Source organism: Kribbella sp. NPDC050459 (genome assembly GCF_040655315.1).
GTDB lineage: Bacteria > Actinomycetota > Actinomycetes > Propionibacteriales > Kribbellaceae > Kribbella.
This window is the reverse complement of sequence record NZ_JBFAJQ010000013.1, coordinates 169,518-225,336: the sequence shown is the minus strand read 5'-3', so window position 1 is coordinate 225,336 and position 55,819 is coordinate 169,518. Positions and strand designations below refer to the sequence as shown.

The 55,819-nt window shown below is 70.1% G+C and carries 56 protein-coding genes and 1 riboswitch (2 of these 57 only partly in view); of the genes, 36 read left to right on the top strand and 20 right to left on the bottom strand.

Annotation, left to right across the window (positions count from 1 at the left end):
- The 3 genes from AB0I12_RS33575 to AB0I12_RS33565 form a co-directional block, all read left to right on the top strand.
- Positions 1–137: the 3' end of a DUF5937 family protein gene (locus AB0I12_RS33575; protein ID WP_359937416.1), read on the top strand. 808 nt of this gene lie to the left of the window's left edge; only the last 137 of its 945 coding nucleotides appear in the window; its start codon lies beyond the left edge, outside the window; it ends in the stop codon at positions 135–137.
- 15 nt (positions 138–152) lie between these two features.
- Positions 153–264, top strand: a riboswitch (TPP riboswitch).
- Positions 255–458 carry a sulfur carrier protein ThiS gene (gene thiS, locus AB0I12_RS33570; protein WP_359937413.1) on the top strand — a complete coding sequence of 68 codons (204 nt, stop codon included), beginning with the start codon at positions 255–257 and terminating at the stop codon, positions 456–458. It overlaps the preceding riboswitch by 10 nt.
- A gap of 1 nt (position 459) precedes the next feature.
- Complete coding sequence (locus AB0I12_RS33565; RefSeq protein WP_355474756.1) at positions 460–1,233, top strand: thiazole synthase; 774 nt, start codon at positions 460–462, stop codon at positions 1,231–1,233.
- On the opposite strand, the gene AB0I12_RS33560 is transcribed toward AB0I12_RS33565, so the two are convergent.
- The 3 genes from AB0I12_RS33560 to AB0I12_RS33550 are packed head-to-tail and all read right to left on the bottom strand — an operon-like array spanning position 1,208 to position 5,119.
- Positions 1,208–3,070, bottom strand: coding sequence for a DUF6807 family protein (locus tag AB0I12_RS33560; protein ID WP_359937410.1), 1,863 nt, complete (start codon positions 3,068–3,070; stop codon positions 1,208–1,210). The two genes, AB0I12_RS33565 and AB0I12_RS33560, sit on opposite strands and share 26 nt — an antisense overlap.
- Before the next feature lie 32 nt (positions 3,071–3,102).
- A complete protein-coding gene (locus AB0I12_RS33555; RefSeq protein ID WP_359937407.1) occupies positions 3,103–4,446 on the bottom strand; it encodes a HAMP domain-containing sensor histidine kinase in 1,344 nt (447 codons plus the stop codon).
- A 13-nt stretch (positions 4,447–4,459) separates the two neighbouring features.
- Positions 4,460–5,119 carry a response regulator transcription factor gene (locus tag AB0I12_RS33550; RefSeq protein WP_359937404.1) on the bottom strand — a complete coding sequence of 220 codons (660 nt, stop codon included), beginning with the start codon at positions 5,117–5,119 and terminating at the stop codon, positions 4,460–4,462.
- A 98-nt stretch (positions 5,120–5,217) separates the two neighbouring features.
- Between AB0I12_RS33550 and AB0I12_RS33545 the strand changes: the two genes are divergently transcribed.
- The 4 genes from AB0I12_RS33545 to AB0I12_RS33530 are packed head-to-tail and all read left to right on the top strand — an operon-like array spanning position 5,218 to position 7,544.
- Positions 5,218–5,937: an ABC transporter ATP-binding protein gene (locus AB0I12_RS33545; RefSeq protein ID WP_359937402.1), complete on the top strand. Its 720-nt coding sequence runs from the start codon at positions 5,218–5,220 to the stop codon at positions 5,935–5,937.
- Positions 5,930–6,697 (top strand): ABC transporter permease subunit, encoded by a 768-nt coding sequence (locus AB0I12_RS33540; protein ID WP_359937399.1) that lies wholly within the window; start codon positions 5,930–5,932, stop codon positions 6,695–6,697. The genes AB0I12_RS33545 and AB0I12_RS33540 overlap by 8 nt, the downstream gene beginning before the upstream one ends.
- Positions 6,694–7,164, top strand: coding sequence for a hypothetical protein (locus AB0I12_RS33535; protein WP_359937396.1), 471 nt, complete (start codon positions 6,694–6,696; stop codon positions 7,162–7,164). The genes AB0I12_RS33540 and AB0I12_RS33535 overlap by 4 nt, the downstream gene beginning before the upstream one ends.
- Entirely contained in the window at positions 7,161–7,544 is a 384-nt protein-coding gene (locus tag AB0I12_RS33530; RefSeq protein WP_359937394.1) for a RidA family protein, read from the top strand. The genes AB0I12_RS33535 and AB0I12_RS33530 overlap by 4 nt, the downstream gene beginning before the upstream one ends.
- 3 nt (positions 7,545–7,547) lie before the next feature.
- On the opposite strand, the gene AB0I12_RS33525 is transcribed toward AB0I12_RS33530, so the two are convergent.
- Both AB0I12_RS33525 and AB0I12_RS33520 read right to left on the bottom strand, forming a co-directional pair.
- Positions 7,548–8,420: a serine hydrolase gene (locus AB0I12_RS33525; RefSeq protein ID WP_359937391.1), complete on the bottom strand. Its 873-nt coding sequence runs from the start codon at positions 8,418–8,420 to the stop codon at positions 7,548–7,550.
- Complete coding sequence (locus tag AB0I12_RS33520; RefSeq protein WP_359937388.1) at positions 8,417–9,304, bottom strand: LysR family transcriptional regulator; 888 nt, start codon at positions 9,302–9,304, stop codon at positions 8,417–8,419. The genes AB0I12_RS33525 and AB0I12_RS33520 overlap by 4 nt, the downstream gene beginning before the upstream one ends.
- 109 nt (positions 9,305–9,413) lie before the next feature.
- Here AB0I12_RS33520 and AB0I12_RS33515 point away from each other — a divergent pair, with 109 nt between their 5' ends.
- On the top strand, positions 9,414–10,364 hold the full coding sequence (locus AB0I12_RS33515) for an MBL fold metallo-hydrolase (RefSeq protein WP_359937385.1): 951 nt from the start codon (positions 9,414–9,416) through the stop codon (positions 10,362–10,364).
- Here the strand turns inward: AB0I12_RS33515 and AB0I12_RS33510 are convergent.
- The gene (locus AB0I12_RS33510; RefSeq protein WP_359937382.1) at positions 10,354–11,103 is read right to left on the bottom strand and encodes a GNAT family N-acetyltransferase; all 750 of its coding nucleotides are present in this window, start codon (positions 11,101–11,103) and stop codon (positions 10,354–10,356) included. The two genes, AB0I12_RS33515 and AB0I12_RS33510, sit on opposite strands and share 11 nt — an antisense overlap.
- 52 nt (positions 11,104–11,155) lie before the next feature.
- Positions 11,156–12,556, bottom strand: a complete 1,401-nt coding sequence (locus AB0I12_RS33505) for a PLP-dependent aminotransferase family protein (protein WP_359937379.1) — start codon at positions 12,554–12,556, stop codon at positions 11,156–11,158.
- Positions 12,557–12,640: 84 nt separating this feature from the next.
- On the opposite strand from AB0I12_RS33505, the gene AB0I12_RS33500 reads away from it, so the two are divergent.
- From AB0I12_RS33500 to AB0I12_RS33490, 3 genes are read left to right on the top strand one after another with little or no spacing between them, the layout of a single operon-like run.
- Positions 12,641–13,927, top strand: a complete 1,287-nt coding sequence (locus AB0I12_RS33500; RefSeq protein ID WP_359937376.1) for an FAD-binding oxidoreductase — start codon at positions 12,641–12,643, stop codon at positions 13,925–13,927.
- Positions 13,928–13,943: 16 nt separating this feature from the next.
- Complete coding sequence (locus tag AB0I12_RS33495; RefSeq protein ID WP_359937373.1) at positions 13,944–14,306, top strand: DUF1622 domain-containing protein; 363 nt, start codon at positions 13,944–13,946, stop codon at positions 14,304–14,306.
- Positions 14,303–14,836 carry a tetratricopeptide repeat protein gene (locus AB0I12_RS33490; RefSeq protein WP_359937370.1) on the top strand — a complete coding sequence of 178 codons (534 nt, stop codon included), beginning with the start codon at positions 14,303–14,305 and terminating at the stop codon, positions 14,834–14,836. The genes AB0I12_RS33495 and AB0I12_RS33490 overlap by 4 nt, the downstream gene beginning before the upstream one ends.
- Here the strand turns inward: AB0I12_RS33490 and AB0I12_RS33485 are convergent.
- The 3 genes from AB0I12_RS33485 to nhaA form a co-directional block, all read right to left on the bottom strand.
- A complete protein-coding gene (locus AB0I12_RS33485; RefSeq protein ID WP_359937367.1) occupies positions 14,833–15,675 on the bottom strand; it encodes an SAM-dependent methyltransferase in 843 nt (280 codons plus the stop codon). The two genes, AB0I12_RS33490 and AB0I12_RS33485, sit on opposite strands and share 4 nt — an antisense overlap.
- Positions 15,676–15,780: 105 nt before the next feature.
- Complete coding sequence (locus AB0I12_RS33480; RefSeq protein ID WP_359937365.1) at positions 15,781–16,218, bottom strand: rhodanese-like domain-containing protein; 438 nt, start codon at positions 16,216–16,218, stop codon at positions 15,781–15,783.
- 64 nt (positions 16,219–16,282) lie between these two features.
- Positions 16,283–18,163 (bottom strand): Na+/H+ antiporter NhaA, encoded by a 1,881-nt coding sequence (gene nhaA, locus AB0I12_RS33475; RefSeq protein ID WP_359937364.1) that lies wholly within the window; start codon positions 18,161–18,163, stop codon positions 16,283–16,285.
- Between the two features lie 138 nt (positions 18,164–18,301).
- Between nhaA and AB0I12_RS33470 the strand changes: the two genes are divergently transcribed.
- The 3 genes from AB0I12_RS33470 (at position 18,302) to AB0I12_RS33460 (ending at position 20,979) form a co-directional block, all read left to right on the top strand.
- Entirely contained in the window at positions 18,302–19,000 is a 699-nt protein-coding gene (locus AB0I12_RS33470; RefSeq protein ID WP_359937362.1) for a GAF and ANTAR domain-containing protein, read from the top strand.
- A 147-nt stretch (positions 19,001–19,147) separates the two neighbouring features.
- The gene (locus tag AB0I12_RS33465; protein ID WP_359937360.1) at positions 19,148–20,293 is read left to right on the top strand and encodes an ROK family transcriptional regulator; all 1,146 of its coding nucleotides are present in this window, start codon (positions 19,148–19,150) and stop codon (positions 20,291–20,293) included.
- 35 nt (positions 20,294–20,328) lie between these two features.
- Positions 20,329–20,979 (top strand): GNAT family N-acetyltransferase, encoded by a 651-nt coding sequence (locus AB0I12_RS33460; RefSeq protein ID WP_359937358.1) that lies wholly within the window; start codon positions 20,329–20,331, stop codon positions 20,977–20,979.
- Here the strand turns inward: AB0I12_RS33460 and AB0I12_RS33455 are convergent.
- Entirely contained in the window at positions 20,917–21,459 is a 543-nt protein-coding gene (locus AB0I12_RS33455) for a CGNR zinc finger domain-containing protein (protein WP_359937356.1), read from the bottom strand. The genes AB0I12_RS33460 and AB0I12_RS33455 overlap by 63 nt on opposite strands.
- Before the next feature lie 118 nt (positions 21,460–21,577).
- On the opposite strand from AB0I12_RS33455, the gene alr reads away from it, so the two are divergent.
- The 11 genes from alr (at position 21,578) to AB0I12_RS33400 (ending at position 33,179) form a co-directional block, all read left to right on the top strand.
- Positions 21,578–22,714, top strand: a complete 1,137-nt coding sequence (gene alr, locus AB0I12_RS33450; protein ID WP_359937353.1) for an alanine racemase — start codon at positions 21,578–21,580, stop codon at positions 22,712–22,714.
- Positions 22,711–23,676 carry a D-alanine--D-alanine ligase family protein gene (locus tag AB0I12_RS33445; RefSeq protein WP_359937350.1) on the top strand — a complete coding sequence of 322 codons (966 nt, stop codon included), beginning with the start codon at positions 22,711–22,713 and terminating at the stop codon, positions 23,674–23,676. The genes alr and AB0I12_RS33445 overlap by 4 nt, the downstream gene beginning before the upstream one ends.
- The gene (locus AB0I12_RS33440; protein WP_359937348.1) at positions 23,673–24,308 is read left to right on the top strand and encodes a M15 family metallopeptidase; all 636 of its coding nucleotides are present in this window, start codon (positions 23,673–23,675) and stop codon (positions 24,306–24,308) included. The genes AB0I12_RS33445 and AB0I12_RS33440 overlap by 4 nt, the downstream gene beginning before the upstream one ends.
- Positions 24,309–24,379: 71 nt before the next feature.
- Positions 24,380–24,874, top strand: coding sequence for an NAD(P)H-dependent oxidoreductase subunit E (locus tag AB0I12_RS33435; RefSeq protein ID WP_359937345.1), 495 nt, complete (start codon positions 24,380–24,382; stop codon positions 24,872–24,874).
- Positions 24,871–26,385 carry an NADH-ubiquinone oxidoreductase-F iron-sulfur binding region domain-containing protein gene (locus tag AB0I12_RS33430; RefSeq protein ID WP_359937342.1) on the top strand — a complete coding sequence of 505 codons (1,515 nt, stop codon included), beginning with the start codon at positions 24,871–24,873 and terminating at the stop codon, positions 26,383–26,385. Before AB0I12_RS33435 ends, AB0I12_RS33430 begins: the two co-directional genes overlap by 4 nt.
- On the top strand, positions 26,382–29,204 hold the full coding sequence (fdhF, locus tag AB0I12_RS33425; protein ID WP_359937339.1) for a formate dehydrogenase subunit alpha: 2,823 nt from the start codon (positions 26,382–26,384) through the stop codon (positions 29,202–29,204). Before AB0I12_RS33430 ends, fdhF begins: the two co-directional genes overlap by 4 nt.
- A complete protein-coding gene (locus AB0I12_RS33420; RefSeq protein ID WP_359937336.1) occupies positions 29,201–29,422 on the top strand; it encodes a formate dehydrogenase subunit delta in 222 nt (73 codons plus the stop codon). The genes fdhF and AB0I12_RS33420 overlap by 4 nt, the downstream gene beginning before the upstream one ends.
- A gap of 122 nt (positions 29,423–29,544) precedes the next feature.
- The gene (locus AB0I12_RS33415) at positions 29,545–30,705 is read left to right on the top strand and encodes a molybdopterin molybdotransferase MoeA (RefSeq protein ID WP_359937494.1); all 1,161 of its coding nucleotides are present in this window, start codon (positions 29,545–29,547) and stop codon (positions 30,703–30,705) included.
- Positions 30,693–31,550, top strand: coding sequence for a formate dehydrogenase accessory sulfurtransferase FdhD (fdhD, locus tag AB0I12_RS33410; RefSeq protein ID WP_359937333.1), 858 nt, complete (start codon positions 30,693–30,695; stop codon positions 31,548–31,550). The genes AB0I12_RS33415 and fdhD overlap by 13 nt, the downstream gene beginning before the upstream one ends.
- Positions 31,547–32,029, top strand: coding sequence for an SRPBCC family protein (locus AB0I12_RS33405; protein WP_359937330.1), 483 nt, complete (start codon positions 31,547–31,549; stop codon positions 32,027–32,029). The genes fdhD and AB0I12_RS33405 overlap by 4 nt, the downstream gene beginning before the upstream one ends.
- 34 nt (positions 32,030–32,063) lie before the next feature.
- Positions 32,064–33,179: a MerR family transcriptional regulator gene (locus AB0I12_RS33400; protein ID WP_359937327.1), complete on the top strand. Its 1,116-nt coding sequence runs from the start codon at positions 32,064–32,066 to the stop codon at positions 33,177–33,179.
- A 4-nt stretch (positions 33,180–33,183) separates the two neighbouring features.
- Here AB0I12_RS33400 and AB0I12_RS33395 read toward each other — a convergent pair whose 3' ends face one another.
- Both AB0I12_RS33395 and AB0I12_RS33390 read right to left on the bottom strand, forming a co-directional pair.
- The gene (locus tag AB0I12_RS33395; RefSeq protein WP_359937324.1) at positions 33,184–33,609 is read right to left on the bottom strand and encodes a MerR family transcriptional regulator; all 426 of its coding nucleotides are present in this window, start codon (positions 33,607–33,609) and stop codon (positions 33,184–33,186) included.
- Between the two features lie 20 nt (positions 33,610–33,629).
- A complete protein-coding gene (locus AB0I12_RS33390) occupies positions 33,630–34,664 on the bottom strand; it encodes an aminotransferase class V-fold PLP-dependent enzyme (protein WP_359937321.1) in 1,035 nt (344 codons plus the stop codon).
- A gap of 80 nt (positions 34,665–34,744) precedes the next feature.
- On the opposite strand from AB0I12_RS33390, the gene AB0I12_RS33385 reads away from it, so the two are divergent.
- The 8 genes from AB0I12_RS33385 to AB0I12_RS33350 all read left to right on the top strand — a co-directional run bounded on the left by AB0I12_RS33385 (position 34,745) and on the right by AB0I12_RS33350 (position 42,614).
- The gene (locus AB0I12_RS33385; protein WP_359937318.1) at positions 34,745–35,782 is read left to right on the top strand and encodes an aldo/keto reductase; all 1,038 of its coding nucleotides are present in this window, start codon (positions 34,745–34,747) and stop codon (positions 35,780–35,782) included.
- Between the two features lie 160 nt (positions 35,783–35,942).
- Entirely contained in the window at positions 35,943–36,137 is a 195-nt protein-coding gene (locus tag AB0I12_RS33380) for a hypothetical protein (protein WP_355699855.1), read from the top strand.
- 51 nt (positions 36,138–36,188) lie between these two features.
- Entirely contained in the window at positions 36,189–37,199 is a 1,011-nt protein-coding gene (locus AB0I12_RS33375) for a LacI family DNA-binding transcriptional regulator (RefSeq protein WP_359937315.1), read from the top strand.
- A 91-nt stretch (positions 37,200–37,290) separates the two neighbouring features.
- Positions 37,291–38,580, top strand: coding sequence for an extracellular solute-binding protein (locus AB0I12_RS33370; protein WP_359937312.1), 1,290 nt, complete (start codon positions 37,291–37,293; stop codon positions 38,578–38,580).
- An 11-nt stretch (positions 38,581–38,591) separates the two neighbouring features.
- Complete coding sequence (locus AB0I12_RS33365; protein WP_359937309.1) at positions 38,592–39,533, top strand: sugar ABC transporter permease; 942 nt, start codon at positions 38,592–38,594, stop codon at positions 39,531–39,533.
- Positions 39,530–40,399, top strand: a complete 870-nt coding sequence (locus AB0I12_RS33360; protein ID WP_359937306.1) for a carbohydrate ABC transporter permease — start codon at positions 39,530–39,532, stop codon at positions 40,397–40,399. Before AB0I12_RS33365 ends, AB0I12_RS33360 begins: the two co-directional genes overlap by 4 nt.
- 72 nt (positions 40,400–40,471) lie before the next feature.
- On the top strand, positions 40,472–41,968 hold the full coding sequence (locus tag AB0I12_RS33355) for an alpha-N-arabinofuranosidase (protein ID WP_359937303.1): 1,497 nt from the start codon (positions 40,472–40,474) through the stop codon (positions 41,966–41,968).
- Between the two features lie 19 nt (positions 41,969–41,987).
- Complete coding sequence (locus AB0I12_RS33350) at positions 41,988–42,614, top strand: TMEM175 family protein (RefSeq protein ID WP_359937300.1); 627 nt, start codon at positions 41,988–41,990, stop codon at positions 42,612–42,614.
- Here AB0I12_RS33350 and AB0I12_RS33345 read toward each other — a convergent pair.
- Both AB0I12_RS33345 and AB0I12_RS33340 read right to left on the bottom strand, forming a co-directional pair.
- Positions 42,589–43,038: a GNAT family N-acetyltransferase gene (locus AB0I12_RS33345; protein WP_359937297.1), complete on the bottom strand. Its 450-nt coding sequence runs from the start codon at positions 43,036–43,038 to the stop codon at positions 42,589–42,591. The genes AB0I12_RS33350 and AB0I12_RS33345 overlap by 26 nt on opposite strands.
- A gap of 10 nt (positions 43,039–43,048) precedes the next feature.
- Entirely contained in the window at positions 43,049–43,225 is a 177-nt protein-coding gene (locus AB0I12_RS33340; RefSeq protein ID WP_359937294.1) for a hypothetical protein, read from the bottom strand.
- Between the two features lie 90 nt (positions 43,226–43,315).
- Here AB0I12_RS33340 and AB0I12_RS33335 point away from each other — a divergent pair, with 90 nt between their 5' ends.
- The gene (locus AB0I12_RS33335) at positions 43,316–45,931 is read left to right on the top strand and encodes a GNAT family N-acetyltransferase (RefSeq protein WP_359937291.1); all 2,616 of its coding nucleotides are present in this window, start codon (positions 43,316–43,318) and stop codon (positions 45,929–45,931) included.
- On the opposite strand, the gene AB0I12_RS33330 is transcribed toward AB0I12_RS33335, so the two are convergent.
- The 5 genes from AB0I12_RS33330 to glgX all read right to left on the bottom strand — a co-directional run bounded on the left by AB0I12_RS33330 (position 45,921) and on the right by glgX (position 53,529).
- The gene (locus tag AB0I12_RS33330) at positions 45,921–46,745 is read right to left on the bottom strand and encodes an SAM-dependent methyltransferase (RefSeq protein ID WP_359937288.1); all 825 of its coding nucleotides are present in this window, start codon (positions 46,743–46,745) and stop codon (positions 45,921–45,923) included. The two genes, AB0I12_RS33335 and AB0I12_RS33330, sit on opposite strands and share 11 nt — an antisense overlap.
- 182 nt (positions 46,746–46,927) lie before the next feature.
- Positions 46,928–47,122: a hypothetical protein gene (locus tag AB0I12_RS33325; RefSeq protein ID WP_355699845.1), complete on the bottom strand. Its 195-nt coding sequence runs from the start codon at positions 47,120–47,122 to the stop codon at positions 46,928–46,930.
- A 157-nt stretch (positions 47,123–47,279) separates the two neighbouring features.
- On the bottom strand, positions 47,280–49,016 hold the full coding sequence (treZ, locus tag AB0I12_RS33320) for a malto-oligosyltrehalose trehalohydrolase (protein ID WP_359937284.1): 1,737 nt from the start codon (positions 49,014–49,016) through the stop codon (positions 47,280–47,282).
- Between the two features lie 5 nt (positions 49,017–49,021).
- Complete coding sequence (gene treY, locus AB0I12_RS33315; RefSeq protein WP_359937281.1) at positions 49,022–51,418, bottom strand: malto-oligosyltrehalose synthase; 2,397 nt, start codon at positions 51,416–51,418, stop codon at positions 49,022–49,024.
- A complete protein-coding gene (glgX, locus tag AB0I12_RS33310; protein ID WP_359937278.1) occupies positions 51,415–53,529 on the bottom strand; it encodes a glycogen debranching protein GlgX in 2,115 nt (704 codons plus the stop codon). Before glgX ends, treY begins: the two co-directional genes overlap by 4 nt.
- A gap of 260 nt (positions 53,530–53,789) precedes the next feature.
- Here glgX and AB0I12_RS33305 point away from each other — a divergent pair, with 260 nt between their 5' ends.
- Positions 53,790–54,185, top strand: a complete 396-nt coding sequence (locus AB0I12_RS33305) for a hypothetical protein (protein ID WP_359937275.1) — start codon at positions 53,790–53,792, stop codon at positions 54,183–54,185.
- Positions 54,182–55,819 carry the 5' portion of a bifunctional polysaccharide deacetylase/glycosyltransferase family 2 protein gene (locus tag AB0I12_RS33300; protein ID WP_359937272.1) on the top strand. The gene runs 483 nt beyond the window's last position, so 1,638 of the gene's 2,121 nt are visible here — the first part of the coding sequence; it begins with the start codon at positions 54,182–54,184; its stop codon lies beyond the right edge, outside the window. The genes AB0I12_RS33305 and AB0I12_RS33300 overlap by 4 nt, the downstream gene beginning before the upstream one ends.

Genomic DNA, 55,819 nt, shown 5'->3' with positions numbered 1-55,819 from the left:
TGACCCCGTCCGCCGTGAGCCAGCATCTTCAGCTCCTTCGCCGGACCGGTCTCGTCGAGCCGGAACGCACCGGCAAACAGGTTCTGTACCGTCCGACCGAGCTCGCCGCCCTGCTCACCGGCGCCACCGTCGACTGACCCGTCAGCTATAGTCGAACCGTCCGCGGGAGCTCGCAGGGAGTGGGCTGAGAGGGTGACTGAGCCGTCACCGACCGCTGAACCTGAATCGGGTAATTCCGGCGTAGGGAGGAAGCTGTGGAATCCGTCTGGGTGAACGGTACGGCGGTCGACGGGCCGGCCGGCCGGTCTGTCGCCGAGTTGATCGCGGAGTACTCCGATCGCACGACGGGGATCGCGGTCGCGGTGAACCAGAACGTGCTGACCAAGGCCGAGTGGGCCCGGACCACGCTCGAGCCCGGCGACCGGGTCGAGATCGTCAGCGCGACGCAGGGAGGCTGACATGGACGACCCACTGGAGCTCGGCGGCCGCACGTACACGTCCCGGCTGATCATGGGGACCGGCGGCTCGGCCAACCTCGAGGTCATGGAGGAGGCATTGATTGCCTCCGGCACCCAACTTACGACGGTCGCGATGCGCCGCCTCGGCACCGGTCACGAGGGTTCGGTGCTCGACGTGCTGAAGAAGCACGGCATCGATGTCCTTCCGAACACGGCCGGCTGTCACACCGCGGCCGAGGCCGTGCTGACCGCGAAGCTGGCCCGGGAGGCGCTGGAGACCGACCTGATCAAGGTCGAGGTCGTCGCCGACGACCACCTGCTGCTGCCCGATCCGGTGGAGTTGCTCGACGCCGTGGACGCCTTGGTGGCCGACGGTTTCACCGTGCTGCCGTACACCAACGACGACCCGATCCTCGCCCGCCGCCTCGAGCAGGCGGGGTGCGCGGCCGTGATGCCGTTGGCCGCACCCATCGGTTCGGCGCTGGGTATCCGCAACCCGCACAACATCGCGCTGATCGCCGAGGCGGCGAACGTCCCGGTGATCGTCGACGCCGGCATCGGTACGGCGAGTGACGCCGCGCTGGCGATGGAGCTCGGCTGTGACGCGGTGATGCTCGCGACCCCGGTGACCCGCGCGGAGAAGCCCGCCCTGATGGCCGCCGCGATGCGCGACGCCGTCTCCGCGGGCCGGAACGCGCGGCTGGCCGGCCGCGTGCCGAAGCGCTGGCAGTCGGCGCTGGCGTCGTCGCCTACAACTGGTCTGCCAACGTTCTAGCCTCCGCAGCGTCGACGGCCCGATCCAGCAGGAGCGCGGTCAGCGACAGCGTCAGCTCCTGGTTGGGCTGCAGCGTCAACGGCTGCTCCCACGCGAGCGCCGGGCACGCCCCGACGTACTCACGGGATCGCAGGAACCACGGCCACACCTGATCCGGCTGCACCAGCAACAAGCTGACATCGCCCTGGACGAACGCGAGCCACCGGCCGACGGAACCGAACGCAGCCTCGAGCCCGTCGCCGTCCGCGCTCAGGACGGTCGTCGGGGCGGAGGGCAGGCGCCAGAAGATCCCGCCGTACCCGGCGCCCTCGCGTCCACACGTCGCCGGGCTGTCGATGCGGATCGAGCCGTAGCGCGCGGTCAGCACGCTGTGCCAGTCGAGGCGCCAGCCGCCGAAGGCGAGAGCCCCGGTGAGACGCCGGCGTTCGACCAGTTGCGGCCGCCCCTGCTCGTCGTACCAGGTGATGTCGTCGACCAGCTCGCGATCGTCGACGGTCACGCCGCGGCTGCGTTGCTGACCGTGGTTCGTGAGGAGGGTCGGGCCTTGGCCGCGGACGTAGGTCCGTCCGCCCCAGTGCGACGTGCCGTTGACCTGGGCGACCGACAGCGAAAGTCCGTAGTGGTGCCGGTGGTCCACCGGGTTGACCTCGGTCAGCGGATGCCCGCCGAGCGTCCGGACCGGATGCAGGTACGGCCGTGGCGCGTGCACCTGCGGCATCCGGCGCCCGAACTCGTACCGCGCGAGCAGCCCCGCCGAACTCCCGAGCGCGAAGATGTCACCCTGCTGCTGCCACGTGATCCGATCGGCCGCGTCGTCCCCGTCAGGCTGCGACTCCTGCGGCACCGGCCCCGTGCTGGCCCGCACCGCCAAGCGCAGCTCCGGTACGCCGTCGACCGCACCGGAAGGCCCCGCGATCGCCGCGTGCAGCCGCTGCCACGCGAGGTCGCCGAGGTCCTTCTGCGGCACCCGGACGGTCGTCAGCGACGGTACCGCGAAGCGCGCCAGCCCGATGTCGTCCATGCCGGTCACAGACAGGTCTACGGGTACGGCGACGCCGACCTCGTTGAGCCGCGCCAGCAGCCCGAACGCGACGAGATCGTTGAACGCGACCACCGCGGTGGCGCGCGACTCGAGCACCCGCTCCACCGCGGCGTACCCGTCCTCGATCGACCAGCCGCACTCGAGCCGGACCAGCTCCAGACCGGGGATCTCCCGCTCGGCGACGTCGAGCGCGCGCAACCGCAACCTGTTGGACGCGCTCGCGGCCGGGCCGGACAGGAACGCCAGCCGCCGGTGCCCGAGGCCGACCAGGTGATCGACGACGATCCGGACGGCGCGGCCGTAGTCGACCACCACCGACGACACCTCCGCCGGGCCCTCGCGGTTGACCAGGATCACCGGCTGCACCTGCGGCAGCAGCTCGAGCAACTGGTCCTCGTCCATCCGCGGCGAGACCATGATGAGCGCGTCGCAGCGCCGCCGGGCCTCGATCGCGATCGCCGCCTCGGCGTCCGGGTTCTCGGCGGTCTCGGCGACCAGCACCTTGTAGCCGCCGGCCGCGGACGCGTTCGTGATCCCGCGCAGGATCTGCTGGAACAGCGGGTTGCCGAGGTCCGGCACGACCAGCGCGACCATGTTCGTCCGGCCCAGCGACAGGCTGCGCGCCAGGTCGCTCGGGCGGTAGTTGAGCCGCTCCGCCGCGGCGCGCACCCGGGCGACGATCTCAGGTGCGACACTGAGCCGACCGTTCATCACCCGGGACACGGTCGCTCGCGACACCTCCGCCGCCCGCGCGACGTCGGCGATCGTGATCGAGTCCTTCGGTGTCCGTCCCACCCCCGTATCCTCTCCCGATGGAAACCGGTTTCTCAACCCTCTCCGGCAGATCTCCCGGAGTTTGAGCAAGCGCTTACCGCCGGCAGCCGGACTTCGAGGGTGGACCGGCCGGTGACCCGGATGGCGCCCCGGTGGCGGTCGACGATGCCGGCGGCGATCGCCAGGCCGAGACCGGCGCCGCCCGCGCCGCCCGCACTGCCCGCGCCGCCCGTGTCGCCCAAGTCGCCCGCGTCGCCGATGTTGCGGGTCCGGGCCGCGTCCAGCCGGACGAAGCGCTCGAACACGCGCTCCCGGTCCGCGGCCGGGATCCCGGGGCCGTCGTCGGAGACTGTGAGCACGACGACACCGTCCGCCTCGGCGACGCCGAAGCTGATCCCGGTGCGCGCGTGTCGCGCGGCGTTGCTGCCGAGGTTGCGTACCAGCCTGGCCAGTTGCGCCTCGTCGCCGCGGACCTGACCGGCCGACACCGCGGTCGTGTCGACCGCCACGCTGGTTGCCGCGCGCAACGTTTTCGCCTCGGCCAGGACCAGGTCGTCGAGGTCGACCGGCAGATCCGGCGGGGCGGACCGCTGCTCGTCGGAGCGGGCCAGCTGAAGCAGGTCGTCGACGAGGTGCTGCATCCGCAGATCCTCCGCGAGGACCGTGGCGGCGAGCTCGCCGACCCCCGTACGCTCCGGGTGCGCCAACGCGACCTCGGCGTGCTGCCGGATCGCCGCGATCGGCGAGCGCAGCTCGTGCGAGGCATCGGACACGAAGCGATTCTGCGACTGCTGCGCCCGTTGCAGCCGGTCGAGCATCCGGTTCATCGTCCTCGCCAGCCGGCCGATCTCGTCGGCACGCCTGGCCGGAACACGCCGATGCAGCTCGGTCGCCGAGATGGCGTCCACCTCCCGCCGGATCGCCGTCACCGGCGCGAGCACCCGCCCGGTCACCACCCAGGTCACCCCCGCGACGATCACCGCCATCAGCGGTACGCCGACCACGAGCACCCGGCGTACAAACCGGGTCGAGTCGAGCACGTCCACCAGCGGCCGGCCGACGACCACCTCTCCGCCGGACGGTACGACCGCGGCGGCGAACACGAAGTCCTCACCGTGGCCGGGCGGTTCAACCCTGACGCACCCGGTCCCCGGCGAGGCGAGCCGTGATCCGCCGCCGGTCACGTGCCCGGCGCGATCGATCACCTGCACGATCTCGGTCGACGACGGGCCGGCCACGGCTGCGGGTGCCGCGGCGAGCTGGGCCGCGCGGTCCTGGGCGGCCCGGCAGACCTGATCGGTGAGCACCGAGCCGAGCAGCGCGACCAGCACCAACGCGCCGGCCACCAAGGCGAACCCGACGACCAGGACCGCGGCCAGCGTCACCCGGATTCGCATGACGGCACCTCCCTCACGGCTCGGCCAGGCGATAGCCGGCACCGCGCAGGGTCGTGATGAACTGCTCGCCGAGCTTGGTGCGGAGCCGCCGGATGTAGACCTCGACGATGTTCGGATCACCGTCGAACGCGTCGTCCCAGACGTGTTCCAGAATGGTCCGTTTCGACACGACCTGACCGCTTCGCCGGACCAGGAACTCCAGTAAGGACAGCTCGCGCGCTGTCAGAACCAGTTCGTTCTCGTCGAGCCAGGCCTTCCGGGCGGCCGGATCCAGCCGCAGGGCGCCGGTCTGCAACAGGCACGGTCGCTCGGCGGCGCCCCGCCGTACCAGGGCTCGGAGCCGGGCGATCAGGACGGCGTACGAGAACGGCTTGGTGAGGTAGTCGTCGGCGCCGGTGTCGAGCGCGCGCACCTGGTCGGTGTCCGCGTTCCTTGCCGTGAGCATCAGGATCGGTGTCCACACGCGCTCGGCCCGCAAGGTCGCGCAGATCTCGAATCCGTCGACCTCCGGGAGCATCAGGTCGAGGACCACGACGTCGTAGCCGTGCTCGCGGGCGAGCCACAGCCCGTCCGTCCCGGTCAGTGCGACGTCGACGGCGTACCCCTCGGCCTCCAGGCCGCTCCGCAGCCCCGTGGCCAGCCGGGGCTCGTCCTCGACCACCAGCGCGCGCATCACCCACCTCCAGGCGATCCTCCTTCATTGTGGCTGAATCCCCGCTGAATGCACCCGGTTCAGCGCGGGTTCAGCAGCGCGGGCCTAGCGTCGGACCCATGGCGACGATCGAGGCGAGCGGGCTGACCAAGCGGTACGGCGGACGCACCGCGCTCGACGGGCTGACCTTCACCGCGGACGCCGGGCAGGTGATCGGGCTGCTCGGGCCGAACGGCGCCGGGAAGACGACCACGATCCGGCTGCTCACGACGATCCTCGAGCCGACCAGCGGGACGTTCGCCGTGGCCGGCGTACCCGGTGACCGGCCCGGCCGGATCAGGCAGCGGATCGGTGTGCTGCCGGAGAGCGCGGGCTACCCGGGCCGGCAGACCGGCGGCGAGTACCTGCGCTACGCGGCGCGGTTGTTCGGCCGGAGCCGGCGGGACGCACGGGCAGTCGCCGATCGGTTGCTGACCGAAGGCGGCCTCGGGGACCGTGCGGACGCGCCAATCTCGACGTACAGCCGGGGCATGCGCCAGCGACTCGGGATCGCCCGCGCGCTGGTCAACGATCCCGAGGTCGTGTTCCTGGACGAGCCGGCGCTCGGCCTCGATCCCGCCGGCCAGCGGTCGATCCTCGAGACGATCGCGGACATCGCCGAGCACCGCGGCGTGACCGTGGTGCTGTCGACGCACACCCTGGTCGAGGTCGAGCAGGTCTGCGACAGCGTGCTGATCCTCGATCAGGGCAAGCTCCGGGCGGCCGGACCGATCGCGGAGATCGTCGCCGGCACCGGAGGCCTGAGCGCCGCCTTCCTGGAGCTGACCGGTCATGAATGAGTGGAGCGTGGTGGCCCGGCAGGAGAGCCGGGACCTGTGGATCGGCGGCCGCGGACCGGTCTTGCTGTTCGGCTTCAGCGTCCTGCTGAGCACGATCACGTACCTCGCCGCGACCAACCGGGCGATGAACTTCCTCGAGCAGCGTGAGGCGGTCAACCTGACGGCGCAGGTCGGGCTGGCCGTGGGCGTCCTGCTGACTGTCGTGACCAGTGCGGACGCGATCAGCGGCGAACGGGAGCGCGGCACCTTGGAAGGGCTGCTGCTCACGCCGGTCTCGCGGCGCGCGATCGTGGTCGGCAAACTGGCGGCCGCGTCGACGATGTGGCTGGGCTGCCTCGTCGTCTCACTCCCCTATCTGTGGGTGCTCGGGCACGGGGTCGCCGGCGCGACACAGGCGGCGGTGCTCGCTCTGACCGTCGGCACGCTGGTCGCCGTCGGTCTCGGTGGTGTCGGAATGCTGTTCAGCGGGTGGACGAACTCCAACAAGACCAGCTTGGCCTGCGGATTGCTGCTGCTCCTGGTGCTGTTCGCCCCGACCCAGTTGCCGGCTCTGCCGAAGACAGGCTTCGGTCAGCTGCTGACCCGGGTCAACCCGATCGGCTCGGCGCTGCACTACATCTCGCAGGTCCTGGTCAGCCGTCGGCCGTGGACGCATGACCTCAGCTACCTGGCCGCTCCGGTCGTGGTCGCCGTACTCGTCCTCGTTGTCGTGGTCGCCGCCGGGCCACGACTCGTCCGACTCACCGCGGGGTCACGATGATCCTCCTGAGCCTCATCGCCACCGTCGCGCTCGCCAACCCGACGATCACCATGGACCACGACCAACTGACGGCGCAGATCGGCCAGACGCTCAGCGTCGAATCGGTCGTCCGGTCATCCGTCCCGACGATCGCGCACTTGAACGTGGTCAGCCTCGACGGCGTGTACGTCGACCTGGAGGACTGGACGCAGGACGTCACCCAACCGGTGCCCGCCGGACCGGAAACTCCGGTGGACTGGGAGTTCCAGGCGGTCAACCCCGGCCACTTCGTGGTGTACGTCGTCCTGGTCCCCCGCACCGGTCCGCTCGTCGCGGGGCCGCCGGTCCGCATCACGGTGTCGCCCCGCCAGACCCTCGACACCGCGGGTGCGCTGCCGGTCGCGATCGCCGTACCGGCAATACTCGGTACCGTCGTCCTGGCCGGCCGGGCGAGGATAGGGCGACGACACACGAGGAGGACGACGTGACACTCGACTATCCACAGCCCGAAGGTGTTGCTCCAGGCAACGGGTACAGCCACGTGGTGACCGGAGCCGGCCAGTGGGTGGCGATCTCCGGGCAGGTCGCGCTCGACGCGGACGGGAAGTTCGTCGGCGTCGGGGACCCAGGGGCGCAGGCGGAGCAGGTGTTCGCGAACCTGGAGCGCTGCCTGGCAACGGCCGGCGCCACCTTCGAGAACGTGGTCAAGCTGACGTACTTCGTCACCGACATCGGTCACCTGCCCGCAGTCCGCACGGTCCGCGACCGGTACATCCCGGGGCCGAAGCCCGCGGGTACGGCGGTCCAGGTCGCCGCGCTGTTCAGCCCGGACGCGCTGCTCGAGATCGAGGCCTTCGCGATCGTCTAGGGCCTAACGCAGCAGGTCGACCGCCACCCGCGCGGCCTCGCCGATCGCGGCGTCGACGCGCGGCTGGCGGAAGTCGCCCCGGGCGGCGAGCGTGAGGACGGCGATCGCGAACGCCGCTCCGCCGGGCAGCGTGACCACGCCGGCTTCGTGCCGCAACGCACCGAACGTCCCGGTCTTCCCCGCGACACGGACGCCGTCGTGCGGGAAGCCGGAGGCCAGCCGGTGCAGGAAGATCTGCCGATGCATCGTCGCCTTCACGAACTCGGTCTGCCCGGCCGACAGCAACTCCCCCGCCCACAGCCGGCGCAGCAGGAAGGTCAGGTCGCGCGCGCTGGCCGCTGACCCGTTGGCCGCCTCGTACACCCCGGCCGGATCGGTGCGGTCGTTGTCCGCGAGTACGGCGAGCGCGGCGTCGGCGTTGTCGGCGCCGGTCCGCCGTTGCAGGTCCCGCAGATTGCCCGCCGTACCCCGGCGGACCCAGGTGCTGCGCAGGCCGAAGGACTCCAGGATCCCGGCCAGCCGGCGCAGCCCGACGATGTCCAGCAGCGCGTCGGCCGACGCGTTGTCCGAGACGGTCGCCATCGACAGCGCCAGATCGCGCAGCGACACCGTCACCGGGTCCGCGAACACAGACAGCCCGGTCGGTCCGGCGGTCCGCTCCGACGGTTCGAGTGTCACGCGCTCACGCGGATCAAGGGCGCCCTCGTCCACCAGTCGGCAGAACCCGGCGAGCAGCGGCAGCTTGTAGACCGACGCCAGCGGCACGACCACGTCGGCGTCGTGCTCGACGGTCGTCTCGGGGTCGTCGAGCGAGACCGCGTGCAGCCAGCCGCGGACGCCGGCGTCGTCGAAGATGCCGCGGATCCGCGCGCTCACGCCGCCAGTGCTTCCGTGAGCTGCGCCATCACGTCGTTCGGCCGCAGGAACGGCGTACGCGTCCTCGACCAGACCAGCCGGAGCCGCAACGGCAGCGGATCGTCGGCCAGTCGATGCCGTGCGACACCCGGTGCGATCAGGGCCGGGTCGGCGGTCACCACGATCGCCTGACCGGCTGCCGCCATCGCCAGCCCGGCGCGCTCGTCCGTCACCACGACCGTGCCGCCGTCCGGCCGGTGCAACGCCAACGTGTCCAGGAACAGGTCCCGGGCCGCCGGCGCCTCGGCCCGCGGCCGGACCGCGACCGGCAACCCCTTCAACTGTCGCAAGGCCACGACCTCACCACCGACCATCGATGCAGTCACGGTCGACGCCGGCACCAGGGCCCAGGTCGGCAGCAGCGACACCGGGCCGGCCTCCAGACCGTCCAGGACCGCGGGATGCTGTACGGCGGCCAGCGTCAACCGGCCCGTACCGACCTGGTTGACCAGGGAGCTCGTCGGCGCCGTCACCACCGTCACCCGGCTGCCCGGAATGACCGCACCGCAGGCTGCGGCGACCGCCGCGCCCGCCGACGGCGGCACCTCAGGCGCCAGACCGAGCCGGATCTCGGGCCCCTCGGGATCGCGGGCCACGGCCGCCTGGTGCAGCTCCTCGATGGAAGTCAGGGCACGTCGCGCGTACGGCAGCAGCGCGGCGCCGGCGGGGGTGAGCTCGACCTGACCGGCACCGCGTTCGAAGAGCTTCGCGCCGACGAGCGCCTCCAGCCGGCGCAGGCCCTGGGACAACGGCGGCTGGGTGATGCCGACGACCCGCGCCGCGTCGCCGAAGTGCTGTTCCTCGGCGAGGGCGATGAAGATCTGCAGATGTCTCTCGGTCAGCATGGACCCGATTGACCTGCGGTGATATCTCCAGACAATCGGCTCATGCGTAAGAGCATATTCGACATCGCCGAAGCGCTCGCCTTGACTGACCGAAACGAGAGGAGACAGCGTGAAGGTGAGTCGGAGAGGAATGCTGGCAGGCGCGGCGGCGGCCGGAGCCGCGGGCGTGGCGGGCGCGATCGGGTTGGAGGGCCGGAGCGACGCGGCAACAGCCGGGCAAGTAGGTGAGACGGGTCAGGGCCGGGCTCAACGGGAGCCGGTGGAGCTGACCTGGTTCGGGACGCATGCGTGGCAGATCCGCTGCGGCAAGAGCGTCGTACTGACCGATCCGTGGCTGACCCGGTTCCACACCGGGACGTTCACGCCGGAGGGCGCCGACCCGAAGAGCAAGCTGGTGATCAAGCCCGACGTCATCGACAAGCATCTCGGCGCCGCCGACGCGATCCTGGTGCACCACGGCCACTACGACCACATGGCCGACGTCCCGTACGTCGCGAAGAAGACGCAGGGCACCGTGCTCTGCACGGAGACGCACGCCAATCTGCTGCGGGCGATGAAGACGCCGAACGAGCTGCTGTCACCGGTGCGCGGCGGTGAGTACCTGCCGTTCGAGGGCTTCACGATCGAGGTGTTCCCGTCGCTGCACTCCTGCGGCGGCAAGCGGCACACGTACGCGTACCCGGGCTACCGGTACGACGTCCCGCCGCGCCCGCGCGTGATCGAGGACCTGGTCGAAGGCGGCACGCTCGCGTTCGTGATCACGATCGGCGGCGTGCGCATCCTCAGCCTCAGCACGGCGAACTTCGACCCGAACGCCCTGCGCGACCTCCAGGTCGACGTCGTCCTCGCGGCACCGGGCGGCGAACCGGGGATCACCGACCGTCTGCTGCGGACGATCAAGCCGGTCACGAAGGTCGTCGCCACGCACTGGGACGACTTCGACAAGCCGCTCGACGAGCCCGGCGTCCCGTGGACCGACCTGACCCCGTTGCGCACCTCGGTCGAGAAGACCGGCGCCGAGTTCGTCGTCCTCGATCACCTGCAGAAGGTCACGCTTTGACCCGGTAGTGGTAGCGCGAGACGGTCCGGAAGCCGAGCCGGTCGTACAAAGCCCGCGCCGGCGCGTTGTCCTCCAGGACGCTCAGCCAGACCCACTTCGCTCCACGGTCTGTTGCCGCCTGCAACAGACCGTGGATCACCGCGGACGCCAGTCCCCGGCGGCGGAAGTCCTCGTCGACGGCGAGGCAGTAGAGACCGGCGGTGTCGTCGACGAGCGCGAGCCGGCCGATCGCCTGCGCCCGCCGGTCGTCGGCGACCGTCGCGTAGAGCGCGTTCCCGCGGATCAGGATCTCCTCCGCGGCCGCTCGCGTGTCGTCGCCACGGCCGTCGACGCTCCACCAGCAGTCGGTCCAGAGCACGGACGGCGTGGTGGATATATTCATCTCAGGCGTCGGCGTCGTCGGTGCCGGCAGCTTCGCGAGGACGTCGGAGATCGGCGCGCACTGCACCAGCGTCGGATTGCGGACCTCGTAGCCGCGTGCCTCGAGATGCGCGTCGAGATCGCTCGGCTGGACCGCCGGGCTGATCTGGAACGACGGCCTGATGTCGTGCGCTACATACAAGTTCTCGACATATTCCAGGGCCTTGTCGAGGTCGAACGGCGCACTCGCGGGCAGCACCGAGTTCGCTCGGAGGGTGACCCCGGCGTTGCGCCGGACCAGCCAGCCGTCCAGCTCGGTGCTGTCCGCGGCCTGCCAGCCTTGGTTCATCAGAGCGTCCATACGCGCTTCGGCGATCACTCCACCAAGAGTAGAACCGCCCGGATCGAATTGCAATGAAATGGATACTTATTCATCGGCTGCGGATCTCCGCGACCGCGTCCGCGAGCAGATCGATGCCCTCGACAACTTCTTTCCGGGACAGCGAGCCGTACCCGAACACCAGCCCGGCCGGGCCGGCCCCGGAAACCCAGTACGGCGCGAGGCCGTAGACCCCGAGCTCGCGCTTCAGCGCCGCCTCCCGCAGAGCGTCCTCGCCGAGGTCCGGCGGCAACCACGTCAGCACGTGCAGCCCGGCCGAGACCCCGACCGGCTCGAGCTCGGGCAGCCGCGCCGCCAGCCGCTCGACCAGGGTGTCCCGCAGCGCCCGGTACCGCGGCCGCATCCGCCGCAGATGCCGGTCGAACTCACCCCGCGCCACGAAGTCCGCGAACGCCAACTGGTCGAACACCGGCGACCCGCGATCGTCCATCAGCTTGGCCTGGGCCATCGGCTCGACCAGCCACGACGGCAGGATCAGCCAGCCCAGCCGCAGCCCCGGCGCCAGCGTCTTCGAAGCCGTCCCCGCGTACGCAACGCAGTCGGGCGCGAGTCCTTGCATCGCACCGACCGGCTCCCGGTCGTACCGGTACTCGGCGTCGTAATCGTCCTCGATCACCAACCGGTCGCCGCGCCCCGCCCACGCCACGAGCGCCGCCCGAGTCTCCGCCGACGTCACGGCCCCGGTCGGGAACTGGTGCGCCGCCGTCACCAGGACGACGTCCGCCCCGGACCGCTCCAGCGCCGCCACGTCGACCCCGGACGTCAGCACCGGTACGCCGACCGTCTCCAGGCCGGCCGCTGCCGCGACCTCCCGGAGATCGTTGTCGGACGGATCTTCGACCGCGAGCCGCCGGCGCCCGGCCGCCGCCAGGACCTGCAGCAGCAACCGCGAGCCCTGCGCGAAGCCGTTGCAGATCACCATGTTCTCCGGGCGTGCCGCCGTGCCGCGGACCCGGTTCAGGTAGTCGGCGAGCGCTGTGCGGAGCTCGATCGTGCCGCGGCCGTCGATGTAGGCCAGGCTGCGGTACGGCGTCTCGTTGAGCACCCGGCGTATTGATCGGAGCCAGGCGGCGCGCGGGAACTCGGAGACGTCCGGGCGGCTGTAGCGGAAGTCGATCCGCGGCGGGCCGGCAACTGCGGCCGGGGAGGCCGTCGGCGAGACGACGGCGATGTCAGCGACCTGCGTGAACCCGCCGCCGCGGCTGACCAGGTATCCCTCGGCGACCAGTTGCTGGTAGGCCTCGACGACCACGCCGCGCGACAGCCCGAGGTCCTGCGCCAGGGCGCGCGTGGACGGCATCACGGTCTCGGCGCGCAGCAGGCCGGCCCGGATCCTGGTCCGGATCCCGCTCTCGAGCTGCTGGTGCAGCGGCATGCCGCTGTCCCGCTGCAGCTCGACCAGGAGTTCACCGGTTCCGGAACTGGTCCTCATTCGGCTCACAGAACTGGACCTTATCGGCGTACCGCTGCGCTGTCAGGGTTGTGGGACAGACCAAAACACCCCAGGAGAGCTGAGATGACCGAGTTTCTGCGCATCGGCGACGCCGGGTACGACGAGGCCCGCACCGTCTGGAACGCCATGATCGACCGCAGCCCGGCCGTGATCGCCCGGTGCGCCTCGACCGCGGACGTCGCCGAGGCGGTGCGCTTCGGACGCGCGGCCGGCCTGGAGATCGCGGTCCGCTGCGGCGGGCACAACATCGCCGGTCTCGCGGTCCCCGAGGACGGCCTGATGATCGACCTGACGCCGATGAACGCGGTCCGGGTGGACCCCGTCGCGCAGCGGGCCTGGGTGCAGGGCGGCGCACTGCTGGGCGAGCTGGACAAGGCAGCGCAGGAGCACGGGCTGGCGACCACGGCCGGCAACGTCTCACACACCGGCGTCGGCGGGCTGACGCTGGGCGGCGGGATGGGCTGGCTGGCACGGCGGTTCGGGCTGGCCTGCGACAACGTCGTGTCGTACGAGGTCGTGACGGCGGACGGCACCGTCGTCCGGGCGAGCGCCGACGAGAACGCCGAGCTGTTCTGGGGCCTGCGCGGCGGCGGCGGGAACTTCGGGATCGTCACGTCGTTCGAGTTCCGGCTGCACCAGGTCGGGACGCGGGCGCTGATCGTCGAGTTCAGCTATCCGCTCTCGGCAGGCTTCGAGGTGCTGCGCGGATGGCGGGAGCTGAACGCCGACGCGCCGCGGGAGGCGACGTTCACCGCGAACATCACCGCGGACTCCCTGACGGTCGGGTACGTGTGGGTCGGCGCGGGCGGGTACGACCTGCTGCCGGCGTTCCGCGCGCTCGGGCCGGTGAGCGACGAGCTGATCGAGGAGACGACGTACCTGAAGCTGCAGACGCGCGACGACAACGTGCAGGGGCACCGCTTCCGGCGGTACTGGAAGGGGCACTACTTCAAGTCGCTGCCCGACGAGGCGATCCGCGCGCTGCTCGACAACCCGGGCGTGGGCGCGAGCCTGCAGGCGTACGGCGGCGCGATCGCCGACGTCCCGGCGGACGCCGCGGCGTTCAGCCACCGGGACACGCTGTTCGAGTTCGTCACCGCGACGCGCTGGGAGGACCCGGCCGAGGACGCGGAGCGGATCGCCCGGCTGCGCGGGTACGCGGGTACGCTGGCGCCTTACGCGAGCGGGGCCTACGTGAACACGCTGAACGAGGACCCGATCCAGCGCGCATTCCCGCCCGCGACGCTGCGCCGGCTGGTCGCGCTGAAGACGGCGTACGACCCGGCCAACGTGTTCCACCTGAACCAGAACATCCGCCCCGGCGAGCCGACCGCCGAGTCCGCCGCCTGACTGGTACCCCTGGAGGATGGACTTCGAGGCGGTCTTCGCCGACGTCGCCCGGGTGATCGAGGGCGCCGGCGTGGTGATCATGGCCGTCGGGCTCGCCGTCGTGCTGATCCGCTACGCGTACGACGTCGTCCGCAAGGGCTCCGGCAGCTACCAACAGCTGCGGGTGAGTCTCGGGCGGGTCATCCTGCTCGGGCTGGAGATCCTGATCATCGGCGACATCATCCGGACGATCATCGTCGACACGTCGCTGGAGAGCGCGCTCGTGCTGGGGCTGATCGTGGTGATCCGGATCGTGCTCAGCTTCGCGCTCGAGGTGGAGATCTCCGGAACCTGGCCGTGGCGGGCCCGCCAACCCGAACGCGGCATGATGGACACGTGACCAGCCAACACCTTCCCCGCCCCACCACCCCGGTCGAACTCACCCCGGAACTGGCGGCGACGATCGACGAAGCCTTCGCGCGGCGAGACCGGGCCAACATGGGGCCGACGATCGCCTTCTTCGAGAAGCTGCTGACCGAGTACCCGGACAACCCGTACGTGCTCTACGAGGTCGGCGGGTCGTACGACACCGCCGGCGACGAGGAGAAGGCCGTCGGGTACTACGAGCGCGCGCTGCCCGGGCTGACCGGGGAGACCCGCCGCAAGTGCCTCCTGCAGTACGGCAGCACGCTGCGTAACCTCGACCGCTTCGACGAGTCGCTCGCGGTCTTCAAGGACGCGTGCGCGGAGTTCCCGGAATCGGACTCGCTCCGGGTCTTCAAGGCGCTGACCCTGCAGGCCGCCGGACATCAGGACAAGGCGCTCGCGACGCTGCTGCTGGTGATCGCGGACAAGGTCGACTCCGCCGAGATCAAGCGCTACGAAGCCGCCATCCGCGGCAACGCCGACTACTTGGCCGGATTGGGTTAGGACTTGCGCGCGACGCCGCCGTAGATGGCGTCGCGGATACCGGGCTGGGGGTCATCCTCGACGCGGCCGCCGGGGACGTGCCAGTCGGCCAGCCGGACGACCCCGGGCTCGAGGATCTCCAGCCCCTGGAACAGCGACGAGATCTGCTCGACCGAACGGAACGCCAGCGTCGGGAACGCGTCCTTGACCTTCGCGAGGAGCTCGGTCACGAGCTGGTCGACCGGGCCGCCGTCGCCGGGGTTGCACGCGTGGGTGATCGCCAGGTAGGAGCCCGGCGGCAGCGCGTCGACGTACTGCCCGGCGATCGCCAGGGTCTGCTCGTAGTCGTGGATGTGGTGCAGCATCAGCGCCATCACGAGCGCCACCGGTTGATCGTCGGCCAGCAGGCCCGCGACGGCCGGATCCGCCAGCACCTCGTCGGGCCGGGTGAGATCCGCCGCGGTGAACTGGGTCCGGTCGTTGTCGAGCAGCAGCGCCCGGCCGTGCGCGACCACGGACGGGTCGTTGTCGATGTACACCACCGAGGCGTCCGGGCTGACCTTCTGCGCGATCTGGTGGGTGTTCTCCGCAGTCGGCAGGCCGGAGCCCGCGTCGATGAAGCGCAGCACCTCGGCCTCGTCGGCCAGCCAGGTGATCACCTGGCTGAGCCAGCGCCGGTTCGCCCGCGCCCAGACCGGTGTCTCCGGCGCGATCTCCATGATCTGCCGGTACAGCTCGCGATCGGACTCGTAGTTGTCCTTGCCGCCGAGGGCGTAGTCGTACACGCGGGCGACGCTCGGACGCGTGGTGTCGATACCGGGTGCGACCAGCCCGCCGTCGTACCTCGGCTGATCCGTCACACTGTCTCCTCGCGTCGGCGGTTCACTCCGAGGGTAACGCACGGAGAGTCAACGTTTCACCACGACGAGTTCGAACTGTGTTAAAACTCAACGCGCACAGGGGTTTCAGCACGCGCAGGCGACGCCGCGCGGTGCGGTCAGCGGGTCGGCCGGCCGCCGTTCGATGCCGTCCGCGGTCTCCACCGGCAGCCCTTCACGGACCCAGTACTCGAAGCCGCCGATCATCTCCTTCACCGAGTACCCGAGCTTCGCGAACTCCAGCGCCGCGCGCGTCGCGCCGTTGCACCCCGGTCCCCAGCAATAGGTCACGACCGGGACGCCGTCCGGTACGACGGCCGTTGCCCGCGCCGCGATCTCCCGCGTCGGCAGGTGGACGGCGCCCGGCACATGCCCCTGGTCCCAGCTCTCCTGGCTGCGACTGTCGATCAGCACCCACCCGGTCACGCCGGCGCCGATGTCGGAGGCGACATCGGACACGTCTGTCTCGTACGCCAGCCGTTCCGCGAAGTGGGCGACGGCGGCCTGGTCGATCTGCTTGGTCATGGAGCAAGCGTCGACGACCGGGCCACGCGACGACAGTGGCAGAAATGTCCTAGTACATCAAGATTCAGCCACGGCGGATCTTGGACCGCGCCCGGGCCACCTTGATCGCCTGCTTCAGCGTCTCCACGTCGTACGCCCCGTAGTGCCGCTGACCGTTCACGAAGAACGTCGGCGTCCCGGAGACCCCGCTCGTGTCCGCCGACTCGACGTCCTGCGCGACCCGCGCCGCGGCGACGTGCCGCTTCACGTCGTCGTGCAACCGATCGGTGTCCAGACCGAGCTGTTCCGCGTACCCGATCAGGTCCTTGGGCTGGAGGTTCTCCTGGTTCGCGAGCAGCAGGTCGTGCATCTCCCAGAACGCGCCCTGCGCACCCGCCGCCTCCGCCACCTCCGCCGCGATCTGCGCCCGCGGGTGGACGTCGGACAGCGGCAGGTGCCGCCACACGTACCGCAGGTCGTCGTCGTGCAGGAGGTCGCGGACGACGGGCTCGGCCATCCCGCAGTACGGGCACTCGAAGTCGCCGTACTCGACCAGCGTGACCGACGCGTTCTCCGGGCCGCGGATGTGGTCCCGCTCCGGATCCACCGGGTCGGTGAGATCCACCAGCTGCTCCGCGTCGCCGAGCAGCGCCAGCGCCTTCTTCGGCGGCGACAGCAGCTTGGCCGCGCGGAACACCGACCAGGTCAGCGCCGACGCGACGATCACCGCGCAGAGCAGACCGACCTTCGCCTCGGCCAGCTGCGGCCCGTCGAACGCGATCGTCGCGATCAGCAGGGACACCGTGAAGCCGATGCCGGCGATGGTCCCGCTGCCGGCGACTGCGGCCCAGCCGACGCCCGGCCGGATCCGCCCGCTGCTGAGGCGCTCGACCAGCCAGGACACCGTCGTCACCGCGAGCGGCTTGCCGACGACGTACCCGATCAGGATGCCGAGCGTGATCGGCGACGTGAACGCCCGGCCGAGGAAGGCCATGTCGATCGTGACGCCGGCGTTCGCGAGGCCGAACAGCGGGACGATCAGGTAGCTGGTCCACGGGTGGTACAGGTATTGCAGGCGCTCGTTCGGCGAGATCGTCGTGGTCAGGCCGACGGTCGCGGACCGCGCCAGCTCCGGAGTGGGCTGCTCGCGGAACAGCCGGAACAGGCCGGTCGCCTCCTCCAGCTCCTCCCGGCCGGGCGAGTACGCCGGCGCCGTCAGTCCGATCGCCAGGCCGGCGACCACCGGATCCACGCCGCTGCGCAGCAGCGCGGCCCACATCAGCACGCCGAGGATCAGGTAGATCCACGCCTTGCGGACGCGCAGCAGCGACAGCGCCAGCACGACCGCGAACGCGACGATCGCCGCGGTCAGCGGCATCAGCTTGATGTCCTCGCTGTAGACGACCGCGATCACCACGAGCGCGAGCAGGTCGTCGACGACGAACACCGTGAGCAGGAAGACCCGCACCCGGTCCGGCACACCGCGGCCGACCAGCGCGAGCAGACCGAGCGCGAGCGCGGTGTCGGTCGACATCGCGACACCCCAGCCGTGCGACCCCGGACCGCCGGCGTTGAAGGCCACGTAGATCAGCACCGGCACGACCATCCCGGTGACCCCGGCGAGCATCGGCAGCACGAACCGGCTGCGTTCGCGCAGGTCCCCGAGGTCGAACTCGCGCCGCGCCTCCAGCCCCACCACGAGGAAGAACAGCGTCATCAGGCCGCTGTTGATCCACTCCTGCAGATCCAGCCGCAGCACGTCGGGCCCGAGCCCGATCGACAGATCGGTCCGCCAGACCTCGTCGTACGTCTCCGGCGACACGTTCGCCCACAGCAACGCCACCACGATCGCGGCCGCGAGCACCCCGGAGCTCCCCGCTTCGGTCCGCAGGAACGCCCGCATCGGCGCCGCGAACCCCCGCCGCCAGACGGTCCGTCCACTCAACAGACCAGACAAGTCCGCCATGGCGGACACTGTAAACCGCGCCCGCTCCGGGCACCCGCGGCGTCCGGATTTCCGACGTTCGACGGATGGCTAACGGTTCGGGGGGCTTGGGCTGCATTATTGCCTTGCCCTGCCGCACGACATGCCCTGGAGACCCCAGTGACCGAATCCGAGACCGTCAACTCCGCGAACACCTTCGCCCGGCTCGCGATCGAGCTGCACGACGCGCCAGGCGTCGAGGAGACGATCGAGGCCGTGGTGCAGTTCGCCCTGCAGGCGTTGAGCTGTACGTACGCCGGTGTGGTGCTCTCCACCCGGGGTTCGCAGGCCGAGGTCGCCGCGGTCACCGATCCGGTCGTCGCCGACGTCTACGAGCTGCAGATCACCACCGAGAACGGGCCGCTGGTCACGGCGCTGCGCGACCGGACCACAGTGCTGATCCGGGACACGGGTACCGACGACCGCTGGCCGGAGTGGGCGGCGAAGGTCGCCGCGCTGGGAGTACGCAGCGTTCTTGACGTGCCGTTGGCGACTGGTGAGGCAGCGCGGCGGACGGTCGGGGTGCTGGGACTGTACAGCCCGGAAGCGGACGCTTTCAGCGCCGACGACGAGGCGATCGCGCACATCCTCGCCCGGCACGCGACGGTGGCGGTGGCATCCGCGCGGCACGAGGAGACGATGGCGCAGGCGGTCGACGCACGGAAGCTCGTGGGCCAGGCGATGGGCATCCTGATGGAGCGCTTCGACGTGGACGGCGACCGGGCGTTCGCGATCCTCAAGCGGTACTCCCAGGACACCAACACCAAACTGCGCGACGTCGCGCAGCAGCTGATCGATACGCGCAAACTCCCGCAGTGACGACAATCTGACACCGTTGTCCGGGCCCCACCGGTGGCGATCCGTTGCATACTGCGAGATGAGCCCGACGCCGGGACTTGTGCGGCCAGTACCGCGGACCGGGTCACGTCCCGGCGTCCCACCTCCAAGGGGCCTTAAGCTGACGCAATGGGTGAGTGGCAGCCGTTGGCAGGGCCATCGAGGCAGGTCGCTTTGGAGATCCTGCTGGACGGTCCGTTGTCGCGGGCCGAACTGTCACGCCGCGTCGGCCTGTCCCCCGGCAGCCTGACCCGGTTGACGAAACCGATGGTCGAGTCGGGGCTGCTGGTCGAGGTCGAGGCCGGTCCCACCGACGCGCGGGTCGGCCGCCCGTCGCAGCCGCTCGACCTGGACGCGAATGCCCATCACTTCGTCGGCATCAAGCTCACCGGCGACTCCGCGATCGGCGTCCTCACGACGCTCCGCGCGGACGTGCTGGCCAGCGTCGAGCGCCCGATCCCCGACCCGACTCCGTCCGCGGTCGCCGACCTGGTGCTCGACATCACCGACGAGCTGGCCGTCCAGGTGCCGAACGGTACGGCGATCACCGGGCTCGGCGTCTCGCTCGGCGGCCGGGTGGCGAACCGCTCCGAGGTCCGCTGGGCCCCGTACCTGAACTGGGTCGACGTACCGTTCGGCGAGATCCTCGCCGCGCACACCGGCGTTCCGATCGTGATCGCGAACGACTTCACCTCGCTGACCGAGGCCACGCACTGGTTCGGCGCCGGGCGGAACTCGCACCGCTTCGTCCTGCTCACGATCGGCGCCGGCGTCGGCTACGGCCTCGTCGTCCACAACCGGATTGTCGACAGTCCGGACATCACCCTGGGTCTGGTCGGCCATCACCCGCTGATTCACGACGGCCCGCTCTGCGATCGCGGCCACCACGGCTGCGCGGTCAGCCTGCTGACGGTCGGCGCCGTCACCTCCCAGGTCGCTGCGGCACTCGGGCGGCCGGTCGGGTACGAGGAGGCGCTCGATCTCGCCGCCAAAGGCGATCCGGCGGCACGCGGGGTGATCGGCCGCGCCGGTCGCGCCTTCGGCAAGCTGATCGCCGCCGCCGCGAACTTCACCACACCCGAGCTCGTCGTCCTCGGCGGTGAAGGTGTCCGGCTGGCCGAGGTTGCGCACGACGAACTGCTGGCCGGGCTGCACGCCGACCGGCACCCGTCGGCCGCCGAGCTGCCGATGGTCCTGCAGCCCGCCGACTTCGGCGAATGGGCACGCGGCGCCGCGGTGGTCGCGATCCAGACCTTCGTACTGGGCATCGAGTAACTGGCTATTTCTCTCTAGACAGTTACACTGCTGCCATGATGAGGCGATGGCTGGAAGGCTGGCGGCTGTGCCGCGGCCTGGAGCCGGTGATCGAGGACGACGACGCGTACGCCGCCGTACTGCGACTCCCCGGGCGCGACCGTGAACTGTTTGCCCGCACCGACGACCCCGCGACCGTGGACCGGCTCGCGCGCGGCCTGACCGCGGACACCTGGCTGACCGTCACCACGCAGCACGGCGACGAGGTAGCCCGCCGCCTCGCGGAGGCCGGCGCACAGCCGTTCGAGGAGCAGAAGACGCTGATGTCGATCGAGCTGCGCGACCACCCCCGCGCCTCGGCAGAGGTCGAGACGGTCGGGCCTCTGGAGTACGTCAAGGTCGTGGTGGACGGCGTGGTCGCGGCACGGGGCATGGCGGCGATCGTCGGAACCGATGCCGTCATGCACGACATCCACACCGATCCGGCGTTCCGGCGCCGCGGACTCGGCAGTGTCGTGATGGGCACGCTGGCCGCGCGAGCACTCGATCGCGGTGCGCGGACCGGGCTGTTGATGGCTACCTCCGACGGCTACCACCTCTACCGCAAGCTCGGCTGGTCGGCGGAGGCCACGATGGTGACGGCGTCAGGAGCTCCGGACCCGCGCCCGGTGGGCGGCGACCTTGGCGCGGTTCTGGCACGCGGTTGAGCAGAACCGCTGGTTTCCGTTCCGGGTCGCGTCGAGGAACAGGTCGTCGCACCGGGCGGCCTCGCATCGGCGGACCCGTGCGGCCTCGTCGCTGCCGAGCAGCATCGCGACGGCGGTGGCGAACTCGGCCAGCCAGCCGGTCGCGTCGTCGGGGCTGCCGAAGTGCAGGTGCCACGGCGCCCCGATCTCGCGGGTCAGCTGCGGCGCGGCCTTGGTTTCCCTGAGCAGTTCGTTCACGAGCTCGACTGCTCGGTCGACGTCGGGGAGATTTCCGAGCGCTTCGTACAGCGTTTTCCCACCGGCGGCGTAGTCGCCGGGATCGACCACGGGCGGGCGGTTCGTGGTCAGCCGCAGGACGGCGTCGACGGCCGCCGCGTCCGGCGGAACCGCCGGACGGCCCTGCCGGTCTGCGGATCCGAAGGCGTTGGCCAGCGCGATCGCGGCGTGCAGTGAGGCCCGCAGATGATCGGTGGCTTCCACCCGTCCAGTATCCCGGTCCGCTCGTCCTTGCGGAGGAGGCGGGTCATACCAGGGTCGTAGGCGGACATCCGTCCGCGCTCCGATGATCGTGATCGTTGCCGGAAACAACAATGACGGTATGCACCTGGTTCAGTCCCGCCGCCGTCCCGGAACCCGGGGGATCACCGGACTGTCGGAGGCCGTCGTCGACCTGTCCGCCATCCGCGACAATGTCGAGCGTTTCCGACAACGTGTTCCGCAACAGGTCCTGGCCGTGGTCAAGGCCGACGCCTTCGGGCACGGCGCCGTACCGGTGGCCCGGGCGGCCGTCGAGGCCGGGGCGACCTGGCTCGGGGTCGCGCGGGCCGACGAAGCGCTGCAGCTGCGCGCGGCCGGATTGTCCGTGCCGATCCTGACCTGGCTGTACGACGCCACCGAAGTCGTGCTGCTCGGCGACCTGGACGTGGACGTCAGCGTCTCGACGGTCGCCGAACTCCAGCACGTCGCAGCCATCCCCTCCGTCCACTCCGTACATCTGAAGTTGGACACCGGATTGCACCGGGCCGGCAGTGCACCTGACCAGTGGATCGAGCTCACCCGAACGGCGGCGCACTACGAGGCGCTCGGCGCCGTCACGGTCCGCGGGATCTGGTCGCATCTGTCGCACGGCGACGCCGCCGACGCCGTACAAAGCACGCGGCAACTCCAGCTCCTGCGGACCGGGGCGGGCCTCGCGCACCGAGCCGGTCTGCGGCCGGACGTCGTCCACCTGGCCAACTCGGCCGGCGCGCTCACGCTCGACGCACCGGACACCAACCTGGTGCGGATCGGCGCCGGCCTGTACGGCATCGACGAGCACGGGATCGGGCTGCGGCCGGCGATGCGGCTGCTGAGCAAGCTGACCCAGGTACGCCGGATCCGTGCCCGCGAAGGGGTTTCGTACCGGCACGACTTCGTCGCGGACCGGGACACCACGATCGGCCTGGTCCCGATCGGGTACGCCGACGGGGTGCCGCGGGCCGCCGGACGGCAGGCGAGCGTGCTGTGCCGCGGCGTCCGGATGCCGGTGATCGGGCGGATCGCGATGGACCAGTTCGTCGTCGACGCCGGTGACCTCGCGGTCGAGCCGGGCGAACCGGTGACGATCTTCGGCGACGGCTCCGCGGGTGAGCCGACCGTGGCCGAGTGGGCCGCCTGGGCCGGCACCATCCCGCACGAGATCTACTGCGGGATCGGGGCCCGGGTCCCCCGCCGGTACGAGGAGGGCAGCCGATGAAGGTCGCGGTGGTGATGGGCGGGGCGAGCTCCGAGCACGACGTGTCGCTCGCCAGCGGGAAAGGCATCCTGAAGGCCGTCGAGCTGCTCGGGCACACGGCGATCCCGATGCTGCTCGATGCCCAGGGCAACTGGTCCGACGGGCAGCACGAAGCGATCGAGATCCTGCAGGCGTGCGATGTCACGATCCCCGCGCTGCACGGCGAGGGCGGCGAGGACGGCCGCCTGCAAGGATTTCTGGAGCAGCTGCACGTCCCGTACGTCGGCAGCGGCATCGCGGCCAGCGCGGTCGGGCTGGACAAGCATCTGACCAAGTCCGTCCTGAAGGCGCACGGCATCCCGGTCACGCCCGGTGTCACGCTGCGCGGCGCCGAACTGACCGACGCCGAGGCGGCGCTGCAGAAACTGAAGGCAGCCGGCCTGGATTTCCCGCTGTTCGTGAAACCGGCGAACGGCGGCTCGAGCTTCGGCGTGACCCGCGCGACGAACCTGCCGACGTTGCTGGCCGCGATCGCGGAGGCCACCGAGTTCGACGCGCACGTCCTGGTGGAGCGGGAGATGACCGGCCGCGAGATCGACCTGGCGGTGCTGGAGTTCCCGGACGGACGGGTCGAGACCGCGCCGGCACTGGAGATCCGTCCCGACCCGGACCAGCCGTTCTTCACCGCGGCCGCGAAGTACGACAGCGACGCCACGCGGTTCGTCGTACCGGCGCCGCTCGATCCCGAGCTGGCGATGCGGTTGCGGCGGACGGCGATCGACGTGTTCGAGGTGCTCGGCTGCGCCGGACTGGCGCGGGTGGACTTCTTCGTGCCGCGTGCCGGCGAACCGGTCGTCAACGAGATCAACACGTTCCCCGGATTCACCCCGGCGTCGCAGTTCCCGCGGATGTGGGCGGCGGGCGGGATGTCGTACGCCGAAGTGGTCGACACCCTGATCCGTACGGCGGTGGCGCGGCCATGACCGCGCTGCAGAGCACCGTCCTGCTGAGCGACGACCGGATCACCGGCATCCCGGCGATCGAGAGCGGTGAACCGCTGGTCGACCTGTTCACGCGGGACGTGCTGACGAGCGGGCAGCAGTTCGCGCGCGAACCGGTCGCGGACCGGCTCGCACTGGCCGACACGTTCCTGCCGGCCGGGATCCGGCTGCACGTCGTCGAAGGACTGCGGCCGGTCGAGAGCCAGCAGGCGATCTGGGACGGGTACCGCGCCGAGCTCGAGCACCTGCAGCCCGGCCTGGCCGCGCACGAGGTGGATCGCCTCGCCAGCCGGTTCGTGTCGCCGATCGAGGTCGCGCCGCACGTGGCCGGCGCGGCGGTCGACCTGACGCTGGTCGGCGCGCACGGCCCGCTCGACCTCGGTACGCCGATCGACGCGACACCCGAGCAGAGCAGCGGCGCGTGCTTCTTCGCGGCCACCAACATCAGCCGCGAAGCCCGGACGAACCGGTCCCTGCTGGCCGACGTCCTGACTGCGGCAGGCCTGGTGAACTATCCGACCGAGTGGTGGCACTGGTCGTTCGGCGACCGCTACTGGGCCTTCGTGGAAGACCGCCCGAATGCGCTCTACGGGCCTGCCTACAGCCTGGCGTGATAGCTGCCGCCTATGAGCTGATAGGCAGCATTGCTTTGACCGTGCCGCAGTGGCGACGGAATGTTGTATACATGACGAGTGAGGTCGTGGCCGCCGCCCCTGTCCCGGTCCCCGGGCGAGCCCAGCGCGTGCGGGAGCTCGCGGAGGAACTCCGCGGTCTCCGCGGTGCGCTGATACCGATCCTGCACGCGGTGCAGGAGGAGTTCGGGTACGTCGATCAACCCGACGTCGCGGTGATCGCCGACGTCCTGAACCTCGCAGTTGCCGAGGTGCACGGCGTCGTCACGTTCTACAAGGACTTCCGGCGGACCGCGGCCGGGCGGACGACCGTCGCGATCTGCCAGGCCGAGGCGTGCCGCTCGGTCGGCGCGGTCGAGCTCGCCGAGCACGCGCGACGCACCGTCGGCTGCAGCTTCGGCGAGACGACGCACGACGGCCGCATCACCCTCGAAGAGATCTACTGCTTCGGGAACTGCGCGCTCGGCCCGGCGGTGCAAGTGGCCGGCAGACTCCATGGCCGGGTCACCGCCACCCGCCTCGACGCCCTGCTCGGGGAGGCGCGATGAAGGTCTACGTACCGAGGGATTCCGCCGCCTGCTCCGTGGGGGCGGACGAGGTCGCCGAGCGGATCGCCGCCTCCGCCCAGGACCGTGACGTCGAGGTGGTTCGTACCGGGTCCCGGGGGATGTTGTGGCTCGAGCCGTTGGTGGAGGTCGAAACGGCCGCGGGGCGGGTCGGATACGGGCCTGTTGCTCCGGAGGACGTGGACGGGCTGATCGCGGGCGGAATGCTCGACGGTGCGGGAGCCTCGCTCGGGTTGGTGGAGGAGTTGCCGTGGATGAAGCGGCAGCAGCGGTTGACGTTCGAGCGGGTCGGTGTGATCGATCCGCTGTCGACCGTGGACTACGTCGCGCACGGCGGGATGGCCGGGCTCCGCGCGGCGCTGGCGTTGTCGCCGGCCGAGGTGGTGGAGACCGTGGTCGACTCGGGGTTGCGCGGGCGGGGCGGCGCCGGGTTCCCGACCGGGATCAAGTGGCGGACGGTGCTCGACGCACAAGCGGATCTCAAGTTCGTCTGCTGCAACGCCGACGAGGGCGACTCGGGGACCTACGCCGACCGGATGCTGATCGAGGGCGACCCGTTCACGCTGATCGAGGGGATGACGATCGCGGCGTACGCCGTCGGCGCCGCGGAAGGGTACGTGTATCTGCGGTCGGAGTACCCGGACGCGGTGGCGACGCTCAAGGACGCGATCGGGCACGCGCGCGACGAGGGCTGGTTGGGGCCGGACATCCTCGGCTCAGGGTTCGGCTTCGACCTGCACGTCCGGGTCGGTGCGGGTGCGTACATCTGCGGCGAAGAGACCTCGATGCTGGAGAGCCTGGAGGGAAAACGCGGCATGGTCCGCGCCAAACCTCCGATCCCTGCTCTGGAAGGGCTTTTCGGCCGCCCGACGGTCGTCAACAACGTGTTGTCGTTGGCAACGATTCCGACGATTCTCGCGCACGGGGCCGCGGCCTACGCGGCGTACGGCACCGGGCGGTCGCTCGGCACCAGTGTGTTCCAGCTCGGCGGGAACGTCACCCGCGGCGGCATCGTGGAAACCGCTTTCGGAATCACCCTCGGCGAGCTGGTGAACGACTTCGGCGGCGGTACGTCGTCGGGGCTGCCGGTGCGGGCGGTGCAGGTCGGCGGCCCGCTCGGCGCCTACCTGCCGGTCGAGCAGTTCGACCTGCCGATGGACTACGAGGCGTTCGCGGCGGCCGGCGCGATGGTCGGGCACGGCGGGATCGTGGTGTTCGACGAGACCGTGGACATGGCGGCGATGGCGCGGTTCGCGTTCGAGTTCTGCGCGGCCGAGTCGTGCGGGAAATGTACGCCGTGCCGGGTCGGCGCGGTCCGCGGTGTCGAGACCGTCGACCGGATCGTGGCCGGCGAGAACCTCCAGCAGAACCTGGTCCTGCTCGGGGACCTGTGCGAACTGATGACCGACGGCTCCCTGTGCGCCATGGGCGGCCTCACCCCGATGCCAGTACGCAGTGCCGTCCGCCATTTCGGAGAGGACTTCAACGCATGACCTTGCTGAAGGAACCTGACTTCGGTACGCCGGCCCGGGCCGGAGCCGCGACGACAGAGCTGACCGTCGACGGGGTGACGGTGAAGGTTCCACCCGGTACATCGGTGATGCGGGCGGCGAAGGAGGCGGGGGTCGACGTACCGAAGCTGTGCGCGACCGACAATCTCGAGGCGTTCGGGTCGTGCCGGTTGTGCGTGGTCGAGATCGACGGGGTGAAAGGCACTCCCGCGTCCTGTACGACGCCGGTCCGCGAGGGCATGGTCGTGCGGACCCAGAACGAGCGGCTCGGGAAGCTCCGCCGCGGTGTGATGGAGCTGTACATCTCCGACCACCCGCTCGACTGCCTGACCTGCTCGGCGAACGGCGACTGCGAACTGCAGGACATGGCCGGCGTCACCGGGCTGCGCGAGGTGCGGTACGGCTCCGGTGTCGAGGCCGGCGCCAACCACCTGGATCTGCCGACCGACTCGTCCAACCCGTACTTCGACTTCGAGGCGTCCAAGTGCATCGCGTGCTCGCGGTGCGTGCGCGCCTGTGACGAGGTCCAGGGCACGCTGGCGCTGACGATCGAGGGACGCGGGTTCGACTCGAAGGTCGCGGCCGGTGCCGGGGTGTCGTTCTTCGACTCGGACTGTGCGTCGTGCGGTGCGTGTGTGCAGGCCTGCCCGACCGCGACCCTGCAGGAGAAGTCGGTGGTCGAGCTCGGGATGCCGACGCGGACCGTGCTGACGACCTGCGCGTACTGCGGCGTCGGATGCTCGTTCAAGGCCGAACTGCGGGGTGATGAGCTGGTCCGGATGGTGCCGTACAAGAACGGCGGCGCGAACGAGGGGCACTCGTGTGTGAAGGGCCGGTTCGCGTTCGGGTATGCGTCGCATCCGGACCGGGTGCTCGAGCCGATGGTCCGGAACACGCTTTCGGAACCGTGGCGGAAAGTGTCCTGGGAGGAGGCGATCGGCTTCACCGCGCGCCGGCTGCGGGAGATCCAGGCGGCGCACGGCCAGGGCTCGATCGGTGCGATCACCTCGTCGCGGACGACCAACGAAGAGGTGTACGCGGTCCAGAAGATGGTCCGCGCGGTGTTCGGGAACAACAACGTCGACACCTGCGCCCGGGTCTGTCACTCCCCGACCGGGTACGGCCTGAAGCAGACCTTCGGGGAATCGGCCGGAACGCAGGATTTCCGTTCCGTCGACGACTCCGACGTGATCCTGCTGATCGGGTCGAACCCGACCGACGCGCACCCGGTGTTCGGCTCCCGGATGAAGCAGCGGCTCCGGCAGGGCGCGAAGCTGATCGTGGTCGACCCGCGGCGGATCGACCTGGTCCGGTCGCCGCACGTCGAGGCGGCGTACCACCTCGAGCTCGCCCCGGGCACCAACGTCGCGATCGTCAACGCGCTCGCGCACGTGGTCGTCACCGAAGGGCTGGTGGACCGCGAGTTCGTCGCGAGCCGCTGCGAGGACTTTGAGGTCTGGGAAGCGTTCATCGCCCAGCCGGAACACAGCCCGGAGGCGGTTTCGGAAATTTCCGGAGTGCCGGCCGAGAAGATCCGCGAGGCCGCCCGGCTGTACGCGACCGGCGGGAACGCGGCGATCTACTACGGCCTCGGCGTCACCGAGCACAGCCAGGGCTCGACGATGGTGATGGGCATGGCGAATCTCGCGATGGCGACCGGCAACATCGGCCGGCCGGGTGTCGGGGTGAACCCGATGCGCGGGCAGAACAACGTCCAGGGCTCGTGCGACATGGGCTCGTTCCCGCACGAGCTGCCGGGCTACCGGCACGTGTCCGACGACGACGTCCGCGACATCTACGAGAAGTTGTGGGGTACGCCGATCCTGAACGAGCCCGGGCTGCGGATCCCGAACATGTTCGACGCGGCCATCGACGGCTCGTTCAAGGCGCTGTTCGTACAGGGCGAGGACATCGCGCAGTCGGATCCGAACACGCAGCACGTCTTCGCGGCCCTGGGCGCGCTGGAGCTGCTCGTCGTCCAGGACCTGTTCGTCAACGAGACGGCGAAGTTCGCGCACGTCCTGCTGCCGGGGACGTCGTTCCTGGAGAAGGACGGGACGTTCACGAACGCGGAGCGGCGGATCAACCGGGTGCGGCCGATCATGGCACCGCGGACCGGTAAGCAGGAGTGGGAGATCGTCTGCGAGATCGCCCAGGCGATGGGGTACCCGATGCACTACGACTCGGCCGCGCAGATCATGGACGAGATCGCGCTCACCACGCCGACGTTCGCCGGCGTCTCGTTCGCCAGGCTCGACGAGCTCGGGTCGATCCAGTGGCCGTGCAACGTCGAGCACCCCTCGGGCACGCCGATCATGCACGAGGACGAGTTCACCCGCGGCAAGGGACGGTTCATGGAGACCGTGTACGTGCCGACGTCGGAGCGGTCGACGCGGAAGTTCCCGCTGATCCTGACCACCGGGCGGATCCTGTCGCAGTACAACGTCGGCGCGCAGACCCGGCGGACGGCGAACGTCGCCTGGCACGCCGAGGACCTGCTGGAGATCCATCCGCACGACGCCGAGGTGCGCGGGGTGTCGGACGGCGACCTGGTCGCGTTGTCGAGCCGCGTCGGGCGGACCGAGCTGCGGGCGCGGATCTCGGACCGGATGCCGGTCGGGGTCTGCTACACCACGTTCCACCATCCGGTCAGCGGCGCGAACGTCGTCACCACGGACAACTCCGACTGGGCCACCAACTGCCCCGAGTACAAGGTCACCGCGGTCCAGGTCGACCTCGTCCCCGAACCAGTCGCCGACGAGGCCACCCGCGAGACAGTCGTTGCCGGGGGCAATCGATGAGCGGCGGCGTACCGCCGTACGTCCGGCTGGCGAACGAGATCGCCGCCCAGTTCGCCCACCGCACGCCGGACGAGGCCGCCACCGCCATCGCCAACCACCTGAAGGCGGTCTGGGATCCCCGCATGAAACAGGCCCTCATCACCCACGCCAACTCCGGCGCCACCGACCTGGACCCGACCGCGGCGCTGGCCGCCAAGAAGCTCCAGGCGCCCTCGTGACCCCAGGATCGGCGTCCGGGCTGCGGGATCGGTTCGACAAGCCGGGGCGGGTCGGAGAGGGTGGGCCTGTGGAGGACGGGCGCACACCTGGAGTGAGCCGTGGGCGTCAGCGGCGCGACGACATGCCGTGGGATGTGGCTCGGCAGCTCGCGCATGCCGTGGCGCGGCCTGGTGCCGTGGTGACGCGGACACTGGCCGAGGCCGACGGGTGCGTGCTGGCGACGCCGCTGGTGTCGCCGGTCGCGGTGCCCCCGGTGGATCGGGCCGCCATGGACGGGTACGCCGTCCGCGGCGCCGGGCCGTGGCGCGTGATCGGCCACGTGCGCGCAGGGTGTGCGGACTCCGGAGCGCTGGAGGACGGGCAGGCGAAGGGGATCGTGACCGGTGCGGCGGTGCCGGCCGGGGCGACCTCTGTCGTACGGTCCGAGGACGCCGTCGTGACCGGCGGGTTGCTCGAGGGGCCGTCGGAGGACGGGCGGCACATCCGACGCGCGGGCGAGGAGTGCAAGCCCGGCGACCAACTCCTGCCCGCGGGCGTGGTGGTCGATCCGCCAGTTCTCGGCCTCGCGGCGACTGTCGGCCTCAACCGCCTCACCGTCATTCCTCGCCCCATAGTCGCCGCCCTCGTCACCGGCGACGAACTCGTCCACCGTGGCCAGCCAGGCCCGGGCCGCGTCCGGGACGCCATCGGCCCGATGCTCCCCGGCCTCATCACCCGCTCCGGCGCGGCGCAGGCCGGCGTACGGCATCTGCCCGACTCGCTGGAGGAGCTGGTTTCCGCCCTGCAGGAGACGTCGGCGGACCTCGTCCTCGTCTCCGGGTCGTCCGCCTCCGGGCCGGCTGATCACCTCCGGCCGGCGCTCACCGCGCTCGGCGCCGAGCTGGTCGTCGACGGCGTCGCCTGCCGGCCCGGCCACCCGCAAGCCCTGGCTCAACTCCCCGACGGCCGGCTGGTGCTCGGTCTGCCGGGCAATCCGTTCGCGGCCCTCGTCGCGTTCCTGACGCTCGGCGTCGCGGCCGTCCACCGTCTGCGCGGCCTCTCCCTCCCCGTGCTGCCCCAGGTCGCGGTCCCCGGCGGCATCGCGTGCCACCCGACCAGCACCCGACTCGTCCCGATCCGCCTCACCCCACAGGGCGCCGTACCCGTCGGTCACGGCGGGGCCGCCATGCTCCGCGGCCCGGCCACCGCCGACGCCCTCGCCGTCGTGGCCCCCGGCCCCGCCGAAGCCATCGCGGCCCGTCTCCTCCCCCTCGACCCGGGATCCAGTCCGTGGGCCGGCTGATCGCGCGACGGCCGGTCGTACGGATCACGCCGGCCGGCCGGCGTTCCCGGCCGGACTCGATCGCGGTCGAGGAGCCGCTCGAGCTTCGCGTCGACGGGAAACCACTGGCCGTGACCATGCGCACCCCGGGCCACGACGTCGAGCTCGCGCACGGCTTCCTGCACACCGAAGGAGTCATCGGCAGCGTCGACGACATCCGCGACGCGCGGTACTGCGACTCCCTCGACGACGAGGGCCGCAACACGTACAACGTCCTCGACATCAGCCTCGCCCCGGGCGTGCCGGCCCCGGTCACCGGCGTCGAGCGCAACTTCTACACGACTTCCTCCTGCGGCGTCTGTGGCAAGGCCTCGCTCGACGCGGTCCGCACGAAGACCCGCCACTCCCCGGCCGCCGACGACGTCACCATCAGGTACGACGTACTCGCCGGCCTTCCCGACGCGCTCCGCGAACGGCAGCAGGTCTTCGACCGGACCGGCGGCCTGCACGCGGCCGGTCTGTTCACCCCGGCCGGCGACCTGCTCGTCGTCCGCGAGGACGTCGGCCGCCATAACGCCGTCGACAAGGTGGTCGGCTGGGCGCTGCTGAACGGGCGGATCCCGGCCCGCGGCCTGATCCTCATCGTTTCCGGGCGGACCTCGTTCGAGCTCGCGCAGAAGGCGGTGATGGCCGGCATCCCGGTGCTCGGCGCGGTCTCGGCCCCGAGCTCGCTCGCCGTCGACCTCGCCGACGAGGCCGGCTTGACGCTGGCCGGCTTCATCCGCAACGGCGCCATGAACCTCTACAGCCGCCCCGAGCGGGTAAATGTCGAGTCCGCCGAGGTGCGTACGACGTCCGGGGCATGAACGACTACGGAGTGACCGGTGCGACCACCGGTGTCGAGGTCCTGATCAAGCTGCCGATCCGCGAAGTCTGGTCCGGCATCACCGCGATCGACAGGTACGGCGAGTGGAGCCCGGAGTGCATCTACGGCGCCTGGCTCGAGAAGGAAGCGCGGTTCGAGGCGCGGAACCGGTTCGCGGACGGGTTCGAGACGTACGTGACCTGCACCGTCACCGCCTTCGAGGAGCCGAAACGCTTCGGCTGGGACGTGTACGGCGACGAATCGGTCCCGTTCGCGCACTGGGAGTACGCGCTGGAGGACCGCGGCGCCGCGACGCTCGTCCGGCAGTCCTTCACGCACGGCCCGGGCGACAGCGGGATGCGCTTGGGCGTCGTACAGCATCCGGCCCGAGCAGCCGAGCTCATCCAGGGCCGCCTCGACCAGCTGGCCGCGAACATGCGCTCCACCCTCGCGGCCATGGAGTCGGCGCTCAAAGCTTGACCCTCACGCCACGTCAGGTCCCATAGTCGGTCCCGTGGACGATCACTGGACCGTGGGACGCGTCGCCGACCTGGCCGGCGTGAGCGTCCGCACGCTGCATCACTACGACGACATCGGGCTCGTTCGGCCGTCGGCGCGAACGGCCGCCGGGTACCGGGCCTACTCGGCGGCCGACGTCGAGCGACTGCGAGAAGTCCTCGCCTATCGACGGCTGGGCTTCGGGCTGCGGGAGGTCGGCGAACTGGTCGGCGACCCGTCCACGGACGCCGTCGCGCGCCTGCGCCAACTGCGCGGGTTGCTCGTCGAGCGGCGTGATCGTGCCGACGCCATGGTGCGGGCGATCGACAGGGAACTCGAGACGCGGGCGAAGGGACTGACGGTGACACCGGAGGAACAACTGGAAGTGCTCGGTGCGCAGCTGTACGACGTGATCGGCGGCGCCTACCCGGCGACCCGGCGTACCGAACCGCGGATCGCCGCGCGGATCTGGCAGGCGCTCGGGGACGCGCAGACGGTGCTGAACGTTGGCGCGGGCACGGGATCCTACGAGCCGCCCGATCGCGACGTGACCGCGGTCGAGCCGTCGGCCGTCATGCGCGCGCAGCGGCCGGCCGGCTCGGCGCCGTGCGTGGCGGCCGCCGCGGAGAGCCTGCCGTTCGACGACGACTCGTTCGACGTCGCGATGGCCGTCTCGACCGTGCACCACTGGGCGGATCCGATCACGGGGCTGCGCGAGCTGCGCCGGGTGGCGCGGCGCGTCGTGGTGTTCACGTTCGACACCGACGAGCCCGGCTGGCAGGACCGGTTCTGGCTCACCCGGGACTACCTGCCCGAGTTCGCGTCCGTGCTCGAAGGCTTCCCCTCGATCGCCGGCATGGGCGACGCGATCGGCGCCCGCGCCGAGCCGGTGCCCGTTCCGTGGGACTGCGCCGACGGGCTGTTCGAGGCGTACTGGCGGCGGCCGGAGGCCTACCTGGAGAACCGCGTCCGCCGCGCGATGTCGGTGTGGACGAGAGTGGGGCCGGAGGCCGAGCAGCGGGCGGTACGGCGCCTCGAGGACGACCTGGCCTCCGGCCGGTGGGCTGAGCGCAACAGCGAGCTCGTCGGCCTCGACGCGGCCGATCTCGGGCTCCGTCTGCTCGTAGCCTGAGTGCTCAGGACGCTTCGCTGGCCGCCTGTGCCGACGGTGTCACCCACAGGCAGTCCGCGGTGCCGGCGTCCACGTGCTGCTGGTAGATGTCGACTTTCCAGGTGATGACGTTGAGGCACTCGTTGAGTTCCTCGATCTGCGTGCGGACATGGTCCTGATGGCTCTTCAGCAGGGCCAGCCGGTCCGCCTCGTTGCCCGATCCCTGCCGGACCAGCTCCGTGTACTTGCGGATCGTGTCGAGCGGCATCCCGGACGAGCGGAACTTGATGCACATGGTCAGCCAGTCGACGTCGTCCTCGGAGTAGACGCGGCGCCCGTTCGACTCCCGTCGTACCGGATCCGCGAGCAGGCCCTCCCGCTCGTAGAACCGCAGTGCGTGCACACTCAACCCGGTCCGCTCCGCCACCTGCCCGATACTCAATCCGCCCATGCCCGCACCATAGCTCCGATCTAGATCAACGGCTTCAGTGCGGAGAGCGCCTGCTGTACGTCGGCACGCGTCGTGTAGATGTGGAACGACGCGCGCAGCCGGCCGTCGCGGACGGCGGCGCGGATACCGGCCGCCGCGAAGGCCTCCTGGGCGCCGGGCAGGCTGGTGCTGACGATGGCGCTGTTCGACGCCTCGAGGCCCAGCCCGGCGCGGAACTCGTTCGCCAGCGCGAGGTTGTGCCGGTTGATCGCGTCGACGCCGATCTGCTCGACCAGCTCGAGCGCCTGCGCCGCGCCGACGAAGCTGAACCAGGCCGGCGACTGGTCGAACCGCCGGGCGCCGGGCGCGAGCTCCATCACCGGCCCGTAGTACGAGCCGTGGACGTCACGTCCGGCGTACCAGCCCGCCGCGGACGGCCGGCAGCGTTCCTGCAACCGTGGGGACAGGTACCCGAGGGTGGCGCCCCGCGGCGACATCAACCACTTGTAGGCGTGCACGACCAGCGCGTCGACACCCTCGACCGTGATCGGATGCCAGCCGACGGCCTGGGTCGCGTCGAGCACCACGAGCGCGCCGATCTGCTTGCTGGCGGCAACTACTGCGGGCAGGTCCAGGACCACGCCGGTCGACGACTGCACCGCGCTGACCGCGACCAGGTCGATGCCCGGCGTGATCGCCGCGACCAGCTCGTCCCCCGGTACGGCGATCACCTCGACGCCGCGGTCGGCGTGCACCTGCCACGGGAACACGTTCGACGTGAACTCGACGTCGTCGGTCAACACCTTCGCACCGTCCGGCAACGCGGCCGCGATCGGCGCCAGCGCCGCGGACACCGTGCTGCCGACGAACACGTCCGCCGGGTCCGCCCCGACCAGCCGCGCGAACGCCGTACGGGACCGTGTCGTCGACTCGTCCCACGGCTCCCAGCTCGTCGCACCCACCCGCCAGTCGGACAGCGCCACCTGCAACGCCTCCCAGGCGGGCTTCGGCGGCAAGCCGTACGACGCGGTGTTCAGCCAACCCGGCTCGGGATCCCACAGCGCTGCGATGTCCATACGCCCCACCCTAGGCCGGACTTGACTTAGACAGCGCTCTAGCTTCTAGCGTTCGGGCAGCGAACAAAGGAGCTGCACAGATGCGGTATCGCACGTTGGGTGGAACCGGGATCGAGGTCAGTACGCACTGTCTCGGGGCGATGATGTTCGGCGCGGTCGGCAACCCCGATCACGACGACTGCGTCCGGATCGTCCACCACGCACTGGACCAGGGGATCAACTTCGTCGACACCGCGGACATGTACTCCGCGGGCGAGTCCGAGACCATCGTCGGCAAGGCGCTCAAGGGCCGCCGCGACGACGTCGTGCTCGCGACCAAGGTGCATTTCCCGCTCGGCGAGGGCCGCAACCGCAGCGGCAACTCGCGGCGCTGGATCACGCGCGCGGTCGAGGACAGCCTGCGCCGGCTCGGCACCGACTGGATCGACCTGTACCAGATCCACCGGCCGGACCACACCACCGACATCGAGGAGACGTTGTGGGTGCTGAGTGACCTGGTCAGCGCGGGCAAGATCCGCGCGTTCGGGTGCTCGGCGTTTCCCGCGGAGGACATCGTCGAGGCGTACCACGTGTCCGATCGGCGCGGGTACGGGCGGTTCCGGTCGAACCAGCCGCCGTACTCGATGATGGCGCGCGGTATCGAGCGCTCGATCCTGCCGACCTGCCGGCGGCTGGGCATGGGCGTGCTGACCTACAGCCCGCTCGCCTTCGGGTTCCTGTCCGGGAAGATCCGCAAGAACCAGCCGCTCGACCTGTCCGCACGCGCCGCGCTCACCCCCGACCGGTTCGACCCGGCACTGCCCGCGAACGCGGCGAAGTACGACGCGGTCGAACAGCTGGTCGAGGTCGCCGACGGCATCGGTGTGTCGCTGCCGGAGCTGGCGATGGCCTTCGTCACGACGCATCCCGCGGTCACGTCGGTCATCGCCGGCCCCCGCACGATGGAGCAACTGGAAGGCCTGCTCAAAGCCGCCGACCTGACCCTCGACGACAAGACCCTCGACCGCATCGACGAGATCACCCCACCCGGCACCGACCTCTACCGCGCCGACGCCGCCTGGCAACCCCAATCCCTCACCGACCCCACGCAACGCCGCCGCCCCCTCCCCGACCGCTGAGAGAAGAACGAAGAAGAAGAGATTTGGAGTAGTGGCCGGAAACACGCCGATCAGCTCGGTTCATGCACGCAGAGCACGACTCTGAATCTCTTCTTTTCTTGCTGTTCCTTTTTCAACTGGCCGTACGCTGGTGGCAGCGACAATTGTCAGGGAGGGCGCCATGAGCTTCGACAGGCCGGGCCTGCCGCATCCGGGTCACGAGCTGGATCCGGCCGTGGAGGACACGCTCCGCGAGGAGGGCGTCGAGCTGAGCGGCGACGAGCCCGACATCCCGGAGCACCCGGGCAGCCGGTCGGCCGGCCCGCAGCCCAACCCGCCGCGGCGCCCGCCCCACGACGCACCCGCCGCCGACTGACCGCCCCATGCACCGTGCACTACCGTGGCTGCCCATGACGGGGATGACGCCATGGCGGTGACGATGCGCGACGTCGCGCGCGAGGCGGGCGTGTCCCCGAAGACGGTCTCGAACGTGATGAACGGGTATCCGTACATCCGCGAAGAGACCCGGACCAAGGTGCTCGCGGCGATCGATGCCCTCGGCTACCGGATGAACCTGTCGGCGCGGAACCTGAAGTCCGGCCGGACCGGCGTGATCGCGCTCGCGGTCCCCGAGCTCAGCAACCCGTACTTCGCGGAGCTCGCCGACGCCGCGATCGCCGCCGCCGGCGAACACGGCCTGACGGTGATGATCGAGACCACCGGCGCCGACCGGGAGCGGGAGCTCACCGCGCTCGCCCGGCCCCGTGGCCACCTCGTCGACGGTCTGCTCTACAGCCCGCTCGGACTCGGCCCCGAGGACGTCGACCAACTGCGCACGCACACGCCGATGGTGCTGCTCGGCGAGCGGATCTTCCACGGACCGGTCGACCACGTGATGATCGACAACATCGACGGTACGAAGGCCGTCGTCCGGCATCTGCTCGACCAGGGCCGGCGCAAGATCGCGGTGATCGGTATCCGCCCCGGCGAACTGGTCGGCACCGCGGCGATCCGGTACGGCGCGTACGCCGAGACGCTGCAGGAGTACGGCGTCGCCGTCCCGGAAAAACTGGCGGTCTCAGGCGGGAAATGGCACCGATCGAGCGGCGCCGACGCGGTGGCGGAGCTGCTCACCCTCGGGCACGACTTCGACGCCGTCTTCGCCCTGAACGACACCCTCGCGCTCGGCGCGATCCGAGCACTGGCCGCCCGCGGCGTGCGACTCCCGGACGACGTGGCGGTGGCGGGCTTCGACAACATCGACGAGGCCAGTTACAGCAGCCCGACCCTGACCACGGTCGACCCGGACCGTGTGCACATCGCCCGGACCGCCGTCGACCTGCTGGTCGAGCGGATGGCCGGCGACGTCTCCGAGCACCGCGAGATCGTCTCGCCGTACGTGCTCCACACCCGCGAATCCACCCTCGGCGCAAGCTGAGGCCTTGACGGTCCGGGAGCGCCCGGGCATCCTTTCTACACCGATGTAGTACATCGGTGTAGATCCGTGCTCCACTCCGCCTGGAGGACAGATGCGCCCAGACTCCCCTCCCTTCCGTCCCGGGCGTCGAGCAGTACTTGGTGGCCTGCTCGGCGCCCTCGCTCTGACCGGTTGCGGCACCCTCCGCGGCAAACCCAAGGTCCGCGAGTGGAACCTGTTCGGCGGCGGCGACGGTGCCCGCCTGCTGCAGATCCACCAGCAGTACGTCGCCGAGCACCCGGACGTCGCGTTCGAGGCCCACACGCTCGCCTGGGGCCCGCCGTTCTACACGAAGCTCGCGATGTCCGCGGCCGGCGGCCGGGCGCCCGAGGTGGCGACCCTGCACCTGTCCCGGCTCAAGGGGTTCAGCCCGACCACGATGCTCGACCCGATCCCGGTCGAGCTGCTCGCCGACGCGGGTGTCACCGAGTCCGACTTCCTCCCGACGTCGTGGAACCGCGCCGTCGTGGACGGCAAGTTGTACGCCGTACCGCTCGACACGCACCCGTTCGTGCTCTACTACAACACCGAGATCTGCCAGAAGGCCGGGCTGCTCGAGGCGGATGGCCGCATCAAGACCGTCAAGGGCGTCGACGCGTTCCTCGAGATGCTGAAGGCGGTCAAGGACGTGACCGGCAAGTTCGCCGCGTCGGTCGAGACCACGAACCCGTGGCGGCTCTGGTGGACGTTGTACGGACAGCTCGAGGGCAAGTTCTTCGACGACACCGGCACCCGGCTGATCCTCGACGACGCCAAGGCGCTGGAAGCCCTGAACCTGATGGCCAAACTCGCCGCCGACGGCCTCACGCCGCGGTCGTCCAACTACTCGGCCCTGGTCGCCCAGTTCAGCAACGGCGACGCCGGGCTGAGCTTCAACGGTGAGTGGGAGGTGACGACGTACCAGACCGCGAAGATGCCGTTCAGCATGGCGCCGTTCCCGGTCGTGTACGACGTGCCGAAGTTCGCCGGTGACGCGCACACGTTCGTGCTGCCGCACCAGAGCAACCGGAACAAGGCCGACACCAAGGCCACCGTCGAGTACATCGCCTGGATGCTCAAGCACAGCGCCGACTGGGCGGCCGGCGGTCACATCCCGGCGTACCAGCCGGTGGCGAAGAGCCAGGAGTACCTGGACCTCAAGCCGCAGGCGGAGTACCGCAGCGTGGCGCCGGACGTGCTGTTCGACCCGGACGCGTGGTTCAGCGGGTCCGGTGCGCAACTGCAGAACGAGGCCGCCGCGGCGTTCAGCGGCGTGTTCTCCGGTCAGGCGACGCCGAAGGCCGCGCTCGCGCAGTTCAAGGCCGCAACCCAGAAGCTCCTCGACACCCCGTCACCGGTCTAAGGAGGTCGGTCATGGCCGTAGAGACACCCTCACGCCTCACCACCGGTACGCCGCCGGCCGCGGCGAAACCGGAGACCGGGCAGCCGTGGAAAGAACGCTGGGGCGGGCTGTTCTTCGTCGCGCCGTTCCTGCTGCTGTTCGCGCTGTTCATGCTCTGGCCGATCGTTTCCGGCCTGTGGAACAGCTTCTTCAACACCAGTCTGGCCGGCGTCAAGCACGAGTTCCTCGGCCTGCAGAACTGGCGGGACCTGTTCGGTGACCCCGCCGTCTGGTCGTCACTGAAGAACACCCTCGTCTTCACCGCGATGAGCACGCCGCCGCTGGTGATCATCGCGCTCGTCATGGCCCTGCTGGCCAACCGGCGCGGCGTGCTGGGCTGGCTGTTGCGCTTCGCGTACTTCGCTCCGTTCGTGCTGCCCGCCACGGTCGTAACGCTGATCTGGGTGTGGATCTACCAGCCCGGGTTCGGCCTGGTGAACGGCCTGCTGACGGCCGGCGGATTCGCCGAGATCGACTGGCTGAACACCGAGAACCGGGCGATGCTTGCGGTGGTGATCACGACCGTCTGGTGGACGGTCGGGTTCAACTTCCTGCTCTACCTGGCCGCGCTGCAAGGGATTCCCGCCCAGGTCTACGAGGCGGCCGCGATCGACGGGGCGAACGGGCGGCAGCAACTGTTCCGGATCACGCTGCCGTTGCTCAGCCGGACCACCGGCCTGATCATCGTCCTGCAACTCGTGGCGTCGCTGAAGATCTTCGACCAGATCTACCTGATGACCAACGGCGGACCGAACTACGCGACCCGGCCGATCATCCAGTACATCTACGAGTCCGGCTTCACCAGCTACCGGATCGGCTACGCGTCCGCGATCTCGTACCTGTTCTTCGCGGTCATCGTGATCGTCGCGGTGGCGCAGTTCAAACTGTTCTCCGGCCGAGGGGAGGACGCATGACGACCACAACGTTGCCAGTAGCAACCAGAACACCGCGCCGCAGGCAGCAATGGACCTTCCCGAAGGCCGCGAGCGCCGTCGGTGCAGTAATCCTCGCAGTGATCTGGCTGATTCCCTTGCTCTGGGCCCTCGACACCTCGCTCAAACCGGAACCGGAGACGACTCGGGCACCGATCACCTGGTTGCCGGAGGCACCTACCACCGGGGCTTACCGGAGCGTGATCGAGCAGGGCGACCTGCTCCGCTGGTTCCTGAACAGTACGGTCGTCTCGGTGCTCGTGACCGCGCTGACGCTGGTCGTCTCGGTGCTCGCGGCGTACGGCTTCTCGCGGACCACGTTCCCCGGGCGGCGGGTGCTGTTCGGGCTGATCATCGCCGGCATCCTGGTACCGCCGCAGGTGCTGATCGTGCCGCTGTTCCAGGAGATGACCGGCCTCGGCCTGGTCGACACCTACTGGGGCATCGTGCTGCCGCAGGTGGTCGCGCCGGTGATGGTGTTCGTGCTGAAGAAGTTCTTCGACGGCATCTCCCGCGACTACGAGGACGCCGCCCGGGTCGACGGCGCGTCCCGGTGGCGGATCGTGTGGAGCGTGATGGTCCCGATGTCGCGGCCGATCCTGGTCGCGGTCGGCATCTTCACGTTCATCGGGGCCTGGAACAACTTCCTCTGGCCCTTCATCGTGACCACCGACCCGTCAATGATGACGATCCCGGTCGGCCTGGCCAACGTGCAGGGCTCGTACGGCCTGCGCTACGCCCAGATCATGGCCTCGGCCGTGCTGGGCGGTCTTCCTCTGCTGATCGTCTACGCCTTGTTCCAGCGCCACGTCGTCCGCGGTGTCGGCGACGCGGGGATCAAGGGCTAGCCGCTGCTCTGCCCTTGCATCTCCCACCCCACCGCCCCGGTCATATCGAATCACCACGACAGGAGCCACCTGGTGCCCACTGCCCATCTGACCATCGATCCCGCGTTCACGATCGCGCCCGTGAACCGCCGGACCTTCGGAACCTTCGTCGAGCACATGGGCCGGTGTGTCTACACCGGCATCTACGAGCCCGGCCATGCGACCGCGGACGAGGACGGTTTCCGCAAGGACGTCCTGGAACTGACCCGCGAGCTCGGAGTTTCCGTGGTCCGCTATCCCGGCGGAAACTTCGTTTCCGGTTTCCGCTGGGAGGACAGCGTCGGCCCGCGCGCGGAGCGGCCGCGGCGCCTCGACCTCGCCTGGCACAGTGTCGAGACCAACGAGTTCGGTCTGGACGAGTTCAGCCGCTGGTGCGCCAAGGCCGGCGTCGAGCCGATGATGGCGATCAACCTCGGGACCCGCGGCGTCCAGGAGGCGCTCGACCTGCTCGAGTACGCGAACCACCCCGGCGGTACGGCGCTGTCCGATCTGCGCGAGCAGCACGGCGCGGCGCCGTACGGGATCAGGCTCTGGTGCCTCGGCAACGAGCTCGACGGCCCGTGGCAGGTCGGGCACAAGACGCCGACGGAGTACGGACGGCTCGCGGCGGAGACCGCGCGGGCGATGCGGATGATCGACAAGGACCTCGAGCTCGTCGCCTGCGGCTCGTCGTCGTCGCGGATGCCGCTGTTCGGCACCTGGGAGCGCGACGTGCTGCGGGAGACGTACGAGTTCGTCGAGTACATCTCCTGCCACGCGTACTACGGCAACGACGACGGCGACACCGCGTCGTTCCTGGCGTCCGCGGTGAACATGGACCACTTCATCGACTCCGTGGTCGCGACCGCGGACCACGTCGGAGCGGAACTCAAGAGCAGCAAGAAGATCGGCATCTCCTTCGACGAGTGGAACGTCTGGTACGGCGACCGCTCCCGCCGCACCGACGGACCGGGCGAGGCGTGGGAGGTGGCGCCGCGGCGGATCGAGGACGAGTACAACGTCACCGACGCGGTGGTGCTCGGCAACCTGCTGATCTCGCTGCTGCGGCACAGCGACCGGGTCGGGGTGGCGTGCCTCGCGCAGCTCGCGAACGTGATCGCGCCGATCATGACCGAGCCCGGCGGCGCGGCCTGGCGGCAGCCCACGTTCCACCCGTTCGCGATCACCTCGCGGCTGGCGGCCGGCCAGGTGCTCCGGATCGAGACCGACTCGCCGCTGGTGTCCACGGCGAAGTACGGCGACGTACCCGCGGTCGACGCGGTCGCGACCTACGACGACGGCAAGATCGCGCTGTTCGCGGTGAACCGCTCGTCCGAGGGCCCGGTCGAGGTCACCGTCGACCTCACCCGGGCGGGTGTCACCTCGCTCGACGAGGCCGTGATCGTGCACGACGCCGACCCGCTCGCGACCAACTCGGCGGCGCACCCCGACCGCGTCACGGCCCAGCCGTTCGAGGGCGCCCGGCTCGCCGACGGCAAGCTGACGATTACGCTACCGGCGATCAGCTGGACAGCGCTTTCTCTGGCTTGATTGGTTCAGACTGTGGCGCGTGAGCCCTCAGTCCGACCTTGCCGAGACGAATCGTCTCGAAGCCTTCAGTGACGGCGTCTTCGCGATCGCGATCACCCTCCTCGTCCTCGAACTGCACAGTCCCGAGCTCGAGGAGGGTGAGCGGTTGTGGCCGGCGCTGCTGCACGAATGGCCGCAGTTCGCGGCGTACCTGACCAGCTTCGCGATCCTCGGCATCATGTGGGTCAACCACCACTCGATGTTCCGCCAGATCCGGCGCGCGGACCGCGGGCTGATGTTCCTCAACCTGCTCCTGCTGCTGTGGGCGACGCTGCTGCCGTTCCCGACCAGCCTGTTCGCGGAGCATCTCGAGGACGAGTCGAGCAACGCGCACGTCGCGGCCGCCGTCTACAGCACGAACCTGACGCTGGCGGCGATCGCGTTCAGCCTGATCTGGTGGTACGTCCTGCGCAACCACCTGGTCGACCACGACATGTCCAAGGCGGAGGTCCGCAAGTCGCTGCTGCGCTACTCGATGGGCACGGTCGTCTACGGAGCCTGCATCGGCATCTCGTTCGTGTCCGCCCAGGTGACCCTGCTGATCGTGTTCCTGCTGGCGCTGTACTACGGGTTCGAGCAGGTCAGGACTCGCGGCGGAACTGGGTGATGCTGATGCCGGGAGCAACTTCCAGCTCGGCGACGGCGGCGTAGCCGCGGGACGTGTAGAGGGCGACGGCCGGGGTGTTGGCCGAGCCCGTCGAGACCAGGCTGACCGGTCGCGGTGCGACCCGGTCGAGGTGGTCGAGGAGGGCCCGGCCGTGGCCGCGGCGGGCGTGTGCGGGGTCGACAACCAGCCGGTCGATCTCCACGGTGTCGTCGGACAGTTCGTAGGCGATCGCGCCGACCAGCAGCGTGCCCTCGTACCGGCCGAGCCAGTGTTCGGTCGACGACATCAGGCCGTCGAGGTCCTCCCGCAGCGGCGGGATGCCGTCGAAGCCGATCAGCTCGGCCTCCACGGCGTACGCGGCGTGCTGGATCGTGAGCAGTCGCTCGGCGAGCGTGCGGTCGGTGACGTCGAGCGGCGTGATCACAGCCGCCAGGTTACGCCCCGGCCTTCACCTGCTCGACCAGCTGCGGCCGCGGGACGGCCCGGAGGTTGCCGTCGGTGAAGTGCACCCGGCGGTACCGCTCGGTGACATGCTCGGCGCCGGTCACGGTGAAGGTGAAGTCCTTCGCCCGGAACAGCTTGAGCACCACGCCTTCCCAGCCATGCCTCACGATGGACCTCCAGCGAGAATCGCGATTGTCCGGAACGATTGCTGCCGAGTAAGTTAGTGCAGCCTAACCTGACTGAAGTGGGGGCTGTTTGTGAACGCGAGGGTGTTCCGGGACACGTACGGCGTACCGCACCTGCAGGCCGGCGATCCGCTCGCGTTGGTCTACCTGCAAGGCGTGAACGCCGCGCGGGACCGGGCCTGGCAGATCGAGCTGGAGCGGCGGCGGTACCTCGGGACGAGCGCCGCGTTCCTCGGGGCCGAGGCGGCGGCGTGGGACGTGTTCGCCCGCCAGGCGCGGCTCGCGGACACGGCGCGGCGGTGCTTCGAGTCGCTCGACGACGAAACGCGCGAGTGGGTCACGGCGTACGTCGAGGGCGTGAACCACGCGCTGCCGGGCGGGGCGGCACGCGCGCCTGAATTCGCGGAGACCGGGCTGACGCTGCAGGAGTGGGAGCCGTGGACGCCGCTGGGGATCTGGCTGGCGGTGCACATCCTGTTCGCCGGCTTCCCTTCCAAGCTGTGGCGCACTCATGTCGCGGCCCAGCTCGGGGAAGCGTCCTTGGAGCTGTTCTCGTCGGAGGGACCGCACGGGGCCGGCAGCAACGGGTGGCTGATCCCGGGGTCGCACACCGCGAGCGGTCAGGCGATCGTGGCGGGCGATCCGCATCGCTTCATCGAGAACCCCGGCGTGTATCAGCAGATCCGGCTGACCTGCCCGGAGTACGACGTCCTCGGGCTCGCCGTTCCCGGCATCCCCGGGCTCGCGCACTTCGGCCACACCGGGTCGGTCGCCTGGTCCATCACCAACGCCATGGCCGACTACCAGGACCTGTACGCCGAACAACTGCGCCGGACCGGGTCAGGAGTGGAGGCCTTGGGGCCGGACGGCTGGCGACCGGCGTCCTTCCACACCGAGGTGGTGGAGGTCGCCGGTGCAGCGCCCGTCGAGGTCGAGGTGATCGAGACCGACCGCGGTCCGATCATCACGCACGGCCCGGAAGGCCCGGAAGGCGCGGAAGGCCCGGAAGGCACTGGATCGGTCTCGTTGCGCTACCCGCCGCGGGTCACCGGACGGCTCGGGTTCCAGGTGATGCGTCGGTTGCTGCGGGCAACCAGCGTGGGTGACGTGGACGCCGCGTTCGACGAGTGGGTCGAGCCGGTCAACGTCGTGCTGGCGGCCGACACCGCGGGTGGGCTGCTGCATCGGACCGCCGGCGTGGTGCCGCGGCGCGAGCGGGCGAACATGCTGCGGGTCGTGCCGGCCTGGGATGCGACGTACGGCTGGGACGGCTGGCACGAGATGGCGCGGGCAGCGGTGGACGGGCCGGCGGTAATGGCAAACGCCCGCGGGCTCGCGACGCCGCTCGGGGTCGAGTTCGCCGCGCCGCACCGCGCCGACCGGATCCGCGACCTCGTCGAAGCCCGCGACGACTGGACGGTCGACGGCATGCCGGGCATCCACCAGGACACCTACCTGGGCTCGGCCGGCTCCCTGCTCGACCTGCTGACCGGTCTCGGCGACCTGTCCCCGCAAGCAGTTGCCCTCCGCACCGAACTGTTCGCGTGGGACCGCCGGATGGACGCCACGAGCACGACGGCCTCGTCGTACGCCGCGGTCCGCAAGGCGCTCGTCTCCCGCCTCACCGACCACTTCACGATGCTCGAGAACGCCGACGTCGCCGCGGTCTTCACGCCGTGGATGGACCCGCTCACCCACGTCTCGTACGCGCTCGAGAACCTCCTCAGCACCGACCTGCTGCCGAACGTCGACGTGCGCTGGCTGGCCCGCGAGGCACTGGAAGAGGTCGCCGCCAACAGCCCGCGCCCGCCGTGGGCCGAGACGCATCAGCTCGCACCGCTGCACGCGCTGCGCGGTCCGGTGTTCGCGGCGAACGAGACGCCGCTGGACCTCGGCCTGTCCGGCGACCACCACTGCGTGATGTCGACGTCGAGCCTGCCCGGGCTGACGGACGTCTGCATCCGCGCCTCCGCCGCCCGGTACGCGTGGGACCTCGCCGATCGCTCCGCCAGCCGGTGGATCGTGCCGCTCGGCGCGTCCGGCGTCCTCGGCGATCCGCACCACCACGACCAGTTGGCGTCGTGGTTGCGCGGTGCGCTGGTCCCCGCGGAGGGTCCGGCGGTCCGGGAGGATCGCACGTACTCGGCGGCCGTCGACGGGTTCGGGACGGTGCGGATCGAGGAGGCGGATCCGGCGCGCGATCTGGACCTGATCCACGGGTGGGTGACGGCCGAGCGGGCGACGTACTGGGGCATGGGCGCGCTGTCACGCGACGAGATCGAGGCGACGTACCGCTTCCTGGACTCGGTGCCGACGCATCACGTGTACGTCGTCCGGCTGGACGGCGTACCGGTCGCGCTGCTGCAGACGTACGACCCGCAGGCGGATCCCGCCGGCGCGGCGTACACCGTCGAGCCCGGTGACCTCGGCGTCCATCTGTTGATCGCGCCCGGGGACGCCCGCGCCGGGTTCACCGGTCAGATGGTCGGCACGCTCGCCCGCTTCGTCTTCGAGCACCTGGGACACCCGCGGATCGTGGTCGAACCCGACGTCCGGAACACCCGCGCGATCGAGCGGTTCCAGCGCAGCGGATTCACCCTCGGCGTGGAGGCGGAGATCGTCCAGCCGGACGGCTCGACCAAGACCGCCCGGTTCGCGTTCCTCGCCAGGGAACAGGTCAGTTCTTGACGGCGAGGACGGCGGCGATCAGGCGCTGGTAGTCGGTGAGGTCGTCGGGCTCGCTGGGGTTGCGCCATCGGCAGGCGGGAACCAGGCCGGGGGCGAGCACGGTGAAGTCGTCGCCGAAGAGGGCGAGGATCTGGTCGTCGGTGCGCCAGCGGCCGCGGCCGAGCGAGCCTTGCAGGACTTGCTCGAGCTCCTGGCTGCGGGGGTCGTTCTCGCTGCGGAAGTGGCTGATGAACAGGTGGCTGCCGGAGGCGATCCGGTCCTTCCAGAAGCGGACGATGCCGGCCGGGTCCTCGTCGTCGTTGACATGGTGCAGGGTGGCGCTGAAGATCACGCCGACCGGCTCGGAGAAGTCGATCAGGCGCACCGTGTCCGGGTGCTCGAGGATCGCCTTCGGCTCCCGCAGGTCGGCCTGGATGACCGTGGTGTTGTTGTTCTCGGCGAGCAGCGCGCGACCGTGCGCGAGCACGATCGGGTCGTTGTCGACGTACACCACCTTCGCGTCCGGCTCGTACCGCTGGGCGACCTGGTGCACGTTGTCGGCGGTCGGCAGCCCGCTGCCGAGGTCGATGAACTGGCGGACCGGCGTCGTGGTGACGATCTCGCGGACCGCGCGGATCAGGGCGCCGCGGTTGTCGTACGCGATCACCCGGGAGCCGGGAAGTTCGTTGATGAACCGGTCGCCGAACGCGCGATCCACCGCGAAGTTGTCCTTGCCGCCGAGCAGGTAGTCGTACGTCCGGGCGATACTCGGCTTGGTCGTGTCGAAGCCCGGGTACGGCGCGCTCTGCGTCACCTGATCGTCTGCGTCGGCCATCACCCGGATCCTTCCTGTCGGGACAACCGTCACTCTATGCGACCCGGAAGCCACGCCGCTCGCTGCCCCGGCGCGCGCAACCGTGACTGCGGCTGGTCCGGGCATGCCACAGCGGCCGTCGGACGACAGCCGCTGTGGTCAGGTCGGTGGCCTGGTCTGGCGGGCCCTGCCACCGGTGCGCGTCAGTTGAGCGTGTGCTTCGGTACGTCGCGAACGGCCGCACGACGCTCGTGGACGGTGGATTCGCGCACCGCATGGTCCGGGGTGCGTGGTGCCGGGCAGACCGGGCCGCGACGGATCGGGCCGCCACCCAGCTTCCGGCTCTTCCACTGCTTTTCTTCGTAGTCGTAGTAGGTGTCGACGCCTCCGACTGTCATCCGGTCCTCCCTCAAAACCCCCCGTCCCCTGCTGGCCCATCAACAGTCCGCCACGACCACCCCGGCAGACAAGCGATTCCGGAAATCACCACGGATCAACACACTCGAACGGCGCGTTCTGTTGGAATGGCCTACAAACGTGACCCTTTGGAAAGTCTCAGACGGCCACGATCGCGACGCCGTGACCAGGCAACCAAACCCCGCCGGTAGTCAGGTCCCCGCCGGCGAACGACATCACGAGGTACTTGGGGAGCTCCGCGAGCGGCACGACCGCGTCCGCACCACCGAGATTCGCCACCACGCGCAGGCTGCCGCGGGACACCACCAGCCAGGCGCCGGCGGCGTCGAACGCGACCCCCACGGACGCGAGCCGGTCGTCGCGGAGCTCGGGCATCCGGGACCGGAAGGTGAGCAGGTGCCGGTACCAGGCGAGCAGCTCGCGGTGCGGCGCCTCGTCCGGCTCGGACCAGTCGAGCACCGAGCTGCGCCAGGTCTGCGGGTCCTGCGGGTCCGGGATCTCGTCCGCGTCCCAGCCGAACTCGGCGAACTCGTGCCGCCGGCCGGTCCGGACCGCGTCCGCCAGGCCGGGTTCGGTGTCGTCGGAGAAGTCCGTGAAGAACCGCCACGGCGTCGAGGCGCCCCACTCCTCACCCATGAACAGCATCGGCGTGTACGGCGAGGTCAGCACCAGCGCGGCGCCGATCGCGAGCTGCCCCGGGGTCAGGTTGGGCCGGTCGCCGAGCGCCCGGTTGCCGATCTGGTCGTGGTTCGACGTGTAGGCGAGGAACTCGCCGCCGCGGTGGCTGCGCGGATCGACCGGACGTCCCCAGTCCTTGCCGCGGAATGTCGAATAGCTCCCGTCGTGCAGGAACACCCGCGTCAGCGTCTTCGCGAACACCGCCGGGTCCCCGAAGTCCACGTAGTACCCGAACCGTTCACGGGTCAGCAGGGAGTGCAGTGCGTGGTGGAAGTCGTCGCTCCACTGGGCGGTCATCCCCATGCCGCCCGTGGACACCGGCTCGACTGTGCGCGGATCGTTCAGGTCCGACTCGGCCACCAGCCCCAGCGGCCGCCCGAGATCCTTGGCCAGCTCGGCGGTCTCGGTCGACAGCTGCTGGAGCAGGTGCGTCGGGCTGTCGTCGACCAGCGCGTGGACGGCGTCCAGCCGCAGTACGTCGATGTGGAAGTCGCGGAACCAGCGCAGGGCGTTGTCGCAGATCCACCGTCGTACCTCTGCGCTACCGGCGTCGTCCAGGTTGACCGCGGGGCCCCACGGCGTGGAGTGCCTGGTGGTGAAGTACGGACCGAAGCTGGACAGGTAGTTCCCGCTCGGACCGAGGTGGTTGTAGACGACGTCGAGGCACACAGCCAGCCCGGCGTCGTGGCAGCGGTCCACGAACCGCTGCAGGGCTTCCGGGCCGCCGTACGGCGCGTGCACCGCGTAGAGGTCCACACCGTCGTATCCCCAGCCGTGTACGCCGGGGAACGCGGCGACCGGCAGCAGCGAGACCACATCGACCCCGAGCACGGCCAGGTAGTCCAGGTGCTCGGTGGCTGCGTCCAGCGTGCCTTCGAGCGTGAACGTGCCCAGGTGCAGCTCGTAAAAGACAGCGCCTCGTACGTCGCGGCCCGTCCAGCTGTCGTCGCTCCATTCGAAGCGGTCCGCCTCGAAGACCCGGCTGAACCCGTGGACGCCGTCCGGCTGCCACGGGCTACGCGGGTCGGGGAGCGGGTCGCTGCCGTCGACGGAGTACGCATAGTCGGTGCCGTGGTGCGCCTCGGCCACCTGCCGCTCCCACCAGCCGCCCTCGGCGAAGCGCATCGGCAGCACACCGTCCCGCAGTACCAGGTCCACATTGGTTGCCTCTGGCACCCAGACGCGGAACGTGTGCATGGCTGTCAGCTCCTGACCAGGAGGGCGACCGGGAGGTCCGCGAGCAGATCGCCGATCCGGGCAGCCCCGGTGCCCACTTCACGGCCGGTCAACACGTTCTTCCACTGGCCACTCGGCAGCACGACGGTGCTGTCGCCCCAGCCGCCCAGCCGCTGCAGCGCGGCCGGCAGTCTGGTCGCCACGGTGATGACGGCGTCGCCACGGGCGAACGCGACCGCGTGCCCGTTGGAGGTCGGGAGCGGTGCATAGCTGCCCGCGAAGGCCTCGGGGTACTGCCGGCGGATGCGGAGCGCCCGCGACGTGACAAGCAGCTTCTCGTCGGACAGGTCTTCCGGCTTGCCGCCGTCGTCCAGCCGCTGCAGCCGCTCGATGCGCTCCGTGTAGTCCACCGGGCGCCGGTTGTCGGGGTCCACAAGGGACAGATCGACCAGCTCGGTGCCCTGATACACGTCGGGTACGCCGGGCATCGTCAGCTGCACCAGCTTCTGGCCGAGCGTGGCAGCTCGTACGTAGCCGGTCTGCTCGTCAGCGAAGCGGCGTACCGCATCGAGCACGGTCTCGTCGTCGAGGACCGCCGTCGCGAAGGCAGCGACGGCCTGTTCGTACTCGTCGTCCGGCGAGGTCCACGAAGTGTGCCGCTTGGCCTCACGGATCGCCTTCAGCAGATAGCCCTGCATGCGGTCCTCAGCGAGCGGTCCGTCGGCCCAGGTGCCGAACAGCGTCTGCCAGAACAGGTACTCCGTGCTGCCGTCCAGCAGTGGACTGCGGTGCTCTTCCGACAGCCTGCGCCACTCGTGGACCGCCTCCGACCAGACGGCGGGCTGCTCGGACAGTACGCCGAGGCGCGCGCGGACGTCCTCGGACCGCTTGGTGTCGTGGGTGGACAGCGTGGTCATCGTCTTCGGCCAGTCCCGGTTCAACTGGGACGCGTACGCGTGGAACTCTTCCGGCGTCACACCGAAGTGCCCCGGGTCGCCACCGACCTCGTTGAGCGACGTGAGCCGCAGCCACCGGTAGAACGCGGTGTCCTCGACCCCCTTGGCCATCACCGGCCCGCACGTCTGCTGGAACCGCACGATCAGCTCGGCCCGCGCCTGCTCGTCGACAGTGCTCGTCTCTCGTCCGAGCAAGAGGTGCAACACGACGTCCAGGGTGGCCTGGCGGTCCTCGTCCAGGTTCGCCCGCGCTCTCTCCGCCGCCCGCTCGACCGCGGCCACGGCCTCGGGCTCCGGCTCTTCTCCCGGTACGACGTACGCGCGGTAGACGTCGAAGTGGACCAGCAGCTCCACGACGACCTCGTGGAACGCCCGCCTGGTGTGGTCACGCAGCCGCACGTCGTCCTGGCAGATCCGCGCGAGCAGCTCGACCAGGCGATGCACTTCGGCGTACTGGCCGTGCTGGACGATCTCGCGCTTCGCCTCCTCGACCACGGGTCCGAAGTCGGCCGGTGCACCGGTGAGCTCGGAGTGCAGGGCTGCGAGCGGTGCAGCACCAGCGGGGTCGACGAACAGGCCGCCGACGCGCAGCAGAGCGTCGTACCCGGTCGTGCCGGCGCACGGCCAGTCGCGGGGCAGCTGCTCGTCGCCTTCCAGGATCTTCTCCACCACGACCCAGGCACCGCCGGTGCGCTCGGCCAGTCGACGCAGGTAGCCGCGCGGGTCCGCCAGACCGTCAGGGTGGTCGATCCGGAAGCCGTTGAGCTTTCCTTCGTGCAGCAGCGCGAGCAGGAGCTCGTGGGTCGCGTCGAAGACCTCCTTGGTCTCCTGCCGTACAGCAGCGAGCGTGTCGACGTCGAAGAACCGCCGGTAGTTCAACTCCTCGTCAGCGACCCGCCAGTGCGCGAGGCGGTACCACTGCTCGGTGACGAGCTCCGCCAGCGGCAGCTCTTCGGTCCCGGGCCGCAGCGGGTACTCGTGCTCGTAGTACCGCAGTACGTCGCCCTCCACAGACAGCTCACCGTCCGCGAGCACCTTGCCGATCCGCTGACCCAGCACCGCCATCAGCAGCGGCTGGTTGCCGGCGCCCCAGTCCACGTCGAACCAGTCCGCGTACGGCGAGCCGGGCCCCAGTCGCAGCACCGACCAGAGCGCCGCGTTGAGGCTCTCCGGCGTCGGTACGGCGACGTGGTTCGGTACGACGTCCGCGACGGCGCCCAGGCGGTGCTCGGCCAGCCGCGCCGACAACCGGTCGAACGCCGGCCGGCCGCCCATCGGCTCGGACAGCCGGCTGTGGTCCACCACGTCGTACCCGTGGGTGGAACCGGGCGCGGCCTGGAGGATCGGGGACAGGTACGCGTGGGAGATCCCGAGGCCTGCCAGGTACGGCACCACCGCGGCGGCGTCGTCGAAGCCGAACTCGGCGCGGAGCTGGAACCTGTAGGTGGCCTGCGGGACTCCCCTCATCCGGCCTGCCTCGAACGGGTCAGGACCAGGGTGCTGCGGGCCTCGAGCTGGACCGTGCTGCTCGCGACGTGCGGGTCCTCGTCCCCGGCGCCGGTCGGGTGCGTCGTGTCGACGGCGACCGTCCAGTGCTCGCCGTACTCCTCCGGCGGCAGCAGGAAGTCGACCGGCTCGAAGTTCCCGTTCAGCAGCACCAGGAACGAGTCGTCGACCACCGGCTCGCCGCGCGGGTCCGGCTCGGAGATCGCGTCGCCGTTCAGGAACACCGCGATCGCCCGGGCGTCGTCGCGCTGCCAGTCGCCGTTCTGCATCTCGGTGCCGTTCGGCGTGAACCAGACCAGGTCGCCGAGCCCGTCGATCCCGGTGTCGCCGTGGAAGAACCGGCGCCGGCGCAGCACCGGGTGGTTGTTGCGCAACGTGAGCAGCGACCGGGTGAACTCGAGCAGGTGCTTCTGCGGCTCGTCCAGCTCCCAGTCGATCCAGGAGGTCTCGTTGTCCTGGCAGTAGACGTTGTTGTTGCCGCGCTGCGTCCGGCCGAGCTCGTCGCCGTGGGCGATCATCGGCACGCCCTGCGAGATCAGCAGCGTGGTGAGGAAGTTGCGCTCCTGCTTGGCCCGCAGCCGCAGCACCTCGGGGTCGTCGGTCGGGCCCTCGGCACCGCAGTTCCAGGAGCGGTTGAAGCTCTCGCCGTCCTTGCCGCCCTCGCCGTTCGCCTCGTTGTGCTTCTCGTTGTACGAGACCAGGTCGCGCAGCGTGAAGCCGTCGTGGGCGGTGATGAAGTTGATGCTCGCCAGCGGCCGGCGGCTGTCGTCCTGGTACAGGTCGGAGGAACCGGTCAGCCGGGAGGCGAACTCGGCCAGGGCGTACTTCTCGCCCCGCCAGTAGTCCCGGACCTGGTCGCGGTACTTGCCGTTCCACTCCGTCCACAGCGGCGGGAAGTTGCCCACCTGGTACCCGCCGTCGCCGACGTCCCACGGCTCGGCGATCAGCTTCACCTGGCTCACCACCGGGTCCTGCTGGACCAGGTCGAAGAACGCCGACAGCCGGTCGACCTCGTGGAACTGCCGGGCCAGGGTGGCCGCCAGGTCGAAGCGGAAGCCGTCGACGTGCATCTCGGTGACCCAGTAGCGCAGCGAGTCCATGATCAGCTGCAGCACGTGCGGGTGCCGCATCAGCAGGCTGTTGCCGGTGCCGGTGGTGTCGTAGTAGTGCCGCCTGTCCTCGTCCACCAGCCGGTAGTACGCCGCGTTGTCGATGCCCTTGAACGACAGCGTCGGGCCGAACTCGTTCCCCTCGGCGGTGTGGTTGTAGACGACGTCGAGGATCACCTCGATGTCGGCCTCGTGCAGGGCCTTCACCATCGCCTTGAACTCGGTCACCTGCTGACCGCGGGTGCCGGTCGACGAGTAAGCGTTGTGCGGCGCGAAGAATCCGATCGTGTTGTAGCCCCAGTAGTTCGACAGGCCGAGCTCCTGCAGATGGCCGTCCTGGGCGAACTGGTGCACCGGCATCAGCTCGATCGCGGACACCCCGAGCTCCTTGAGGTGCTCGACGATCGCCGGGTGCCCGATGCCGGCGTAGGTGCCGCGGATGTTCTCCGGCAGGCCCGGATGGGTCTTGGTGAGGCCCTTGACGTGCGCCTCGTAGATCACGGTCTCGTGGTAGGCGTGGCCCGGCGGGCGGTCGTTGCCCCAGTCGAAGAACGGGTTGGTCACCACCGACAGCATCGTGTGCTCGCGGTTGTCCATCGTGTTCAGCTCGTCGGGCTCGGCGAACCGGTAGCTGAACAGCGACTCGTCGCCGTCGATCTGCCCGTCGATCGCCTTCGCGTACGGGTCCAGCAGCAGCTTCGACGGGTTGCACCGGTGCCCCTCGGCGGGGTTGTACGGCCCGTGCACCCGGAAGCCGTACCGCTGCCCCGGCTGCACTCCCGGCAGGTACGCGTGCCAGACGAATCCGTCCACCTCGGTCAGCTGCACCAGTTGCTCGGCCCCGTCGTCACCGACCAGCGAGAGGTCGACGCGATCGGCGACCTCCGAGAACACCGCGAAGTTCGTCCCGGCACCGTCGTAGGTGGCGCCGAGAGGGTAAGGACGACCAGGCCATTTCTGCACCTGACGACAGTAGCCACCCCGGCCCCCGGTCAGCGCACGGCGGGGTGTTTCGGTGTCGAGAATTCACCCGGTAAGGGCTTGCACTCCGCCGCAAGACCCCCAACATCCCAAATTCCGCTCGGTTCGGCTAAGCTCTCGCGCTTGTGAGACCGCCTTCCCCTCGGCGGCCAGTCTTTCTGGACTCGACCGGGCGTCGCCGTCGCAGTATCCGAAGAGCAGGCGTGTTCCTCGCCGTACCTACCGTCGGTTACCTCCTGCTCATGGTGAGTAGTTTGCTGGGCGGACCGCGGATGGACACCCCGCTGATCCCCCTCCCCGAAGCCGCGAAGCCCGAGCACCGGCCGACCGCGCCGCCGGCCGAGATCGCGCTCGAGACGCCGCGGCCGACGACCGGGGACAGCCGTACGCCGCGAGCCACAACCACCCCCGCGGCGCCGACCAGCACGCCGACCTCGGGCCCCGCCACGGTCCCGACCGGCAGTCCGTCGGTGACGTCGCCGCCCGTGACCGCCGTACCGACCACGGCTCCGACGACCGTGACGAGCACCCAGCCGGGCCGGACCAAGTCACCGACCGCGGCGCCGACGGCGACCACGACGCACGGCAACAAGCCGACCGCACCGCCCGGTAAGACGAGGGCGCCGGCCGCCCCGTGAGCCGACCGGCCGCGCGGCGGGCCAAGCAGGTGCCGCTCCGGACGCACTGGATCGTCCTGACGATGTTGCTGGTCTGCCTGGCCGGCATGCTGCTGCTGAACGGCTATACGCACCACATGTATGGAACGGAAGCCGACGGCGCGGTCCGGTCGAGCGGTCCCTCCGGAGCGGTGCCGAAACAGATCGTCAACGGCGGACCGGTCATCGACGCGGGCGACGGCACACCCCGGTCGGTGGCACCGAAAGCACGCACCATCGCGCTCACCTTCGACGACGGGCCGGACCCGGTCTGGACTCCGAAGATCCTGGACGTGCTCCGCAAGCAGCAGGTGCACGCCACCTTCTTCGTGGTCGGTACCGAGGTCGCAGCGCACCCTGACCTGGCCCGCCGGATCGTCGCCGAAGGGCACCAGATCGCGGTGCACACCTTCACCCACGCCAACCTGTCGACCGCGTCCGGGTGGCGGCGTTCACTCGAGCTCCGGCAGAGCCAGCTCGTCCTCGCCGGCGCCACCGGTGTCAGTACGACGCTGCTCAGACCGCCGTACTCCTCCGAGCCGGACGCGCTGAGCAATCGCGACTGGGAGGCGCTCCAGCAGGCCCGCAAGGCCGGCTACCTGGCCGTGCTGAGCAGTCAGGACAGTGAGGACTGGCGGAAGCCCGGAACCCAGCAGGTCATCGCCAACTCGATGCCGCGGAGCACGGCCGGACAGGTGCTGCTGATGCACGACGCCGGCGGCGACCGTACGCAGACCGTCGAGGCCTTGGACAAGCTGCTGCCGCGCCTGAAGGCGCGTGGCTTCCGGTTCGCCACCGTCAGCGACTCGGTCGGCCTGCCGGACCCGACCCGCAAGGCGAGTCTGCTGGATCGTGGACGGGGTCTCGCGGTGATCGGGGCGATGCGGATCAGCGACGGCGTGCTGGCCGTGATCGGCTGGCTGTTGTACGCCGCCGGCGCGCTGAGCGTGCTGCGCGCCATCACCACCGTGATCGCCGCCCGGCGGCACGCGCGGATGCGGAACTGGACCTACGGCCCGCCGGTCACGGAGCCGGTCAGCGTCATCGTCCCGGCGTACAACGAGAGCGCCGGCATCGAGGCCGCGATCCGCTCGTTGGTGGCGTCGGACCATCCGCTCGAGGTGATCGTCGTCGACGACGGTTCGACCGACGGTACGGCGGATCTCGTCGAGCGGCTGGGGATCCCCCGGGTCCGCGTGATCCGGCAGGCCAACGCCGGTAAGCCGGTCGCGCTCAACACCGGACTGCGCGCGGCACAGTTCGAGCTGATCGTGATGGTCGACGGCGACACCGTGTTCGAGCCGGACGCCGTGCGCAAGCTGATCCAGCCCTTCGGGCACCCTGCCGTCGGCGCGGTGTCCGGCAACGCCAAGGTGGGCAACCGCCGCGGGCTGCTCGGCCGCTGGCAGCACATCGAGTACGTGATCGGCTTCAACCTTGACCGCCGGCTGTTCGACCTGGCCGAGTGCATGCCGACCGTGCCGGGTGCCGTCGGCGCGTTCCGCCGTACGGCGCTGGAGCGGATCGGCGGCCTGAGCGACGTGACGCTGGCGGAGGACACCGACCTGACGATGGCGCTGTGCCGGGACGGGTGGCGGGTTGTCTTCGAGGAGAGC

Excerpts from the sequence above, each read along its gene's own strand:
- AB0I12_RS33460 (WP_359937358.1), top strand. The coding sequence starts at position 20,329 with ATGATGAGGCGATGGCTGGAAGGCTGGCGGCTGTGCCGCGGCCTGGAG.
- AB0I12_RS33540 (WP_359937399.1), top strand. The coding sequence starts at position 5,930 with ATGAATGAGTGGAGCGTGGTGGCCCGGCAGGAGAGCCGGGACCTGTGG.
- AB0I12_RS33445 (WP_359937350.1), top strand. The coding sequence starts at position 22,711 with ATGAAGGTCGCGGTGGTGATGGGCGGGGCGAGCTCCGAGCACGACGTG.
- AB0I12_RS33380 (WP_355699855.1), top strand. The coding sequence starts at position 35,943 with ATGAGCTTCGACAGGCCGGGCCTGCCGCATCCGGGTCACGAGCTGGAT.
- treY (WP_359937281.1), bottom strand. The coding sequence starts at position 51,418 with ATGAGGGGAGTCCCGCAGGCCACCTACAGGTTCCAGCTCCGCGCCGAG.
- nhaA (WP_359937364.1), bottom strand. The coding sequence starts at position 18,163 with ATGGCGGACTTGTCTGGTCTGTTGAGTGGACGGACCGTCTGGCGGCGG.
- AB0I12_RS33555 (WP_359937407.1), bottom strand. The coding sequence starts at position 4,446 with ATGCGAATCCGGGTGACGCTGGCCGCGGTCCTGGTCGTCGGGTTCGCC.
- AB0I12_RS33385 (WP_359937318.1), top strand. The coding sequence starts at position 34,745 with ATGCGGTATCGCACGTTGGGTGGAACCGGGATCGAGGTCAGTACGCAC.
- alr (WP_359937353.1), top strand. The coding sequence starts at position 21,578 with ATGCACCTGGTTCAGTCCCGCCGCCGTCCCGGAACCCGGGGGATCACC.
- AB0I12_RS33440 (WP_359937348.1), top strand. The coding sequence starts at position 23,673 with ATGACCGCGCTGCAGAGCACCGTCCTGCTGAGCGACGACCGGATCACC.
- AB0I12_RS33565 (WP_355474756.1), top strand. The coding sequence starts at position 460 with ATGGACGACCCACTGGAGCTCGGCGGCCGCACGTACACGTCCCGGCTG.
- AB0I12_RS33395 (WP_359937324.1), bottom strand. The coding sequence starts at position 33,609 with ATGGGCGGATTGAGTATCGGGCAGGTGGCGGAGCGGACCGGGTTGAGT.
- AB0I12_RS33435 (WP_359937345.1), top strand. The coding sequence starts at position 24,380 with ATGACGAGTGAGGTCGTGGCCGCCGCCCCTGTCCCGGTCCCCGGGCGA.
- AB0I12_RS33360 (WP_359937306.1), top strand. The coding sequence starts at position 39,530 with ATGACGACCACAACGTTGCCAGTAGCAACCAGAACACCGCGCCGCAGG.
- AB0I12_RS33365 (WP_359937309.1), top strand. The coding sequence starts at position 38,592 with ATGGCCGTAGAGACACCCTCACGCCTCACCACCGGTACGCCGCCGGCC.
- AB0I12_RS33535 (WP_359937396.1), top strand. The coding sequence starts at position 6,694 with ATGATCCTCCTGAGCCTCATCGCCACCGTCGCGCTCGCCAACCCGACG.
- AB0I12_RS33545 (WP_359937402.1), top strand. The coding sequence starts at position 5,218 with ATGGCGACGATCGAGGCGAGCGGGCTGACCAAGCGGTACGGCGGACGC.
- AB0I12_RS33430 (WP_359937342.1), top strand. The coding sequence starts at position 24,871 with ATGAAGGTCTACGTACCGAGGGATTCCGCCGCCTGCTCCGTGGGGGCG.
- AB0I12_RS33305 (WP_359937275.1), top strand. The coding sequence starts at position 53,790 with ATGGTGAGTAGTTTGCTGGGCGGACCGCGGATGGACACCCCGCTGATC.
- treZ (WP_359937284.1), bottom strand. The coding sequence starts at position 49,016 with ATGCACACGTTCCGCGTCTGGGTGCCAGAGGCAACCAATGTGGACCTG.
- AB0I12_RS33550 (WP_359937404.1), bottom strand. The coding sequence starts at position 5,119 with ATGCGCGCGCTGGTGGTCGAGGACGAGCCCCGGCTGGCCACGGGGCTG.
- AB0I12_RS33465 (WP_359937360.1), top strand. The coding sequence starts at position 19,148 with ATGGGTGAGTGGCAGCCGTTGGCAGGGCCATCGAGGCAGGTCGCTTTG.
- AB0I12_RS33500 (WP_359937376.1), top strand. The coding sequence starts at position 12,641 with ATGACCGAGTTTCTGCGCATCGGCGACGCCGGGTACGACGAGGCCCGC.
- AB0I12_RS33390 (WP_359937321.1), bottom strand. The coding sequence starts at position 34,664 with ATGGACATCGCAGCGCTGTGGGATCCCGAGCCGGGTTGGCTGAACACC.
- AB0I12_RS33415 (WP_359937494.1), top strand. The coding sequence starts at position 29,545 with ATGCCGTGGGATGTGGCTCGGCAGCTCGCGCATGCCGTGGCGCGGCCT.
- AB0I12_RS33495 (WP_359937373.1), top strand. The coding sequence starts at position 13,944 with ATGGACTTCGAGGCGGTCTTCGCCGACGTCGCCCGGGTGATCGAGGGC.
- AB0I12_RS33375 (WP_359937315.1), top strand. The coding sequence starts at position 36,189 with ATGGCGGTGACGATGCGCGACGTCGCGCGCGAGGCGGGCGTGTCCCCG.
- AB0I12_RS33420 (WP_359937336.1), top strand. The coding sequence starts at position 29,201 with ATGAGCGGCGGCGTACCGCCGTACGTCCGGCTGGCGAACGAGATCGCC.
- AB0I12_RS33405 (WP_359937330.1), top strand. The coding sequence starts at position 31,547 with ATGAACGACTACGGAGTGACCGGTGCGACCACCGGTGTCGAGGTCCTG.
- AB0I12_RS33325 (WP_355699845.1), bottom strand. The coding sequence starts at position 47,122 with ATGACAGTCGGAGGCGTCGACACCTACTACGACTACGAAGAAAAGCAG.
- AB0I12_RS33370 (WP_359937312.1), top strand. The coding sequence starts at position 37,291 with ATGCGCCCAGACTCCCCTCCCTTCCGTCCCGGGCGTCGAGCAGTACTT.
- fdhF (WP_359937339.1), top strand. The coding sequence starts at position 26,382 with ATGACCTTGCTGAAGGAACCTGACTTCGGTACGCCGGCCCGGGCCGGA.
- AB0I12_RS33330 (WP_359937288.1), bottom strand. The coding sequence starts at position 46,745 with ATGGCCGACGCAGACGATCAGGTGACGCAGAGCGCGCCGTACCCGGGC.
- AB0I12_RS33505 (WP_359937379.1), bottom strand. The coding sequence starts at position 12,556 with ATGAGGACCAGTTCCGGAACCGGTGAACTCCTGGTCGAGCTGCAGCGG.
- AB0I12_RS33520 (WP_359937388.1), bottom strand. The coding sequence starts at position 9,304 with ATGCTGACCGAGAGACATCTGCAGATCTTCATCGCCCTCGCCGAGGAA.
- AB0I12_RS33480 (WP_359937365.1), bottom strand. The coding sequence starts at position 16,218 with ATGACCAAGCAGATCGACCAGGCCGCCGTCGCCCACTTCGCGGAACGG.